A 57002-nucleotide genomic window follows, 5' to 3' on the forward strand; every position below is an offset into this window, starting at 1 on the left:
GGACGTGGACGACATTCGCGCTGCACCGCACCGGCCGTACCGCGCCTGGCGTCGCCGCAGTCCTGCTGTCAGACCGTCGCTGCGGCGTCCATCCCCCAGCCACACACGCGACGCTGCAACGCAGCAAGAAGCGTTCCAAAATCGGAAGATTGCTTACAAATCGTCAATGCTGAAATTATTCGTTTCCGAAAGAGGGTCGGACGGCGAGGGATTGCGAAAACGGGGACAAGCGCGAAGGTGCGCGGCGGGCGGGGATGTTCCGGTTACGTGACGTTCGGCGCGGGCGTTACGGGTGGGCGGGTGACATCGTGCGCGAGCGGCCGGTTGGCGCGCCGGAGCGGCGATGGGCGTGCGGCATAATGCTTGCCCACTTATCAGACGGAAGGCCGGGCCATGTCGACGCAAGCGATGCTGTATACGGAAATCGAAGGCAGCATCCGCGACAGCGGGAAGGTGGGCTTCGAGATCGGCGGCATCCCGATCACGTTCGATCTGGCGAACCGGCACGAGCGCTACTACGCCGCGTCGTTGCTGTTGAAGATTCGCTACCCGCAGGGCGACGTCGATCGCGCACTGTTCCAGCGCTTCGTGCAGGCCGGCGACCAGGTGCTCGACGCCGGCGCGAACATCGGCGTGACCGCGCTCGAACTGCTCGACACCGGCGCGCGCCGCGTGATCGCCGCCGAGCCAATCCCCGAGTTGTTTACCCGGCTCGCCACCCTGCCGGCCGATCGCGTGGTGGCCGTGCCGCAGGCCGTGTCGTCGGCGCCCGGTTCGGCCACCATGACCGTGTCGCTCGCGCACAACCAGGGCTCGAGCCTGAAGGACGAAGTGCTGGCGCTGTTCCCGTACATCTTCGGCGACACCCATCGCAAGATCGACGTGCCGACCACCACCATCGACGCGCTGCGCGCCGAACACGGCGCCTTCGACATCTGGAAGCTCGACATCGAGGGGGCGGAGGTCGATGCGCTGACCGGCGCGGCCGACACGCTTGCGCAGTGTCCGCCGCGGGTCGTCATCGCCGAGTTGTATGGTGAGTTGCGGCACGAATTCGCGGAGCGGTTGAAGGCGACGCATCCGTATGGATATCGGGCGTATCTGCGCAAGTCGGACTACGGGCTGGAACTCGTGGATGTGAGCGTGGAGCCGGGGGAGGATCACCATCACACCAGCCCGATGTTTGCGTTTTGCCGGGACGCGGCGGGTTGAGCCGCAGGGTTGGCGGGCGGCGTGTGAAGCGTGGTGCCGGCGCGCTTCGCCGGCCAGGATCGACGCCGGTTACTGATATGCCGCAAGCCCCGCCGCCCGGGCCGCGCCCGGTGGCCGTTTTACCCTCTGCCAAACGGCCTGCCCCGCGAACCGTCACCGCCCCCTGCTGGTAAACTCCACGACCAAAGCCACTTCAGCCTGTCAAATGAGCACGCAACCCACCGACGTAACCGCGAACCATACGCCCATGATGCAGCAGTATCTTCGGGCGACTTTCTGAGCCATGCTGGGCAATGGGAAAAGCGTCGCGGCCGCGCCACAGTCCCCCTCTTGTCCCCCTTGGATGTGAGCTAGCTGCGCCGAACGAGAAACCGCGCCAGATGTCGAACGAGCACCTGCCCCTTTTGAAGAGCCTACTCGATGGCGTCAAGTACACGTCTTTGCTCGCACCGCAATGCGTTGAGACGAATCGAGTCGCATGGCGAGCGCTATTCCGACACCTGGCAGAGAGCGCCCCGGAAAGCAAAGAAATGGCGACGCAATTCCACACCCAATGGCACACCTCGCACCACTATATTCGAGAGCTTCTCGCGGATGACGACTTGATTGCCGACGTTCTCTGGACCTGGCTGCCACGCTACAACGGTCCACCAAAAACGCTCTATCGCGGAGAGAATCTGAATCGATTCGAAAGCGGGAATATCGGCACCGCATGGACCGATGCTTATGCAACGGCCAAAATGTTTGCGAGCGGACTAAACAACGTGGGACATGGCGGCGTGGTTTTAAAAATCGAAGCGCCAGTCGACGCAATAATTTCCGGGCCGTCCAAGCACAGCATTTGGTTGGGCGAGCGGGAATTTTCGATCGACCGACGAAAGCTGGACAAAACCATCATTGTTCAAGTGGAGCGGTTCTCCCCCTCTTGACCTCAGATTGCAACGCAAGCGCTGGTCAGCGTTGATCATGTGGCTCAGCCGACAATTCAGCGCGGGCGCTGATCCATGACCGCGATCAAATCGCTGGATCTCCCGGACGACAATTCGTAAAAAAGCCACCCGAAGGTGGCTGTGAGCGGACGGGAAACGCATGATCCGCATTCTGATCACCCATTTGGTCACTTCTTCTTGGGGTCGTGAATCGGCAGCGTGGGATGTTTCGGCTTGGTCGGAGGATTCACGTGGTGTCTCCGGTCGTCTTTGCCATCCTCTCGTTTGGGCTTCGGGCCAGGATTGATAGTCGTCATGTTTCATTTTCCTTTCGATTGGCGTGCGATTTCAGATCAGTGAGCCGCCATGCAAATCGTGGCGGCCGGTCGATCTAAATTGATGCAGCGCGTCGGCGGTATTGCCGAGTTGCCGAGATTAGTTTGCATCAGATTCGGCGAGAGAGAAATAGCAGATTCATTGACATTCGGCTGTGCTACCTCGCGCTTCCGCCGTAGCTCGACAACGGTACGTACCCCACTGCCGGCCAAACGTCTCTGACGCGCAAACGTCGCGGCTTTCCATCCACTGCGCCTATTCAGCAGACTCATCCATCTAAACCCAAGCGCGATCTCAACCTATAACAAAATCAAACCCTCTCCACGGCCCATTTCTAATCATACAAATGCGTTAGCATGACGGTTTTCTAATTCGAAAAGCCCGATGAGCGCGTTCATTCGAGAAGGCGACACAACCGACCACGGCGGCAAAGTGCTCAGTTGCTCGTCAGACCATCAAATTGACGGCAAGAACATCGCTCGGCTTGGCGACATGGTTGACCTGCCTGATTTCTTCGGACCGATTCAATCTTGGGGAGCGGCCTCGATTGCTTCAGTTGAACAGTATCGCTGCTTAAACTCGTTGGGCGTCAGATAGGCCAGACTCGAATGCGGCCGAATGCCATTGTAGTGACGCCGCCATTGCTCAATGACGACCTTGGCCTCGAGCCGTGTCCGAAACCGCTCCAGGCTCAGACATTCGTCTCTGAACTTGCCGTTGAAGCTTTCATCCGTACCGTTTTGCCATGGCTTGCCGGGATCGCTCAACGCCATCTCCATGCCGTTCCGGGCAGCCCATTTCAGAATGGCGCGTGACACGAACTCCGGGCCATTGTCCGAACGCAGGTAACGTGGCGCACCGTGCAAGCTGACCAGCCGTGACAACACTTCGATCACCCGCCCCGAGCGAATCGACCCTGCCACATCGATGGCCAGGCATTCGCGCGTGTATTCGTCGATCAAGGTCAGACACTTCAACTGCTGGCCGTTGGCGCAGGCATCGAACACAAAGTCATAGGCCCAGACGTGCCGGGCCGTCGTGGCAGGCTGAGGCCGCGGGCGATGCACTGATACTCGCCGGCGTGGGCGTCTGCGAGGCACTTGCAAGCCCGCGAGCCGCCACAGTCGCCAAGCCCGGTCGGCGCTCATCGGATGGCCTTGCCGATCCAGAAAAATCTGGATGCGGCGGTAACCGTAGCGCGGATATTGTGCCGATAAAACACACATCGCCGCCAGCACCGGCGCATCACGCCCAGCCAGCCTCGATTCGTAATTCAGGGTCGACCTCCCGACCGACATCAGCGCGCACGCTCGCCGCTCCGACAGACCACGCGCTTTCGCGTAGGCAACCTGCTGACGGCGAGCGGGCGCGCTCACCATTTTTTTGCGTTGATCTCCTTCATCACATCAAGTTCGAGATCGCGCTCGGCCAGCATCTTCTTCAGTCGCGCGTTTTCCTGCTCGAGCTGCTTCAGGCGCTTCACATCAGCGGCGTCCATCCCGCCGAAATGCTGACGCCAGTTATAGATCGTCTGCTCGCTGATCCCGTGCTTCTTCGACACCTCGGCGACCGGCGCCTTGTCTGCCTCGCGCAGGATCGTGACCATTTGCTCTTCGGTGAACCGGCTCTTCTTCATGACTTCCTTTCTCCGTTGGAAGCCATTCTCTCAAGTTTCAACTGGTCCGAAAATCACCGGGCAGGTCAACAAGCTGCACGCGCTCGTCTCGTCGCTCCCGGCCAACGCTGGCCCGATCGACGCGCTCGACCGAGCGCTCGAACTGGCGACGACATCACTGTTCGTGCTCGCGAGCGAGATCGACGCGGCGCGGGCGACTCGTGAGACTGCGGCGGAGATGCTTGCCGCAATTGATCGTTTGGAGCGCCGCCTGCTTGCCGCCCTGACCGTGTCGGCCGAAGGCGCGGAGCAAAACGCCACGCAAATCCAAGCCGAACTCGCTCGCGTTTCCAGCCTGGCCGCCTCCATGCACTCAATGATGGCCGCCGCGGCCGCAGATGATTTCGACGACCTGCCGAACGATCCGGAGCGCGAGGCCTCCCCCATTCCCCTCCTCGATTGGCTGCGCGCCGTGGCGAAAGCGCCGGGAGGGCTCCTTCGTAAATCGCTGGTGGCACGCGCTGAGTGGCAGTCAAAGAGCCGCGCATCAGCGTCGTTTGTCTCGATGGCTTTTCGCTGCCAGCTCGTCGCGGCTGACGGAGCGCGAGCGCAGAACGCGCCGCCGCCGGCCCTCGTTCGCGTTGATCTTGTCGACGCGAGCGGGCCGCTCGCACGGCTCGATTCGTTCAACGCCGTTTGCTTTTTGTGCAGCCTTTCGCCGAACGGATCGTGGCAAATCGCGGCGCATCCGCTCGGCGAGCGGGGCAAGCCCGGAGCAATTGTCGGCTCGTTCGTCGCATGAGGCGAGCGCGCTTGCTCCACTGTTTTTCGGGCGCTTGCGCCCGATGGTTTTTCACCTGGCAAAGGTGCGTCAGGTGTATAACAAACAAAAGACATCGAAAACGAGATTGAGTCAAACAATCCACGGCACAGCCTCGACGCCCCACGCCCCTTTCGAAACCGTTGGGAGCGGGCGACATATACTGCACTCGGCGCGACGAAAAGTTTTTCGTCGTGCTCATGCAAGGCGAAAGCCGCCCGCTAATTTCGCGTTATCCATCCAAGTCTTTGTCTCGACATGATCGCACCATACATCACAGCCCTCGCTGCCCTCCTTGGATCAATCCCAGCGCTTCTCGGCGTCTTGATCACCGCTCGCACTCAAACTGCAAATCAGAAGCTCAACAATCAGACCCAAGCCAAACTTGCGCAAGACAAAGCAAGGAACGACGCACTAACAGCCCAGCGAGAGGCAACATTAAGCAATCTGGCCGTTGCGCACAAGATCCTCAGCCAAATCGCCAGAGAGTTTTCGGTGACGGGGCTTAATATCATGTGGACGGCATCGATGCCCGTCGACGAGTTCAACAAAAAATATCTTTTGCTTTGCGAAAAAACCGACGAGCTGTTGATGATTGTCGACTTTCACGCTCCGGCCGCATCAGAAGCTGCCCACGAGCTCTACGGCCAGATGAACATGTTTTGGGGCAATTTCAAAAACCTTCTTTACCAAACGGAAAAAGGGAAAACTCCAAGCGAGCTTCAGCATGTGCTAGACCAAACGCACGAAGCCGCCAGGCAAATTGGTGATAGGGCGCGCTTCGCAAAATATCGATTGAGCGAAGTTTTCAAAAGCCAGATTCCTGAATGAGGGCGCATGCAAAGCTGTAGGCTTGTGTTGCCAATACCTAAATGGAGGTAAATCCAGATGCAGCCAAATCGCTTCTCGCTATGTTTCTTCGACGTCCTCGGATTCGAATCCCGCTTTTCGACTCTTGGCCTGGACGGCATGCTCGAAAAATATTGCGAGCTGACTAAGATCGTGGACGACAGAAACGAGCGCGTGCATCAAGTTTTCGGCAAGATGGGATTTTCTGAGAGCGCCTACTGGACCGCCGATCGAGACGCCTTCGTTTTTTTCCGCCTCCACGGGGCTTACGCCAGCGACTCGCTGCTCGTCTGGACTCACACGGACTTCCCTGAAGCACGGCTCCCATTCGCGGCAAACTTGACGCCGGCCGAGCGAGAAAAACGAGCATCTGGGCCAAGCGACGGATGGAAATATCACCCGATGCCATGCGACGGACTGCTCGACGCCTGCAACGAGCTGATGTGCCGAAGCCTGGAAATCGGGCTCCCGCTGCGGGGCGCGCTTGCGCTGGGCGACGCCGTTCTGGATCAGGAGCGAGGAATCTATCTAGGCCAGCCTCTAATCGACGCAGCTCGCATGGAACATTCTCAACGGCTCATCGGGGTCTCGTTCACTCGGTCGTTCATGAGCCAGGTTGTTCCGCCGCGCTATCTCGTGCCGTTCGACATTCACCTGAAGGACGCCAATAGCCCATTGTTCCAAGGCAACGTTCTTGACTGGCCACGGCACTGGCGAGCAACCCGGAAAACCGACGCGCGCGAAATCGTCAACGAGCTGAACTCGGCCCCCTCAGCGGCAATCTACTACGACAACACCCTCCGGTTGATTGACGCGTCCGACGATCGAGCTGGGAAGTTCGAAAGCGCCGAGGAAATACGTGTCTGCGACACCTACCCTCAGTTTTCTCAGCCAGAACTTGCCCTTCGGGCCAGAGCCGTGAGGCGAGTGCAGACCGTCGGCGATCAACGAGAATAGCGGTCAATCGCCGCCCGCCCATTTCAAAATGACTCTGCCGCGCATCCCGCAAACAATTTTCCACCGCGCTCCCTCGGACGTGCGGCGCAACTTTCGGCGATTATCTTCCCGGGCGAATAAAGCGCTCTTATACTATGGTCAAAATGCGTTTTGGCCTGGATAAATCGGGGAGATTAGATTTGGACGAGTTCGAACAACAACCGTTTGTTGACGCGGAATTGCTGGAAAATCCTGAGCCTCGTTGTCCCTGCGTGCTCCTGCTGGACACCTCGGCGTCAATGCGCGGCGCGCCGATCCAGCAACTGAACGACGCATTGATCCAGTTCAAAGACGAGCTGTACGCGGATTCGATGGCCGCCAAGCGCGTCGAGGTGGCGATTGTGACGTTCGGCCCCGTCGCAGTTCGCCATGATTTCGCCACCATGGACGGCTTCTTCCCGGAAGCCTACGAGGCCAACGGATCGACCCCGATGGGCGAAGCCATTGTCCAAGCCCTTCAGCTGCTGCGGGAGCGCAAAGACCGCTATCGGGCCAATGGGGTGAAATACTACCGCCCGTGGGTCTTTCTTTTCACCGACGGCGCGCCAACGGATCGCTGGGAAGAGGCCGCGCAGCTTGTCCACAAGGGCGAAGAGAACAAGGAGTTCATGTTCTACGCTGTGGGCGTGGAGCAAGCGGACATGTCGCTGCTCGGCCAAATCGCGGTGCGGCAGCCCTTGAAGCTTAAGGGGCTGGCGTTCCCCGAGTTCTTCTCCTGGCTCTCGGCGTCCCTCGGCTCCGTTTCCCGCTCGAGCCCCGGCGACGTGGTGCCGCTGGCCAACCCGACCGCGCCGGACGGGTGGGCAGTTGCGGGCTGACGGGCAATGGCGATGGGCCTCGGCTTCGCGAATCGGCACATCCCACCTGCGGCAGGGGACGCGCAAACAAGACGCGCTTAGCGTCGCGCAGATCGCCGAGCAGTCTCTTTGCGCGGTGGTTTCCGATGGAGCCGGCAGCGCCAGCCATGGCGGGCAAGGCGCGTCGCTCGTTTGCCGAGGCATGGTCAAACGGTTCCGGGCCTGGCTGGCAAGCCGATCCGACTTGCCCGATGAAAATCAGGCGATGGCTTGGCTCGACGAGCTGCGCGACCAGCTCGGCCGGGCGTCTTCCGGGCGAGGCATCGAGCGTCGGCAGTTCGCCGCCACCCTCGTCCTTCTTGCCGTTCATCGAAGCCGCGCGCTCGTGCTCCATATTGGAGACGGCGCCGTTGTCGCCCGGCGCGACGGCCAGTGGGAAACGCTGTCAGGCCCGGAAAACGGCGAGTTCGCCTCGACCACCTATTTCGTGACGGACGATCCCGTGGTCCGACTCCGAGCGCTCAAAATCGACTCTGCGCACGACGCTTTCGCGCTGTTTTCTGATGGCATCGAGTCGTTGGCTCTCGACCAGGCGACGAACTCGCCCTCCCCTCGCTTTTTTGAGCCGATGCTCCGCCCGATCGACCAAGCGAAGGAGCCTGGCCGCTTGGCTTCGCTGTCCGCGGCGCTGGCAAAATATTTGGACGGCGAGCGGATCTGCGAACGCACCGACGACGACAAATCCCTCATTCTCCTTTCTCGCCGATGACTTCGCCGGTTGTTCTGATTTCGGGCCAAAAGACCCGCCTGGGAAAACTGTTGGGGCGCGGGGGCGAGGGAGACGTTTATTTCGTCGACGGACGTCCCGGCGACGCGGTAAAGCTCTACAAGCCCGACCTGCGCGGACCTCGGGAAGCGAAGGTGCTTGCCATGGTCGGGGGCGGCCTGCACAAGCGCACCGGCCTCGTGGCGTTTCCTCTCGAAGTCGCCACGGACGAGTCTGGTAGGTTTGCTGGGTTCGTCATGCGGCTGGTCTCCAAATGCAAGCCGATACATGAGCTGTACGGGCCGAAGTCCAGAAAGATCCAGTTTCCCAACGTCGATTACCGCTTTTTGGTCCGCGCCGCCGGGAACGTGGCTCGCGCGGTGGCGGCGGTTCACGAAATGGACTGCGTCATCGGGGACTTCAACCACTCCGGCGTCTTGGTCAGCGGCACCGCGACCGTCGCGCTGATCGACGCGGACAGCTTCCAGTTTCGATCCCAAGGCCGCCTTCACCGGTGCATTGTCGGCACTGAGGATTTCACCCCTCCTGAGCTGCACGGCGTTCGCCTCAGCGAGGTCGAGCGAACCAAGGCCCATGACCATTTCGGATTGGCCGTCGCCATCTTCCAATTGCTTGCGATGGGGCGGCATCCATATGCCGGACGATGCTCCGACGGGGATTTCAGCTTGGGCGAGTCGATCGCGCAAAACCGTTTCGCATTTTCCGTCGCTCGCAAGGCGGCGACGCGCACGGTCCCGCCGCCCGGCTCGATTCGCCTCCAAGACTTCCCTCCGTCTATCGGAGCAGCTTTCGAGGCGGCATTTGGGACCGATCCCGCAAAACGGCCGACGGCAGCTCAATGGGTCAGCCTGCTGACCGGGCTTGAAGCTGACATTCGGCAATGCTCGACCGTCCCTGCCCATTACTTTCCTCGATCTGCCGGCGATTGCCCTTGGTGCCGACTGCTCGCTCAATCGGGCATCGACATGTTCCCGGCAGCGGCGCATCCGGCGTCGGCCCAGCCCGCAGCCGACAATTTCGACATTGACGCGATATGGGCGGAAATCAGCGCGATTATTTTGCTGAGCCCGAACGACCTGATCCCCTCCTCGCTCGGTTCGGCCAGCTCGGCCAATTCGTCGGGCACGACCAGGGCAGCGGGTGGCCCTAGCGCCGGGGCCAGTGGCGGTGCGGGCGCGGGTGTGGGTGCGACGTCGAGCTCAAACGCAACTTCAACGCCGAACTCGACTTCATCATCGACGCAGTCGAGCCAATCGGGGCGCTCCGGATCTCCGACGAGCAAATCCTTGGAGGCGACCGCGAAGTTGCGCAAGCAGCGGATGATGCGCGCGATGTGGGCCATCCCTGTCGTTTTGGGTCTGCTTGCGTTCCCCAAGCTCTTTTTGTTCTGGCTGGGCTTAGGTGCAATGGTCTGGTTCTACGCCAAAGGCGTGGAAATCGACCAAGAGCCCCTGAAACAGGCATTTCGGGCCGCTGACGCCCACGTCGGCGAAGCCGCGCAAGAGTATTTGAAGCGGATCGGGTACGTCGACGCGTTGAACCTTCGCGCCGACCTGGAAATGTGGGTCGACCAGCACAAAGCGCTGGATCGCGAGTTGCCGCGAGCGCTTGCGGAGATGGCCAACTCTCGAGAAGCTCGCCAAAAGGCTGCGTACTTGGATGGATTCTTGATCCGTCGCGCCAAGATACCCGGCATAGGCCCCGCGAAAACCGCGACTTTGGCCTCTTTCAACATCGAAACCGCGAATGACATCACGCGCCGCGCAGTCATGGCGGTGCCCGGTTTCGGAGAGGCCTACACGGCCAAACTTCTTGCGTGGCGCCAAGGGCACGAAGCAAAGTTCCGGTACAACGCGCAACGAGACGCCTCCGACGCCCAAGCTGAGAGCGCGACCAGGGCAACGTGGGCAACGCAACGCGTTTCGCTTCAAAACAAGCTGCGCGCGGGGTTGGCCAATCTCAAACTGGCTCACTCCAAGCTCAAGACGTCCAATCCACTGTCATTCCCTCCGCTTCGGGAGGCTATCGAAGCGCGCGAAGCGGCAAAGCGTGATTGCCAAGAGTTGGGCATCTCTGTGCCGTCGCCGGCACCGGTGGAAGTCTCCATTCCGAAGCGGCCGGCGGCACAGTCGAATCCGTTCATCCAGATCGCTAACCCAAGGGGCGGCCCGGCAACTACATCAACGCAGCGGAGCCCGTCGTCTCCGCTCTGTCCGCTTTGCCATGCGTCGATGGTGGTGAAGCCAGCTCGGAGAGGGCGCAACGCAGGGAAAAACTTTTGGAGCTGCCGTCGTTTTCCAGACTGCTATGGGAGTCGAGATTTGTAATGGCGTCAACTACCACCCAGCCGCCCCGTGCAAAAATCCAGAACTCCGCGAAGCTGGATCTTCGGCTCGGCGTTACGGATGACGCGCATGACAAGACGAAACGCTCGACAGCATCGCCCCACTGCTCGACACGACTGTCGCCACGGAGACCTGGCTCAAGCGGTTTGACCTTCCAGAAGGGTCGGCGTCAGGGGCCAACGGGTTTGGATAAGATGCCGCCCCGCGCAACTGATCTACCGTTGAAAAACTTTTTCGCGATGATATTTCAAATAACCCGCGAGCCCTTCAGGCATAAAGCGAAGTGGCGACGGCACGTCCAGCATTGCTCTATGGCTCGCACCAAGACGCGGCGAAAGCTGCATCTTCCCATTGTCGTCAAAGGTGATCAGCCCCTTGTCAAACAATGCGTCGAGATTTGCTGAAAGCAAAAGGCCATTCCGACTATCCAAACGCTGCTTGTCCGTCGAAACCGCCCAGGGCTTCACATGAGAGGCTCGGAGCACTTCGCGGCACCCGATCCCCGAGACGGCGCAAGCCTCCCCCCAAATGCGCATGAGGCTCTCGCGAAATCGCCCCTGCCCACGACGGGCATTGATTTTTGCGATGGCGGAAGTAACCGACTCAGCTCCGTCGACCATTTCGGACACAGCCAGCGACTCGTCCGGGGCGGACATCATGGCGTCTGCCAATAGAGTCCATTTTTCATGCCGCTGCGCTTTGGGCACTGCGTCCAAAAGTCGGCCAACGACGGGCAAATCTAGGTTGGTGTAGCTGCCAAACATGCCCAGAAATTTTCCATTTCCAGTAATTGCGCGTGCGTCGAGTGTCACGGGTTTTTCAAGCCACCAAAAAAACTCGTCGGGACATACCCAATTGGGAATCCAATGAACGTCGCTTTCCCACCCTTCCAAGAAGGATTTTTTATCGCCATCAAACTGCTTTCGAACATTCGGGACAGCCCATGCGTCCTTCCAAAGATCATGCAAACGCAGCTTTTCGGCAAGTCGCTCGCGCTGCGCCCTATACTTGTCGTCGCTAAGCCCGATAGCGTTGCCAGCGATGCCAACGAGTTGTTGGATGCCGTCATGCGACACAGTCATAAAGACAAATGTTTGACCCGCATTTTCATCTAGCGGTGCGGCACCTAATCCCTCAGTGTGGAACACGCGATAGCGATCCTTGCCCTCCGTGAGCAGCATCCGAGGGGAATTATTCCACTCTTCGTGGCCGTACCCCATCTCCTTTGGGTAGCCGCTGGTTGCGTGAGCCCCGGATGGCACAACGTAGTTTTGCGTATTCCAAAATATTGGTTTCTGAATAAATAGCGCCATCGTTTTCCCTAAATCACGTCACTTGTCGCACCACACAAAAACCAGATCTCCAATTTCTTTTTCCAGAGACCAACGCGAGCCCCGAACAGCGTGTCTTGCCCAATATTTTGAAAGTGCATAACAGGCTCTAATCTGGGCGCGCGAAGGTCCAGACGAAAGCGAAAAGCATCGCCTACTTTGGCCTCACACTTTAGATGACTAATTTACCAGTTGACGAATTAAAATAATTACCTATTTTCTCAGGGAAGGCACAAAGAAAATACAAATAAGATATTTTCTTCTCGATTATTTTGCAATTTTCTATGTGCCTCAAAAAATCCTTCTCGGTATATTTTAGGTATTCGGAATCTTCTCCATTTTTGCTAGTCTTTAACTTCCTACTGAAAACATAGGCAGGCCGAGAGCGCCAATTTTCATCATCGATAGGGGTAGTCCATTTTCCGTGAATCAGGCTATTTCTTATCTTTGTGAGATCTTCAAAGCCGCGGAAGGTGACATGCAAGACCTGGTCGTACCCCTTGTCTCTGAGGTGTTCAGTAAGCAATGCGCGAAGCATTCGCTGCAACGGGTCAGCCGTAAGGTTTGAAAGAACTATTTTTCCAAACTTATCATTGGCCAAACCGTTAATCTTTAGAATGTGTGCGGCACACTCTTCCATTTCGTAACAAATTTGTTCAAAATGAACGCAGAACATTCCAATCAATTGAAAGAATCGTTCCGACCTGAATAAGGCGTTCTTTTTATTTGATTCCTCAAAATCACTCATATAATTTTAATTAAAACTGCGATCAACCGAAAGAGGGCCGCCACCCTTAATTCAGAGGTGGCGGTCGCGCGCTTATATTTGCGGGGGGAGTGCTATGCCGCTCCCCTTTCGGAGGTAATCAAATGCTTTGTCCATATCTACGAATGTTGCCGCAGTCCGCATATCCTGGGCAGCGTTCCCCCAAAACCAGACTTCCACGTTCCATCCACGCTTTCGCGCTCTCTCGACTAGCCCCTTAAAATCGGCATCACCAGCAACAATTACAAGAGTTTCAGGTGGAGCAACCTCGTAAAGCCGCTCCATGACGTCCATCCCCATTTCCATGTCCACGCCTTTTTCTTTATCGCGGATATTGCGGTCAAACAACCTGACATCGAAACCTTCTTGGCGAATTGCTTCCCAGACACTGTCGTCTGGCGGTGGTCGCGAGCCATACAGTGTCGGCATCTTTGCAAGATGTCGATTCCCGCGACTTTTCACGAGATTTATGAATTTTCCCCAGTCGACTTCATAGCCACCATCAACTTGAACACTTCGCTCCCCGTTATTGAATCGTTTGGCGTGTGACAAACGACCGCCTTCGATTTTAACGTTGGAATTGTCGACAAATAGGTGAATCCTTGGTGAGGTCATCACATCCCCGGTGTCATGTCAGTTCGCTCCAAATTGAGCTCAGCTATTTTTCCACAAAAATGAGGCAAAGTGTATCGCGCGAAGGCTTTGTACTTTTGCCGTGACGCTGGATCGCCGAACGCAGCTTCGGCTGGCTCAATCGCTTTCGCAGGCTGGCGCGTGATTACGAGCGTCTGCCTGAAACACTGGCTGGCCTGCACTTCGTCGTCTTCGTCTCGTTGATGCTTGCTCGTGCCGTTCAGTATTTCTGAAAGTGCATAACATGCTCTAAGAACAACCGCTCGACGAAGTGGGTGCGCCGACGGGCATCCAAATCATGAATGTCCACAAGGCCAAGCGGAAGTGGCTTGATAGAGTGATTGTCATTCGCGAAAATCGCCGAGGCCAAAACGGCCTCGAATTATCATTTATTGGCGAGACGACACTGCGCCATACGCAAAGAGCCGGTGCATCGTCCGTGTCGCGATCACAAGAGTGCGGCACCACGCCCTGCCCCTTGATACCCAGCGGCCTCACCGTCTAGTTATCGGGGATCACCGCCTTTGGGGCTTGTAGGTGCACGATTTAATTACGATAAGGAACGGAAACACTCCACGCCAGCTTTCAAAGCATCAATTTGGAATGAGGATCAAAATCGCTCTTTGTGCAACTTGACTCGAATCCGATTTTTGGTATGCTCCACTCGCCACGTTGCACGCTCCACTCCCCAAGACTTATCCCACAACCCAAACGAGATAGCCAATTAAATGAAAAAACAAACAAACTACAAACTCACCGTCATCGACAAAATAGGGCTAATTTTGGCTTTCAGCCTCTTTATTACGACGCAATTCATATTGATCAATGTACTCCACGACGCCTACGAGATCAAACACCCGCAAATCACAACACCAACAAAACAATCAAAGAAAAATTAAATACTCAACTCCAAAAAAAGTATCCCCAAAAAAATCGCAACAATTGAAATCATAAAAAATATCATTGCAGATATAGAAGAGTCCCTTCTATCAATCGCATTATTCCTTGCGATACCAACCAAATCCCTCACGGCCTCAAAATATTTCGGAGCATAGTTATCAAGGCGCTTCAATTCATCAAGCAATTCGGCAAGTCTTGCCGCCTCGTCCGCACTACCTTTAATGACTGGATTTAGCATTAAGCCAGTAGCGACGGCCCCCATGAATATCATTATGGCAGACAATATTGCAAGCCATCCAGGGAAGTTTTTTTACTAACATCATGAAATCTGTGCATCAAGTAAAGAGCCGATACAACCATAAGTAAATTAATAAAAATAGCCCACCAATTCTTTGCTAACGCCGACCTCAGGCGACCTCCCAAAATCTTCAACTTCCCAGGCATCACTCCCCCTTTCTTTTAAAAATTGCCGCCTTTTATACCACGACGCGCCCTACTAAGGACGTTCAAAAACTTCCGCACCGCCCTCCAATGCCTCCCCAACTCATTGCAAAGGCAAGCATCTTACAATCCACGCATGATTATTTACGGCCAACAAGCGCGGCTCCGATGTTGCTCGCATCTACGGCCACTGTTATGCGCTGACTCGCGATGGCCAGAGCGCTCTGAACTTGTAGTGCAAAATCTTGATGGACTGCTGGATCAGACCACTCGCGGCTTGCCGCGTCGACAACTGGCAACCAAATCAGGGGCCACTCCCCCGCACCGAATCGACCGATAACCACGTCGAGCCTGGTGTCCTCGGCTGCACCGACGATTGCCCCATCAGATCTCAGATAAAAGGGCGCTTCTATAACAAGGTCAAAAATCGTTCTGAACGCTTGGCCTCTTCTGACCGCCGCCTCCATCGCATAGGAGACTTGATTGGCGCGCTGCCATTGCAACAGCGCGGACTTAAGATAAAGACACTTCTGGTTTGCGCCCCTAGCTCCTTTGGCACCAGCCTGGACGTATGCTGGCCCGCTCCCGTCCAACCTCATGCGCTCCATCGTCTTTGGCGACAGCCGCAAGAAAAGCGCGGCCTCTGCCGTCGTCAACGCAGCTTGGTCTGGCAGCGCATGGAGCGCGGCCAGCACTTCATACGTTTTCAATGCCGCATCAAGAGATGCCATTCGTGCCCCTCTTTTTTGCTCGTGCCGGCGCCTAGACCTCGATTTTGACCGGCGTTCCCGCGGAGCTGGCGTCATGCTTTTCGTCAGAAGCGCCACCGCTCTTGCTCGATTTCGACGGGCGCCCCGAGCGCGGTTTTGGCGGCGCGCAAACGTGCGGTGTAGGCGCGGCCAGCGGCGGCCAATCGACTGGCTTCAGGGCATTGTAGACGTTCGGAGCGCGGCTTAGAATCGACTGCTCGATTCGCTCCATCCACTCCTTCAAAAGAGCCCACTCGGGCCGTGTGTATGTGTCTGTCACGCTAGCGTCGGCGTGGTTCAGAAAACGCTTTTTCACTGATTCCGGCACGTCGAGCGCGGTCATGACCGCCCCGAACGAGCGGCGAAAATCGTGTGGGGCGAGCCTTGCGATTCCGGTCTCCTCGCGCAGCGAGGCAAGCAACGCGGTCGCGTCAGAATAGTGCCCGCTTTTTGAAAACTTGCTCCGCGCAGGGAAAACGAACGCGCGGGACTTTGCTCCGAAGCCACGTCGCATCGTTTCCTCCGCTGCTGCCTCCTGACGGCGGCGAAGCAACTCCGTCGCCATGCGCCCCAATGGAAGCCGGTGGTTGCGTCCGTTTTTCGTCTGGTGGAGAAAGATGTGCGGTCCATACTCGCCACCATCATCGAGCCAAACATGGCTCATCGCTCTCCGCTCAGCAATGGGCAACAGTTCTCCCCACTGGCACTTCGAGTGTTCCGACTTCCGACAGCCGAGCAAGAGCATGGTTATGAGGAAGTCGACGCCAGTGCGGTTGTCGTTCTCCAAGCGCTTGCTCCATGCGGCTTCGAGAAATGGCCCGAGCGTTTCGCTGGGCGACAGGGGGTTGCGCGCGCCACGCTCTTCGCGTTCGCGCGCGACTTGTGCCCTCGAACGGTACAGGCCATTCAGCGTCAGGATCGTGAATGGGTTGACCATAAAGGACGGAGTGCGCCCTTCGTGCGCCGCATTGAGCATCTCTTGGCCAATGGCCCACTTTGTTGCCGTCGAGGCCAGGCGAAATGTTTGCTCGGTCGCCGTCGGCGTTTTGGAGCCTAGATGAAACCGGTCGACGATCTCGTCAGTCCGAAGCTCTTTGAGCTTTCGGGCTTCCCATTTCCAGTCCTTGAACTTGTTCGCTGCGCGGTCGACAGCGCGCAGCGTCTCGGCAGTGGCGCGGCGCTTAACGCGGGTCGCGAGATGGTTGCGATAGGCAGCGACGATGTCGCCAAGAGTTGGCTCCAACGAGCCTGCCTCCCGCCTCACCCGATTCGGATTCTTGCCTGTGTCGATCATCGACCTGGCAAGCTCTGCCGCTTTCTTGCGCGCGGGCCCGAGATCCAGAAAATCGGCGACGTTGCCGACCGTCGGCATGATCGACACGCCACCGACCTTGCGCCGAATGATGTACGTTTTCTTGCCCGCGACTCGAACGCCGAAACCCGGCGGCGCGTCTCTGTTCGAATCCCATAGAATGTACGCCTTGCCATCAGGATTCGTCTCGAAGACCATCGCGCCCTTCGCGTCGAGCCCCACCGGTTTCTCCGCGAGTTTCAGACGCTTGATCAGCGCCAAATTAAGGTCCGCTTTCACTAAGTTTACCCGCTTTCGTGCTTAACGTGCCCCGACAAAGGGGACTGCGGAATCCCCGCCAAATCCTTTCTGGAAGAGGCTCTGGCCGTTTGGCCGATGCCCGGGGGACTGTGAGCGAAGTATAGTGGACCACCGGACGCTGCAGGTCCCCAAGAAGTCCCCCTTGACGTCGGGACACTTGGACAAAAACGGCGGCGAATGTCCGCAAATGTCCGAACACGATTTTTCGCAAGTAATTGAATGAGCAAAGAATTGCAGCCTAACGCACCAGCCGAAGCGACCTTCGCGGGCCATACTCCAATGATGCAACAGTATCTCCGCATCAAAAGCGAACACCCGGATACGCTCGTCTTCTACCGGATGGGCGATTTCTACGAGCTGTTCTACGACGACGCCGAGAAAGCCGCGCGCCTGCTCGACCTGACGCTGACGCAACGCGGCGCGTCGGCCGGCACGCCGATCCGGATGGCCGGCGTGCCGCATCACGCGCTCGAACAATATCTCGCGAAGCTGGTGAAATTCGGCGAATCGGTGGCGATCTGCGAACAGATCGGCGACCCGGCCACGTCGAAGGGGCCGGTCGAGCGCAAGGTGGTGCGCGTGGTCACGCCCGGCACGCTGACCGACGCGGCACTGCTGTCCGACAAGGCCGACGTGTTCCTGCTCGCGCTGAGCCTCGGCCACAACAAGCGCGGCGTGGTCACCAACGTCGGCCTCGCGTGGCTCAACCTGGCCAGCGGCGCGCTGCGCCTCGCGGAAATCGCGCCCGACGAACTCGGCACCGCGCTCGAACGCATCCGTCCGGCCGAAATTCTCGCCGCCGATGCCGCCATGGAAGCCGTGCCGCCCGGCGCCGGCGCGGTCACGCGCGTGCCGGCCTGGCACTTCGACATCGCCTCGGGCACGCAGCGCCTGTGCAGCCAGCTCGACGTGGCGAGCCTCGAAGGCTTCGGCGCGCATTCGATGACGAGCGCCTGCGGCTCGGCCGGCGCGCTGCTGCTCTACGCGGCGTCCACGCAGGGCCAGCAATTGCGCCACGTGCGCAGCCTCAAGGTCGAGACGGAATCCGAATACATCGGGCTCGACCCGGCCACGCGCCGCAATCTCGAACTGACCGAAACGCTGCGCGGCACCGAATCGCCCACGCTCTACTCGCTGCTCGACACCTGCTGCACGACGATGGGCAGCCGCCTGCTGCGCCACTGGCTGCATCACCCGCCGCGCGCCTCGGTGGCGGCGCAGGGCCGCCAGCAGGCGATCGGCGTGCTGCTCGAAGCCGTGGGCGACGCGAACCTCGAAACGCTGCGCGGCGCGCTGCGCCGGATCGCCGACGTCGAGCGCATCACCGGCCGCCTCGCGCTGCTGTCGGCGCGCCCGCGCGATCTGTCGAGCCTGCGCGACACGTTCGCCTCGCTGCCCGAGCTGCGCGCGCGCCTCACGCCGATCGCGCAACAGGCGGAGGCGCTGGCGCGCCTCGAAGCCGCGCTCGAACCGCCGGCCGGCTGCGCCGACCTGCTGACGCGCGCGATCGCGCCGGAGCCATCGGCGATGGTGCGCGACGGCGGCGTGATCGCGCGCGGCTACGACGCCGATCTCGACGAGCTGCGCGACATCTCCGAAAACTGCGGCCAGTTCCTGATCGATCTCGAAGCGCGCGAGCGCACCCGCACCGGCATCGCGAACCTGCGCGTCGAGTTCAACAAGGTGCACGGCTTCTATATCGAAGTCACGCGCGGCCAGACCGACAAGGTGCCCGACGACTACCGCCGCCGCCAGACACTGAAGAATGCCGAGCGCTACATCACGCCGGAACTGAAAACCTTCGAAGACAAGGCGCTGTCGGCGCAGGAACGCGCGCTGGCTCGCGAGCGCTCCCTCTACGACGCGCTGCTGCAGGCGCTGCTGCCGCATATCGAGGCGTGCCAGCGGGTGGCCGCCGCGCTCGCCGAGCTGGATCTGCTCGGCGCCTTCGCCGAACGCGCCCGCGCGCTCGACTGGGTCGCGCCGCGCTTTTCCGATGAAATCGGCATCGATATCGAACAGGGCCGCCACCCGGTGGTGGAAGCGCAGGTCGAGCAGTTCATCGCGAACGACTGCCGGCTCGCCAACGAGCGCAAGCTGCTGCTGATCACCGGCCCGAACATGGGCGGTAAATCGACCTTCATGCGTCAGACCGCGCTGATCGCGCTGATGGCCTATGTCGGCAGCTACGTGCCGGCGAAGTCGGCCTGCTTCGGCCCGATCGACCGGATCTTCACGCGCATCGGCGCGGCCGACGATCTGGCCGGCGGCCGCTCGACGTTCATGGTCGAGATGACCGAAGCGGCGGCGATCCTCAACGACGCCACGCCGCAAAGCCTGGTGCTGATGGACGAGATCGGCCGCGGCACCTCGACGTTCGACGGCCTCGCACTGGCCTGGGCGATCGCGCGCCACCTGCTCTCGCACAACGGCTGCTACACGCTGTTCGCCACCCACTACTTCGAGCTGACGCAACTGCCGGCCGAATTCCCGCATGCGGCGAACGTCCACCTGTCGGCCGTCGAGCACGGCCACGGCATCGTGTTCCTGCATGCGGTCAACGAAGGCCCGGCGAACCAGAGCTACGGCCTGCAGGTCGCGCAACTGGCCGGCGTGCCGCCCGCCGTGATCCGCGCCGCGCGCAAGCACCTCGCGCACCTCGAACAGCAGTCGGCCGGCCGGCCCACGCCGCAACTCGACCTGTTCGCCGCACCGGCACCGCTGTACGACGACGAGTCCGATTACGACACGCCCGCCGTGCACGAAGTGCCGCCGGCTGCGCCGCATCCGGCGCTCACGCGCCTGCGCGAGATCGAACCGGACAACCTCAAGCCGCGCGAGGCGCTCGATCTGCTCTACGAACTGCAAACCCTCGCCGCCCGGCAAGCGGACGATGACCTCGCGCACTGAAGCCCGGCCTGCTCACGGCCCTCGCCGCGCCCCTTGCCGGCACACGGCGGCGTGGCTGCTGCTGGCCGCCGCCGCGGCGTTCGCCAACCCGGTTGATGCCGCGACCGCGGCCGGCGCCGCGCATGTTGCCGAGCGCGGCTTCGCGTTCGCGGTGCTGTCCGGCATGATCAACAGCCCGGCCGACGACCCCGGCATGGCGCGCATGTTCGACGCGATTTCGCGCGATCGCGCGGTGGCGTTCGCGATCTACGACGGCAACCTCAAGGGTGCGCGCGAAGCGTGCCGCGACGGCGTGTACGACAACCGCTTCGCCATCCTCAAGGCCTCGCGCGTGCCGGTGTTCTACGTGCCGGGGCAATTCGACTGGGCGGTGTGCGCGCAAAAGGACAACGGCGGCTACGACGCAGTCGAACGGCTCGACTATCTGCGCCAGACCTTCCTGTCGGATTCCGAATCGCTTGGCGCGACGCCGCAGCCCGTCACGCGCGAGAGCGAAGTCGCGCGCTTCCGCCCGTTCCGCGAGAACATCCGCTGGACCCAGGGCGATGCCGTCTTCGTCGCGCTGAACGCGCCGTCGCCGAACAACCGCTATCTGACAGCCGGCGGGCGCAACGGCGAGTTCGAAGATCGCGCCATCGCCAACGCATTCTGGATCGACCATGCGGCCGAATTCGCGAAGCGGCGCAATGCCCGCGCGCTGGTGATCGTGATCGAAGGCGATCCGCAGTTCGAGCGCTACGAACACGAGCGCTTTGCCTGGCTGCAACTGAGGACGCGCGCGCGCGACGGCTTTCTGGAATTCAAGCGCTCGCTCGTGAAGGCGGCCGCCACGTTTCGCGGCACGATCCTCGTGATCCATGCAGGCAGCGAGGCGCTGCGCGGCGGCTTCCGGATCGATCAGCCGTTGCACGACGAGAAAGGCGAGCGCATGGAGAACCTGACGCGCATCGCGATCGCGCCGCGCGAACGGCTCGTGCAATGGATCAAGATCACGATGAATCCGGTCGGGCGGCCGATGTTCGGGGTGAGCCTGCAGGAAGTGCCGGCCAACCTGCCGGTGCCGCCCGCGCTGCCTGCCACGCCGCACGAGGACATCCCGTTGCCCGACATGCCGGAAATCCCGGCGCTGCCGGAATTGCCCGATCCGGCCTCCACCGTGGGCGGCGTACCGCCGCAACCGGCTTCGATCGGCGCGTCGCCCGGCACCGCGGCGAGCGGCGCGGGTCAGGCCATGCCGCCGCTCTACCCATCGGCGCCACCAGCCAACGTGCCGGCATCGGCGCCGGGCAGCTACCGCTGAACGCGGCCCGGGAAGCCTGAGCCACGATGCCCCGAAGGCCGGGGCCAAGCGGATGCAAAAACGCGGGCCTCGGCCCGCGTTCGATCAGTGCAGCGTGTGGCCTTTCGGCGCCTCGCCTTCTTCGTCGTCATCGTCCTCGTCGACGATTTCCAGCCCTTCCGCGCCATGCGCGTGTTCGTGCTCGATTTCGTCTTCGGTGGCCGCACGCACATCCTTCACGCTCAGCGAAAAACGCAGCGCCATGCCGGCGAGCGGGTGATTGCCGTCGAGCACCACCTTGTCTTCGGCGACATCGGTGACGGTGTAGATCAGCGAATCGACTTCCTCGTCGCCATCTTCCGGCGTGCCTTCGAATTGCATGCCGACTTCGAGCGGCTCGGGGAAGCGGTCGCGCGCCTCGATCTTCACGAGCTCGGGATCGTATTCGCCGAACGCGTCTTGCGGTTCGAGCTGGACCTCCGCCTCGTAGCCGGCTTCCTGACCGTCGAGCTGTTCCTCGATCTTGGGGAACGTGCCATCATAGCCGCCGTGCAGATAGACCATCGGCTCGTCGCTTTCTTCAATCAGGTTGTCTTGCGCATCCGACAGCTTGTAAGCGACCGATACGACGGTGTTTTTTGCGATTTTCATCCAGATCTCCCAATTTCAAGCCGCATTATACCGATGTCTCAACGGTCCGAAACCGAAGCGCACAGCCCGTCCGATGCCCCCCGCCCCGACCAGCCGACGCCGCTGCTCGGCAACCTGACACCGTCGCAATTCATGCGCCGCTACTGGCAGAAAAAGCCGTTGCTGATCCGCCAGGCGATACCCGGCATCGTGCCGCCGATCACGCGCGACGCGCTGTTCGAGCTGGCCGCCGACATGGATATCGAATCGCGGCTCATCACCCATTTTCGTAACAGATGGCAACTGGATCACGGCCCGTTCGAGGCACGTGCGCTGCCCTCGGTGAACAAGCGCGAATGGACCCTGCTGCTGCAAGGCGCGGACCTGCACGACGATGCCGCGCGCGCCCTGCTCGAACGTTTCCGTTTCGTGCCCGATGCGCGCCTCGACGACCTGATGATTTCGTATGCGACGGACGGCGGCGGCGTCGGTCCGCACTTCGATTCCTACGACGTGTTTTTGCTGCAGGTGCATGGCAAGCGACGCTGGCGCATTGGCGCGCAAACCGACCTGAGCCTGCGCGAGGATCTGCCGCTCAAAGTGCTCGAGCATTTCGAGCCGACCGAGGAGTGGGTGCTGGAGCCGGGCGACATGCTTTACCTGCCGCCGCATATTGCCCACGACGGCGTCGCCGAGGGCGAGTGCATGACCTGCTCGATCGGCTTCCGCGCCCCGTCCGCCGGGGAATTGACGAGCCAGTTCCTGTATTACCTCGCCGAGCGCGGCGCGCTGCGTCAAGGCGCGCGCGCCGCCGCGCTGTATCGCGATCCGCGGCAACCGGCCGTCGATCGTCCGGCGCAATTGCCGGCCACGATGGTGGAGAAAGTGGAAGCGGTGCTGAACGGCATTCGCTGGACACCACGCGAGATCGAATCGTTTCTCGGCAGCTACCTCAGCGAACCCAAATCGAACGTGGTGTTCGACGCCCCGGATGACCCGCTCGACGAGGACGATTTCTCGACTGAAGCAGGCCACCGGGGTATTCGCCTCGACAGAAAGGCGGCGTTGATGTATAACGCGCGCTCGTACTTCATTAATGGCGAAGAAAATCCGCTCGCCGGCACTGCAAAATGGCTGCCGGAATTGGCCGATCGACGCTGTTTGGGGGCGAAACGCTTTGTAACACACTCCCGCCACCCGCTCATGACAGCGTTGCTCCACGAGTGGTATTGTGCGGGCTGGATCAAACTGGGATAAGTGCTGTACGCTTGCCCCGGCATGACATCCCATATTGGATGAAACCTGTATGGGAAAGACAACGTATTGACCCCGCATTTGTCGACGGTCGATAGGAAAGTGCATATAATTTCCGCCCAAGCCGTAGGGAAGATTCACGCTCTGGCAGTGCGTCCAGCGCGTCTCCACCAGCGGCCCGAGTCGGTGTTGGAGCACATTACCGGTATTGTTTCGCGCTGTTGCTTACCTTTAACCATAAAAGGACGTGATCATGAAGAAATCCCTCCTCGTAGCTTCCCTGTTGGCCGCTGTTGCTCTTGCTGCTTGCAACAAGAGCTCGGACCAAGCTGCTTCGTCGGCTGCTAGCGACGCATCGGCAGCAGCTTCGGCTGCTTCGTCGGCTGCTGTTGCTGCTTCGGACGCAGCTTCGAGCACGGCTGCTGCTGCGAGCGACGCTGCATCGGCTGCTGCTGCTCCGGCTTCGGACGCAGGCGCATCGGCTGCTGCTCCGGCTTCGGGCGCAAGCAACTAAGCAAGACTCAGCTCACGCTGATACGAAAAACCGGCCCTGGTGGCCGGTTTTTTTATACCCGCTCGCGATTCCATCGCGGCAAGCGGGCCCTCCCCTGCGGCACATGTGTGCCCGCTCCCCTACCCCACGTCCAGCCAGCCGAAACCGTCGTCCTGCGACGCGACCGTCACGTCATCCCGCGCGCAATCGAGCACGGCCGAAAATGCGGCCTGCGCCAGCTCGGGAAGGTTGTTCTGCTGGCTCAGGTGCGCAGCCACCAGATGCCGCAAGCGCGAGCGATCCAGCGAGGCCAGGATCTCGGCCGCCGCGGCGTTGCTGAGGTGCCCGTGCGGGCCGCTGATGCGCGCCTTCAGCGAGGCCGGATAGCGGCCCTTGGCCAGCATCTCGACGTCGTGGTTGGCTTCGAGCACGAGCGCGTCGCAGCCGTTCAGGGCACTGCAGAGATGCGGCGTGGACATGCCCGCATCGGTCAGCACGCCGAGCCGTGCACTGCCGTTGGAAAACACGAACTGAAGCGGCTCACGCGCGTCGTGCGGAACCGTATAGGGATGGATTTCGAGATCGCCGATGGCGGCTGTGTCGTCGCCCCACATCACGTGCAGATCGACGTCGGCGCTATCGGCGCCGACCGCGCGTGCGGTGCCCCAGCTCATGTACAGCGGGATGCCGAAACGCCGCGCCATGGTCAGCGCGCCGCCGATGTGATCGCTGTGCTCGTGCGTGATCAGGATCGCGTCGAGCTCCCCCGAGGCGAGCCCGACCCGCACCAGGCGGCGATCGATTTCTTTCGCTGAAAAACCGCAGTCGAGCAGGACGCGTGTGGTGGTGGTGCCCGACGATGCCTCGACAACGAGCGCATTACCCTCGCTGCCGCTGCCGAGGCTCGTGACTCTCACGCGCTCAGTTCAGTTGCGTGTGGAGCAGCGTGATGATGCGCTGCGCGTCGGTCGAGTTGTCGGCCTGGCCGTTTGCATCGACGACGGCCACTTGCGTCTTCGCGTCGCCGGTGGCACGCACGCTGACGAAGTATTCCTTGCCCTGCTTGGCGGCCTTCGCGTGGCCGTAGAACAGCTTGCCGAGCAGGCCGTCGCCCTTCAGCTCGTCGGCCGAATTCGCGTAGCGGACCATGTACACGCCCTTGGCGCGATCGCGGTTGTCGACGGCGAAGTTGGTGCGATCGAGCGCGAGGCCCACGCGCAGCCAGGCACGATCGACGGATTCGGCGAGGTCGAGCGTGGCCGCACCGGAACTGGTGTCGACCACGGTGGCCGGCGCCGTGGCGGAGCGCGCGTCGGTCAGCAGTTGCTTGGCCTGGGCATCGGTCAAGCCGAACTTCTCCATCAGCTTGGCCAGGAACACCGCTTCGAGCACCGGGTTGCGCGGACGCTCGACCCAGCGCGACGAATCGCCGCCCTGCGGCCCCGTCAGCACTTCTTCCATCGCGCTGTGCGTGATCGAGATGTCGGTCGTGCCGTTGCCGCCACGCGTGACGAGCGTGCGGAAGCTGTCTCGCGTGCCCGACGAATAGGCGAAGTCGATCACGCGGCCGATGCTGCGGCGGAACCAGTCGTCCGGAATGTTGGCGCGATTCTCGGCCCAATCGGTACTGAGGATGCCGGTTTGCGGCGCGTCGGTTTTCAGGGCGAAGCCATTGTCGGCCCAGAATTCCTTCAGTTGCGGCCACAGCTGTTCCGGCGTGCGGCCATCGACCACGAGCCAGCGGCGATCGCCATCGCGCTCGATGTGCATGCCGTACGGGTCCTGCGCGCTCGGCTGCCCTTCCGTGGAATTGCCTGCGGCCGTCACAGCGCGCTGCGGCAGCGAACCGAGGCCCGCATTGGTCGGCGGCGCGACGTAGGACGGGCTGACCGGCACGGCCGTCAGATCCTTCGGCACGGCCAGCGGCGGCGCCGAGCCAGTCGACTTGTAGTTGACACGGTCGGGCGCGAAATAATCGTTCAGCGTGTCGCAACCGGCCAGCGCGCCAAGCGCAAGCGCCACCACGGACGCCTGGACGGCGCGAGAGGAAAAGGCGAAATGTTTCATGAAATCCTTCGTCTTGCTAAACGCGTGACACGCGCAATGCCGGCGGGCCGGGGTGAAATCGGGTGGGTCGGGAAGCACGGACGGCCGCGGGCGCGGCCATCCGGATCGGTCAAACGATGCCGGCTTCGCGCAGCGCGCCGCGCACGACATCGTGGAAGCGCTCGTCGAGCGGCGTCAGCGGCAGGCGGATGCCACCGCGAATCTTGCCCATTTCCTGCAGCGCCCATTTCGCGGGAATCGGGTTCGCCTCGGCAAACAGGTGCTTGTGCAGCGACAGCAGCTTCATATGGATTTCACGCGCGGTTTTCGCGTCGCCGGCGATCGCGGCGCGACACAGCTCGCTCATCGCGCGCGGCGCGACGTTGGCCGTGACCGAGATGTTGCCGTGGCCGCCGAGCAGCATCAGCGCGATCGCGGTGGGATCGTCGCCGCTGTAGATGCCGAAGCCCTGCGGCGCGGCCTTGATCAGGTGCGCGGCGCGCTCGAGGTTGCCGGTGGCATCCTTCACGCCGACGATGCCCGGCACCTCGGCGCAACGCAGGATGGTGTCGTTGGCCATGTCGGCCACCGTGCGGCCCGGCACGTTGTACAGGATCACCGGCAGGTCGACCGCCTCGGCGATCGCACGGAAATGGCGATAGATGCCTTCCTGCGTCGGCTTGTTGTAGTACGGCACCACCTGCAGCGTGGCGTCGGCGCCGACCGACTTGGCCTGGCGCGACAGCTCGATCGCCTCGGCCGTGGAATTGCCGCCCGCGCCCGCGATGATCGGGATGCGCTTGGCGGCGTGCTCCACCGCCGTCTTGACCGTCTGGATGTGCTCGTCGACCGACAGCGTGGCCGATTCGCCGCTCGTGCCGACCACCACCAGTGCATCGGTGCCTTCTTCGATATGCCAGTCGACCAGCTTGCGGAAGGCCGGCAGATCGAGGCTGCCGTCTTCGAGCATCGGGGTCACGATCGCGGGCATGCTGCCGCGGAATTGAATGCCGTCTTGGGTGCCGTTAGCCATGAAACGCAATGAAAGTAAACTCAATAAACGTCGATTGTAGCGGATTACCCGAGCAGTCCGTAACGCGGGAATCCCTCCCCTTGATCGCGCACCGCGCAGATCCGCTGGACGAAGGCAGGCCGCCCCTGGTCCGTGAAGCCGTCCTCGAAACCGATCACGCGCAACTCGCCGCGTACCGCGTCGAGCAATTCACCTGGCGTGAGCAGGAATGCGGGATTGGACGGCTTTCCGAGCGTTTCGTTGCCGCGCGCGAAAGTTTCGTAGAGCAGGATGCCGCCCGGTGCCACCGACGCCACCAGGCGCGGCAGCAGCGGGCGATGCAGGTAGTTCGTGACGACCACCGCGGCGAAGCGCGCATCGCCGGCCAGCGGCCACGGCGCACCTTCGAGATCGGCCGCGCGCGCCTCGACGCCGCCGATGCCGGCCAGCGCATCGAGCGCCACCGGATCGCGGTCGAGCGCGAGCACCGGATGGCCGCGCCCGGCGAACCAGCGCGCATGCCGGCCCTGCCCGGCCGCCACGTCGAGCACCGCGCCGCCGGGCGGCACCAGGTGCGACCAGGCGGCGACCCAGCGCGACGGCGCGCCGGCCGCGTGCGGCTCGGCGGCGCCTGCGTGGGCAGCCGGCGGGATCGGCGTGGTGGTGGTCATGCGGCGGCTCAGTTGTAGGACAGGCCCATTGCGTCGCGCACGTCGCGCATCGTCTCGACCGCGTGCTTGCGCGCCTTGTCGCAACCGTCCGCGACGATCGCGCGCAGCAGCGACGGATCGTCCATGTATTTCTGCGCACGCTCCAGCATCGGCTGCTGTTCGCGCAGGATGCCGTCGACCACCGGCTGCTTGCAGTCGAGACAGCCGATGCCGGCCGTCTTGCAGCCCTGCTTCACCCATTCGCGCGTCGAATCGTCCGAATAGACGAGATGGAATTGCCAGACCGGGCACTTGTCCGGATCGCCCGGATCGGTGCGGCGCACGCGCGCCGGATCGGTCGGCATGGTGCGGACCTTCTTCGTGATGGTTTCGGCATCCTCGCGCAGGCCGATCGTGTTGCCGTAGGACTTCGACATCTTGCCGCCATCGAGGCCCGGCATGCGCGAGGCCTCGGTCAGCAGCGCCTGCGGCTCGACCAGGATGATCTTGCGCGAGCCTTCGAGATAGCCGAACAGGCGTTCGCGGTCGCTCATCGACAGGCTTTGCGATTCCTGCAGCATCGCGCGCGCTTGTTCGAGCGCCTCGTCGTCGCCTTCCTGCTGGTAGGCGTTGCGCAGCTCGCGATACAGCTTGGCACGCTTGCCGCCGAGCTTCTTGGCGGCTTCCAGCGCCTTTTCCTCGAAATCCGCCTCGCGGCCGTACAGGTAGTTGAAGCGGCGTGCGATTTCGCGCGTCATCTCGACGTGCGGCACCTGGTCCTCGCCCACCGGCACCAGCGAACCGCGATACAGCAGGATGTCGGCCGCCATCAGCACCGGGTAACCGAGGAAGCCGTAGGTGGAAAGATCCTTGTCCTTGAGCTTCTCGATCTGTTCCTTGTAGGTCGGCACGCGTTCGAGCCAGCCGAGCGGCGTGCTCATGCCGAGCAGCAGCGCCAGCTCCGCGTGCTCGGGCACCTTGCTCTGGATGAACAGCGTCGCCTGGGTCGGATCGATGCCGGACGCGATCCAGTCGATCAGCACTTCCCAGACGTTCTTTTCGATGACCTCGGGCGTTTCGTAGTGCGTGGTCAGCGCGTGCCAGTCCACCACGCAGAAGAAGCACGGATACTCGGACTGCAGCTTCACCCAGTTCTTCAGCACGCCATGGTAATGGCCGAGGTGAAGCGACCCGGTGGGACGCATGCCGGAAAAGATACGATCGGGGAACATGTTTGTGTTTTAGAAAAGCGATGCAATGGGAGACAGGATGGCCCGCACGATGCTGTAGCCGATGCCGACACCGGGCTGCAGCCAGTACTTCGACAGCACGCCGGTCATGAGCAGCAGCAGCACGATGATGAAGCCGTAAGGCTCGACCCTCGAAAGCGCGATCGATTGCCTGGGCGGCAGCAGCGCCGACAACACGCGCCCGCCGTCGAGCGGCGGCAGCGGAAACAGGTTCAGCACGCACAGCACGAGGTTCACGCCCACGCCGGCGCCGGCCATGCGCGTGAAGAACGCCTCGTCGACGTCGCCGGCGGCCAGGCCGACCGCCACCAGGCCCCAGATCAGCGCCTGCACGAAATTGCAGGCCGGGCCGGCGGCCGACACCCACAGGCTGCCCCAGCGCGGGTTGCGCAGGTTGCGGAACGCGACCGGCACCGGCTTGGCATAGCCGAACAGGAAGGCCCCGCTCGTCAGGAAATACAGCGCGATCGGCATCACGATGGTGCCGATCGGATCGATGTGGCGCGCGGGATTGAACGAAACGCGGCCGAGCGCGTAGGCGGTGTTGTCGCCGAGCAGGCGGGCGGCGTAGCCGTGTGCGGCCTCGTGCAGCGTGATCGCGAAGATCACGGGCAAGGCGTAGACGACGATCGTCTGAATCAGGTTGTCCATAGCGCGATATTGTAACAAGCGGAAAATGACGGACGCGGAAAACCGGCGGCGCGCCGCTGCGTTCGGGTCGGAGTCAGGCGTTGGCGCTCAGGCCGAACGGTTCGAGCGCGCCGCGGCCGGCTCGCACCAGCACCGGCTCGTCGCCGCTCAGGTCGATCACCGTGGACGGCTCGCGCGGGCATGCGCCCCCGTCGATCACCAGATCGACCTGCTTCTCCAGGCGTTCGCGAATTTCCTCGGGATCGTTGAGCGGCTCGTCGTCGGACGGCAGGATCAGCGTGGTGCCGAGCAGCGGCTGACCGAGCGCCTCCAACAGCGCCAGGGTGATCGCGTGATCGGGCACGCGCAGGCCGATGGTCTTGCGCGACGGATGCGACAGCCGGCGCGGCACTTCCTTGGTGGCCTGCAGCACGAACACGTACGGGCCGGGCGTGACCGACTTGATCAGCCGGTACTGGTGGTTGTCGACCATCGCGAAATTGGCCAGCTCCGACAGGTCGCGCACCAGCAGCGACAGCAGTTGCTTGTCGTCGAGGCCGCGGATGCGGCGCACCCGCTCCACGGCGGTCTTGTCGTCGAGATGGCAGGCCAGCGCGTAGCTCGAATCGGTCGGCATCGCGATCACGCCGCCCTGCCTGACGATCTCGGCCGCCTGGCGTACCAGCCGCGGCTGCGGGTTTTCCGGGTGAATCCTGAAGAACTGGGACATGGACTGTGTGGGGAGTGGATCGTCGGCCCGCGCGTGCGTTGCGCGTTGGGGGCCAGGCCGCGCCGGGATGCGCGCGGCAGCGGGGGTCAAAGCCAGCGTTCCCAGACCGGTTTCAGGTCCGGCGGCAGTGGCGGCAGGCTGCCAAGCTCGATCACGCTCTCGCCCGGCGCATGGAAATCGGAACCGCGCGACGCCTCGAAGCCGTAGCGGCGCGCCACGTCGGCATATTCGCGATATTGGTCGGGCGTGTGGCTGCCCGTGACGACCTCGATCGCCCGGCCGCCCAGGTCGATGAATTCGCCGAACAGCGCGCCGAATTCCACCGGCGTGAAAGCATAGCGGCCCGGGTGAGCGATCACGGCCTCGCCACCCGCCTGCTGGATCCAGCCGACCGCGTCCGACAACTTGGCCCAGCGGTGCGGCACGCAGCCAGGCTTGCCGTCGCCGAGATAGCGTGCGAATACGTCTGACGTGGACACGGCATAGCCGGCCTCGACCAGATAACGCGCGAAGTGGGTGCGGGAAATCAGTTCGGGATTCGACACGAAGCGCAGCGCACCTTCGTAGGCACCCGGAATGCCGATCTCGGCGAGCCGCTCGCTCATTTCCTGCGCGCGCGCCGCACGGCCGTTGCGGGTGCGATACAGCCCGTCGACGAGCGCCGGATGGGCCGGATCGATATTGAGCCCGACGATATGCACCGTGCGTGACGCCCACGTGACCGAAATCTCCACGCCGCACAGGTAGCGCATGCCGAGCGCCTGCGCCGCCTCGCGCGCCGCCGCCTGGCCGCCGATCTCGTCGTGATCGGTTAGCGCCCACAGCGTCACGCCCGCCGCGTGCGCGCGCTGCGCGACCTCGGCAGGCGTCAACTGGCCGTCGGAGACGTTGGAATGGCAGTGCAGATCGGCGTTCATCGTCGGAATCGGGTACATGCAGGCATTCTACTGCAACGCCGCAATCCGGCGGTCGCGCCGATCCCCGATAGAGCCGCCATGCCCGGGCGAAACCGGGGCCGCATGCGGCCCCGGTTTCAGGCCGAAATCAGGCGCAGAACGCCTCGATCAGCGCGGCGACCTGCTCGGGCTGGTCGTGATGGACCATGTGGCCCGCGTCCTCGATGGTCTTCTCGCGCCAGTCGGGAAAGGCGGCGAAACGCGCCTTGAATTCGTCGAGCGGGATCTTGCCGGCCAGGAAGCGCAGCGTCGGCGAATCGACCGCCTCGATGTGCAGCACCTTGGCGCGCACCTTCGACCACACCGCCATCACCTCCTCGAGCCGGTACAGCAGCGGGCCGGCCTGCTTGTGGGCGGGATCGGCGAGCAGGTGAAAGCGACCGTCGGGATCGCGGCGCGACCAGTAGCCGGCCAGGAACGCCGCACGCGAGGGCGCGAGGCGCGGGTTGGTCTTGATCAGGCGCGCGGCGACCTCGTCGAGCGAAGCGTAGCTGGCCAGGTGCGGCGGCTCGCGCAGCTCGTCGAGCCAGCCGGCCAAGCGCAGCGGCGCCTGCGACGGCGGCGGCGGCGCGAGGCCGAAGCCTTCGAGATCGACCACGCGGCGCACCCGCTGCGGCCTCACGCCCGCGTACAGGCACACCACGTTCGCGCCCATGCTGTGACCGACCAGGTTGACTTCGCCGTCCGGCGTGTAGTGATCGATCAGCGCTTCCAGATCGGCGAGATAGTCCATGAACCAATACTGGCCGCCGCCCTGCGCCGCCACCGGATAGTCGGACAGTCCGAAACCACGCGCGTCCGGCGCGATCACCTGCCAATCGCCCGCCAGCGCGTCGACCACGAACTGGAACGATGCGGCGACGTCCATCCAGCCGTGCAGCATGTAGAGCGTCGGCGCGCCGGGCCGGCCCCAGCGGCGTACGTGCAGGCGCGTGCCGCGCACGGTCACGAATTCGGAGAGGGAATCGGTGCTGATCTGGGTCATTGCGGCCACCAAAAAAGAATGATCGTTCGATTATATCGATGCCGATGGCAGCCGGTGCTGCGCAACGTCGCGCCGCGGACGCGTGTCGAGCCACCTCTCTAGGTCAAGCCGATGGTCAGGCCCCGGCCACGGGCGGCGGATCGCGATCCTGCGCGACCAGCGCGTCGAGTTCGGTCTCGTCGAAACCGGCGTCGCGACGCGCCTCGAAATTGAACGGCCCGCGCAAGCGCGGCGCATGATACTGCGCGGCCAGTTGCAGGTAGGCCGGATGCGGTTCGCGCCCCATTTGTGCACACAGATGACGAAACCACCGGTTGCCGATCAATACGTGGCCGATCTCGTCGCGCAGGATCACGTCGAGGATCGCCGCCGACGCCGCGTCCCCCGACTGCGCGAGCCGCGCGCGGATCGGCGGCGAGGCATCGAGGCCGCGCGCCTCCAGCGTGCGCGGCACCAGCGCCATGCGCGCCAGCACGTCGCCGGCCGTGCGCTCGCACATTTCCCACAGCCCGTCGTGCGCGGGGAAATCGCCGTAGACATGGCCGAACTCGCCCAGCCGCTGCGCCAGCAGCGAATAGTGATACGCCTCCTCGGCGGCCACCTTGAGCCAGTCGGCGTAGAACGCTTCGGGCATGCCGGGAAAACGCCACACCGCGTCGAGCGCGAGATTGATCGCGTTGAATTCGATATGGGCCAGCGCGTGCAGCAGCGTGGCGCGCCCTTCGGGCGAGCGCATCGAACGGCGCTTCAGCAGGCGCGGCTCGACCAGTTCGGGGCGCTCGGGCCGGCCGGGCAAGGCTGGCGGCACCTCGAAGCGGCGCGCCGGATCGATCCGTGCGCGGCCCGCCAGGCCATCGGCGTGCAGCGCGCGCACCTGTGCGGCCTTCGCGACGGGATCGGTTTCGAGCAGCGCGGCGAGTGCGGCGGTGCGCAGACAGGGCAAGGTTTCGGACGGGAAATTCGGGTCGGACATGAATACGACGCTGGCGACAGCGAAGCAGTGTGCGCGATCAATTCACGCAAGCATTTACAATAGCGGATTACGGTGCGTTCGGCCGCTGCCCGCTTCGCGCGCGGCGGCCACGGCAACCCGGCCCGCACGGCCGCGCACATTGTACCGGCGCCACACGGCGCCCCACCCTGCAGGTGCCCCCCAGGAGACAACGTGACCATCTACAAGCTCGGCGAAGACGCCCCGACCATTCATGAAAGCGTGTTCGTCGCGGATAGCGCGGCGATCATCGGCAAAGTGGTGCTCGAGGAGAACGCCAGTGTCTGGTTTGGCGCGACGATCCGCGGCGACAACGAGCCGATCGTGGTCGGCGCCGGCAGCAACGTACAGGAAAGCGCGGTGCTGCACACCGATCCGGGCTGCCCGCTGACGATCGCCCCGAATGTGACGATCGGTCACCAGGCGATGCTGCATGGCTGCACGATCGGCGAGGGTTCGCTGATCGGGATTCAGGCGGTGGTCTTGAATCGTGCGGTCATCGGCCGCAACTGTCTGGTCGGCGCCGGCGCGGTGGTCACGGAAGGCAAGACCTTCCCCGACAACTCGCTGATCCTGGGCGCGCCGGCAAAGGTCGTGCGCACGCTGTCCGACGAGGACATCGCGGGCATGCACGCGAACACGCAAAACTACGCGCAGCGACGCGCGTATTTCAAGGAGCAGCTCGTGCGGATCGGCTAAAGCCGTCCGCCGCACTCCGCCAATCGAGGAACCGAAGTGAGCGACCAGCTACAGAAATTCATGTTCAACACGGCGCCGGTGCGCGGCGAGATCGTCTCGCTCGGCAGCACCTGGCGCGAAGTCCTGACGCGTCGCAGCTATCCGGCGCCCGTGCGCCACATTCTCGGCGAGATGATGGCCGCCTGCGCGCTGCTGTCCGCGAACCTGAAGTTCAACGGCACGCTCGTCATGCAGATCTACGGCGACGGGCCGGTCAAGATGCTGGTGGTGCAGTGCAGCTCGGATCTGTCGATGCGCGCCACCGCCAAGCTGGCCGATTCGACGGCGGCCACGCTCGGCGACGACATGTCGTTCGTCGAGTTGCTCAACGTCAGCGGCCATGGCCGCTGCGTGATCACGCTCGACCCGTCCGACAAGCAGCCGGGCCAGCAGCCGTACCAGGGCATCGTGCCGCTCAACGATCACGACGGCCCGCTGCAATCGGTTGCGCAGGCGCTGGAACACTACATGCATCACTCGGAGCAGCTCGACACGCGGCTCTGGCTCGCGGCCGACAGCGACCGTGCGGTCGGCATGCTGCTGCAGAAGCTGCCCGGCGACGGCGGCATCGTGCCGGCCGCCGACGAGCAGGACGCCGACACCTGGGAGCGCGTCTGCACGCTCGGCAGCACGCTGACGTCGAAGGAATTGCTCGAAACGGAACCCGAGACGGTGTTTCGGCGTCTGTTCTGGCAGGAGAACGTCCGTCACTTCGAACCGGCCGGCACGCGCTTCCAGTGCACCTGCTCGCGCGAGAAGGTGGGCGGGATGCTGCGCATGCTGGGCCGCGAGGAAATCGACGGCGTGATCGAGGAGCGCGGCCACGTCGAGATTCATTGCGAGTTCTGCAACCAGCGCTATGAATTCGATCCGGTCGATGTCGAACAACTGTTCGCGACGCCCGCGTTGGGTGCCGGCGTCACGCCGGCAGGCGATCAGCGTCACTGAGCAGCACGCGGCGGCACCGCCCGCCCGCGCCGAGGGAGAAGCATCATGAGCATCCGATCCATTCGCCAACTGCCGCTGCCGGCCTCGGCCGCCCTGGCCACCGTATTGGCGGCCACGCTCCTCGCGGGCTGTGCGGTCGCGCCGCCGTCCACGGTGTTGAGCCGGCTGCCCGATGGCCAGCCCGGTGCCGCCGCGGCCCAGGCTAGGCCGCTTACGCCCGCGGAAAAACAGCGCTACGACGCCATCGACAAGCAAGTGCTGCGCGAGCAGGACGAGGTGATGTCGGCCGAAGCCGCCGCGCGGGCCGCTTATTACGCACCGGCACCGGTCACCGTCTATGGCGGCTACTACGGCGGCTGGAACAACGGCTGGGGTTACGGATACGGCTATCCGGGCTGGGGATGGGGCTGGTAAGGCTCATCCGCCCGTGGGTTCTCGCCTTCCGCTCATGGGCGCTTGCCGAATAAAAAACGCGACCTATTGGTCGCGTTTTTCTTGGGTGCCGCCGTTCACGCCTCACTCACGATGCGCCGCGCGGCCGTGATGACGTTCGGGCTTGGCGCGCGACACCGGGTTCGGCACGACGCTGACCGGTGCACCGGTAGTCACGCCGTGATTGGTCAACGACGCCGTGGAATTCTGGTTCGGCACCATCGGCGCAGGCGAATTCGGCGAAACGAACTGCACGAACACTTCGCCGTCCTTGATCATGCCCATCTCGTAGCGCGCGCGCTCCTCGACGGCGGCCGTGCCGCTTTGCAGATCCTGCACTTCGCCGGCAATGCGTTCGTTGCGCAGCTTTTCGTCCGCGTTCTTCTGCATCTGGTCGACCAGCTCCTGACGCAATTCGTGCACGCGCAGCCAGCCGCCATGTCCCCACCAGAGTGGGTACTGAATCAACACCAGCAAGGCGATCAGAACGACAGTGACAAGCCGCATGTACGAGCCGCAGATATAAGAAGCGCCGCTTCACGAGGGTCGCGAAGCGGCGTCACGGAGGACAAGTCCGGATAGTAGCGCGTTATCAGCGCAGGTTGTAGAACGCCGACTTGCCCGGGTAGCTGGCGATATCACCGAGATCTTCCTCGATGCGCAGCAACTGGTTGTACTTCGAGATGCGGTCGCTGCGCGACAGCGAGCCCGTCTTGATCTGGCCGGCGTTCAGGCCCACGGCGATATCGGCGATCGTCGAATCTTCCGTTTCGCCCGAGCGGTGCGAGATCACGGCCGTGTAGCCGGCGCGCTTGGCCATTTCGATGGCGGCGAACGTTTCGGTCAACGTACCGATCTGGTTGATCTTGATGAGGATCGAGTTGCCGATGCCCTTCTCGATGCCTTCCTTCAGGATGCGCGTGTTGGTGACGAACAGGTCGTCGCCGACCAGTTGCACCGTCTTGCCCAGACGATCGGTCAGCAGCTTCCAGCCGTCCCAGTCGCTTTCGTGCATGCCGTCCTCGATCGAGACGATCGGGAACTTGTCGGCGAGCGTGGCCAGGTAGTCGGTGAATTCGGCCGACGACAGTTGCAGGCCTTCGCCGGCCAGTTGGTACTTGCCGTCGTGGTAGAACTCCGAGGCCGCGCAGTCGAGCGCCAGCAGGACGTCTTCACCGGCGCGGTAGCCGGCCTTCTCGATCGCCTGGATGATGGTCGACAGGCATTCGTCGTTGCTGCCGAAGTTCGGTGCGAAGCCGCCTTCGTCGCCGACGGCCGTGCTCATGCCGCGATCCGACAGGATCTTCTTCAGCGCGTGGAACACTTCGGCGCCGCAGCGCAGCGCTTCACGGAAGGTCGGCTGGCTGACCGGAACGATCATGAACTCCTGGATGTCCAGGCTGTTGTTGGCGTGCGCGCCGCCGTTCACGATGTTCATCATCGGCACCGGCAGTTGCATCGCGCCCGAGCCGCCGAAATAGCGGTACAGCGGCAGGCCGGCTTCTTCGGCGGCAGCCTTCGCGACGGCCATCGACACGGCCAGCATCGCGTTCGCGCCGAGGCGCGACTTGTTGTCGGTGCCGTCCAGCTCGAGCAGCGTCTTGTCCAGGAACGCCTGCTCCGACGCGTCGAGACCCATGATCGCTTCGGAGATTTCCGTATTGATATGCTCGACCGCCTTCAGCACGCCCTTGCCGAGATAACGGCCGGCTTCGCCGTCGCGCAGCTCGATCGCTTCGCGCGAGCCCGTCGACGCACCCGACGGCACCGCGGCGCGGCCCATCGTGCCCGATTCGAGCAGCACGTCGCACTCGACGGTAGGATTACCGCGCGAATCCAGAATCTCGCGGCCGATGATATCTACGATTGCACTCATGATTTCCTCTGAGGATGACGATGGATTCCGTCGTGATGGCTGTGACGGCGGAGCAGACCTTGCTACAGACGCCTGCCACCGCCGCCAAGTTCATGCATTAGTTGAAATCGTTTTCCAGGAACGGCGTGCGCTTGACCGCCGTGTCGAGCGTGACGAGCGTCTCGAGCAGCGCGGCCATGCGATGCAGCGGCACGGCGTTCGGGCCGTCGGACTTCGCCTCGGCCGGGTTCGGGTGCGTCTCCATGAACAGCCCGGCCACGCCGGTGGCCACGGCCGCGCGTGCGAGGACCGGCACGAACTCGCGCTGGCCGCCCGAGCTGGTGCCCTGCCCGCCCGGCAACTGCACCGAGTGGGTGGCGTCGAACACGACCGGCGCGCCCGTTTCGCGCATGATCGCGAGCGAACGCATATCGGACACGAGATTGTTGTAGCCGAACGAAACGCCGCGCTCGCAGGCGAAGAAGCGATCTTCGGACAGGCCGGCTTCGCGGGCCGCGGCGCGCGCCTTGTCGATCACGTTCTTCATGTCGTGCGGCGCGAGGAACTGACCCTTCTTGATATTGACGGGCTTGCCCGAGCGCGCGCAGGCGTGGATGAAATCGGTTTGCCGGCACAGGAAGGCCGGCGTTTGCAGCACGTCGACCACCGACGCCACCGGCTCGATTTCCTCGATGCCGTGCACGTCGGTCAGCACCGGCAGGCCGAGCTGGCGCTTGACTTCGGACAGGATGCGCAGGCCTTCGTCCATGCCCGGGCCGCGGAACGACGTGCCCGAACTGCGGTTGGCCTTGTCGAACGACGACTTGTAGATGAACGGGATGTTCAGCTTCGCGCAGATTTCCTTGAGCCGGCCCGCGGTGTCGATCGTCATCTGCTCCGATTCGACGACGCAAGTGCCGGCGATCAGGAAGAACGGCCGATCGAGGCCGACTTCGAAATCGCCCAGTTTCATGCTTTCACTCCGGCACGCGCCTGCTGATTGGCCAGCGCGGCTTCGACGAACGACTTGAACAGGGGGTGACCGTCACGCGGCGTGGACGTGAATTCCGGGTGGAACTGGACACCGACGAACCACGGGTGCATCGAGCGCGGCAGCTCCATCATTTCCGGCAGATCCTCGCTCGGCGTGCGGGCGCTGATCACGAGGCCGCCGGCTTCGAGCTGGGGCACGAAACCGTTGTTGACCTCGTAACGATGGCGGTGACGTTCGTTGACGTCGGCGCCATAGATTTCCTCGGCCAGCGTGCCGGCCTTGATCGGGCAGCGCTGCGAGCCCAGGCGCATCGTACCGCCCAGATCCGATCCTTCCGTGCGCTTTTCCACTTTGCCTTCGCGATCGTGCCACTCGGTGATGAGGGCGACCACGCGGCTCGGCGTTTCCGGATCGAATTCGGTGCTGTTGGCGCCCTTCAGGCCGACCACGTCGCGTGCGAATTCGATGACCGCGAGCTGCATGCCGAGACAGATACCGAGATACGGCACGTTCGCTTCGCGCGCATAGCGGATCGCCGCGATCTTGCCTTCGGTGCCGCGACGGCCGAAACCGCCCGGCACCAGCACGGCGTCGAGGTGCTTGAGGCTGTCGACGCCGTTGGTTTCGATTTCCTCGGAGTCGAGGTATTCGATGTTGACCTTGGTCGACGTGTGGATCGACGCGTGACGCAGCGCCTCGATCAGCGACTTGTACGATTCCGTCAGCTCGACATACTTGCCGACCATGCCGATCGTGACTTCGTGCTTCGGGTGCTGCAGGCGATCGACCAGCGAGGCCCACATCGAGAGGTCGGCATCGTTCGGCGAGAGCTTGAGCTCTTCGCAGATGATCTTGTCGAGGCCCTGATCGTGCAGCATCTGCGGGATCTTGTAGATGCTGTCGACGTCCCACACGGAAATGACCGCGTCTTCCGGCACGTTCGAGAACAGCGAGATCTTCTGGCACTCGTCGTCGGGGATGCGGCGATCGGCACGGCACAGCAGCACGTGCGGCAGAATGCCGATTTCGCGCAGCTTCTGCACGCTGTGCTGGGTCGGCTTGGTCTTCAGCTCGCCGGCCGTCGCGATGAACGGCACCAGCGTCAGGTGCACGAAGCACGCGCTGTTGCGGCCCATGCGCAGGCTCATCTGACGTGCGGCTTCGAGGAACGGCAGCGATTCGATGTCGCCCACCGTGCCGCCGATTTCGACGATCGCCACGTCCGGCTCGCCGCAGGTGGCCGACGCCGCGCCGCGCTCGACGAACGCCTGGATTTCATTGGTGATGTGCGGAATGACCTGGACCGTCTTGCCCAGGTAATCGCCACGGCGTTCCTTGCGGATCACCGACTCGTAGATCTGACCGGTCGTGAAGTTGTTGGCCTTGCGCATCTTCGTGCTGATGAAGCGCTCGTAGTGGCCGAGGTCGAGATCGGTTTCCGCGCCGTCTTCCGTCACGAACACTTCGCCGTGCTGGAACGGGCTCATCGTGCCGGGGTCGACGTTGATGTACGGATCGAGCTTGAGGAGGGTGACTTTTAGACCGCGCGACTCGAGGATCGCGGCGAGAGAAGCGGCAGCAATTCCCTTGCCGAGGGAAGAAACTACGCCGCCGGTGACGAATACATATTTGGTCATCGCTGAATGCTCGCGGGAAAAACGGATTATACCGTAAAGACCGTGCATCTCTGAGCAATTGTGGACCGATCGCGCCCTATCCTTGCCCTGTGCGGCGAGGCGGCCGATGGCCCGTTTCGGCACCTGCGCGGCGGCTGTCCCGACGCCGCGCGAGCGGCCGGGAAGGCGTGCTGCGGCAGGCTGTCCCGCGCCTTTGCACGCCGCATCGCGCCACGCCGGCTGCTATGCGGCGGCGCCGGCCGAACGCAAGGTATTCAGCATGCGCTGCAAGGCGCGTGCGGTTTCCAGCGGGTGCTCCATCGGGAACAGATGCGAGCCTTCGAGCCACTCGATCCGGCCGTGCGCGATACGCCGCGTGGCGTCGAGCCCGACCTGCCGAACCTCGCGCGAACGCGTGCCGGCCAGGAAGCCCACCGGCACCGGCGCGCCGTGCGCAAGCCGCGGCCCGAGCGTGTGCGGCAACGTCCGATAAATCATGTACTCGATCTCGCGGTCGAACGCGAGCCGCCGCTCGCCGGACGAATCCGTCTGCGGAATGCCGTGATCGACGTAGTCGGCCAGCATCCGCTCGTCCCAGCGCGCGAACGCCGGCTTCTCGCGGAAATGCCGCCAGACCTCGTCGCGGCTGGCCCAGCGCGTGCGCCGCTTGCGGGTGGCCGCAGCCGGCGAGAGCCGCTCGTCGAGGCCGGTCCACTGGCTCACGCGCAGCGCGCTGCTGCGCCAGCCCGCGATCACCGGCGAATCGAGCATGACGACGCCGCGCACCCATTGCGGCTTCTTGAGCGCCGCCATCAGCGACAGATACCCGCCGAGCGAATGGCCGACCAGCCAGACCGGCCGCTCGTAGCGCTGGCCGATCGTCTCGACCAGCTCGTCGACGAGATGCGGCCAGTCGCGCGTGACGGGATAGCGCCGGTCGTGACCGATCCGCTCCAGCGTGCGGATCTCGTACTCGTCGGCCAGCTCGGCGAACAACGTCCGGTAGGTCGAGGCGGGAAAGCCGTTCGCATGCGAGAAATGGAGGATGTCCTTCAAGTGTGCGGTGTCTCCTGTTTTCGGTTCGGGGCGCGGCAGACAAGGCTGCACGACGATGCCGGACGAGCATAGCGCGTCCGTGCGGCCATATCGCACAATGCGCCGGGGCGCACCGGGCCGCGTGCCGGGTCATTTTCGAAATGAGGCGATAAGCATTTGATTTTTATCGAATCCTTTCGATCGACCGCGCTTCGATGGTTCCCTCTACTCGCCCCCTCATCGATCCATCCAGTAGCGCCGGTGCCGGTCGCGGTAGCGCAGGATCGGCAATGCGTCGGGAGCATCGGGATCGTTCAGCATGACATCCACCTGACCGTCGCGATCGCTGCGCGCCAGCGGAATGCCGCGTTCGGCAAAACGCGCCCAGACAGTCGGATGCGGATGCCGGAAACGGTTCGCATAACCGAGCGGAAACCACGCGGTGCGCGGCCCGACCGCATCGACGAACGGTTCCGACGACGACGTGCGGCTGCCATGATGCGGCACCACCAGCACATCGGCCGCCAGCGCCGCGCGGTCGCCGGCCAGCAGCACGCGTTCGACGCGCGTGTCGATGTCGCCCGTCAGCAAGACCGCGTGGCGGCCCGCCGAAACGTGCAGCACGCAAGATTGCGCATTCGCGCTGCCGGCCCGCACCCCGCCCTGCGGCCACAGCACGGCAAAACGCACGCCATCCCACTGCCAGTGCTGCCCGGCCGCGCAAACGAGCCGGTCGGCCACGCCGGCATCCTTCGCCTGACGCCACAGCCGGTTGCCGGGCGGCAAGCCGCCCGCGAGCTGCGCGACCGGCAACGCGGCGAGTACGGCCGGCGCGCCGCCCGCGTGATCGGCATCGGCATGGCTGATCATCAGCACGTCGAGCTTGTCGATACCGCGCGCACGCAGGAACGGCACCACCACGCGCTCGCCCGCACGCGTGGACTCCTCACCCGGCCCGGCATCGAACAGCAGCCGGTGACGCGCGGTTTCGACGAGCACCGACGTGCCCTGCCCGACATCGAGCATCGTCAGCCTAGCCGCGCCCGCTGGCGGCCCCTGCGGCGCGGGCAGCGCGAACGGCAGCCACGCGAGCGGGGCCGCGAAACGCAACGGCCAGCCGCGCGGCATCAGCATCCATCCGCCGCCGATCAGCGCGGCGGCCAGTGCGAAGCCCGACGGCGGCGCCATCGTCAACACCGAGCGCTCGGCCGGCCCGAGCGCGTCGAACACGCCGAACAACGCCGCGAGCATCGCGTGCGCCGCATGAAACGCCGGCGCGCCGAGCGGCGCCGGCAGTACCACGCCCGCCAGCACGACCGGCGTGACGAGTGAGCCGACCCACGGAATCGCCAGCGCATTGGCCGCCATGCTGCCCAGCGGAATCTGCCCGAACCAGACGACGCCGAGCGGCACCATCCAGAGCGTCACCGCGTATTGCACGCGAGCGCCGCTGGCGATCCCGTGAGCGAGGCGCGCAACCCAACGCCGCGAATCGATGGCGCGACGCGGCTGCGCAACCCCCATATCGGCATCGGCGGCCAGCGGTTCGCCATCCCGCCGATGCCGCCGCCGATTCGTGCGCCCCGACACCGCGAACAGGATCACCGCAACCGCGCCGAACGACAGCCAGAACCCCGGCAGCAGCACCGCCCACGGATCGGCGATCAGCACGCAGGCAAGCGCCATCGCCAGCGTGGCCGAGGGCGGCACCGCACGCCCGGCCAGATAGGCGAGGCAGGCCGTGCTCAACATCCACCAGGCGCGCTGCGCCGGCACGTTGAAACCGGCCAGCGCGGCATAGCAACCGGCCCCGGCGATCGCCGCGCACGCGCCGGCGTACTGGGCCGGCACGATCAGCGGCAGCGGCATGCCGCGTACCGCCGCGCGCCGCCACCACGCGGCCACACCCCAACCGGCCAACGCCCCGACCATGCCGATATGCAGCCCCGAAATCGCCACCAGATGGCTCGTACCGGTGGCGCGCAGCGAGCGGCGGTCGGCTTCGGCGATGTCGTCCTGCGCACCGATCGCCAACGCGATCACGATGCCCGCATGCGGCGCCCCGGCCAGCACCGCGCGGATCCGCTCGCGCAGCGCGAACCGCAGCCGGTCGACGGCGTCGCGCGACGTGCGAGGCCCCGCATCGAGCCGTATCGCGTCGCGCGGCGCGGATACGTAGCCGAGCGCGCGCACGCCTTGCGCCAGCCACCCGGCCTCGGCGTCGCGCACGCCCTCGTTGGCCGCGCCGTGAGGTCGCTTCAGGCGCACGCGCAGCCGCCAGCGCTCGCCAGGGCGCATCGGCGGCGGTGGCGCGATGTCCTCGCCACGCACGATCCACGACAAGCGCAAGCGCGCCGGAAAGCGCGCGAGGCCCGTGTCGTGACCGTCGACGTCGAACACGAAACGCACGCCGTCGGCGTCGCGCGTGGGCAGCCCGCGCACCGTGCCCGTCACGATCGCGTCGCGCCGCATCCATTCGGCCGGCAAGGTATCGGCGAGCCGCCAATGCGCGCGCACGGCAGCGTAGGAAAAGCCGGCGAGCAAGGCCAACGCAAGCGCCGCAGGCACACACGCCCGCCCCGCCCAACGGGTAGGCCTGACAAACAGCACGAGCACGAGCGCAATCAGCAGCCCCACCGCCAGCCCCAAGGCCGCCAGCAAGCGCCATCCCGGCAAGCTCGCCTGCCGCTGCAACAGCACGACGCCGAGCGCAAACGCGATCCAGATTTCCCGCATCGCCACCTCGTGATGACGCGCCGCGAACACGACGCCAAGCACGGACGATTATGGGGAAGAAAGGCAGCCGCGAACCGTCGAAACGATCACGCTGGCCGAAGGGAATAGAGCGATGGGAAAAAACCGAAACGCGTGCAACCGAGCAGGCAACTCAGGCGCCATCAAGCCAGCGCGGCGCGCAAACGCGGCATCGCCGCATGGGCATTCTCGGTGGTCGCGCGCGCCATGCCGGCAACGTCGCTGCCGCGCAGGGCAGCGATGATCTCGCCGATACGCGGCACCTGATCGGGCGTGTTGCGCTGCTTGTAGCGCCATTCGGGGGCGATGTCGGGCGCATCGGTTTCGACCACCAGCGCCTCCAGCGGCAGTTGCTCGGCGAGCCGCCGGATCTGCCGCGCCCGCTCGAACGTCACGTTGCCGCCGAAGCCCAGATGCAGGCCCTGCGTCACGAACGCCTCGGCCTGCTGGAAGCTGCCGTTGAACGCATGCGCGATGCCGCGCCGCACGCCGAAGCGCCGCAGCCCCGCCAGCACACGATCCTGCGACTTGCGCACATGGCACAGCACCGGCAGATCGAATTCGCGCGCCAGCTTCAGTTGCTCGGCGTAGAAGTGTTCCTGGCGCGGGTTGTCGAGCCCGTCGACGAAGTAATCGAGGCCGATCTCGCCGATCGCGACGAAGCGCGGATCGTCGAGGCTGGCCTCGATCTCCATGCGCAGGCGGTCGAGGTCGTCGTCGCCCGCGGCCGGCGTGAACAGCGGATGGATGCCGAGCGCGTAACTGCCGCCGGCGGTGCGATGCGCCAGCTCGCGCACCGTATCGAAATTGCCCGCGCCGACGCTTGGAATCACGATGCCCGACACGCCCGCCTCGGCCGCCGCCAACGCCACCGCAGCACGGTCCGCGTCGAATTCGCCGGCGTCGAGATGGCAGTGCGTGTCGATCCACATCGCGTCAGGCCGGCACCGCCGGCTCCTCGTGCAGCACGCCGTCGCGCAGCCGCAGGATGCGGTCGCAGCGGCCGGCCAGTTCCAGATCGTGCGTGACGATCACGAAGCTGGTGTCGAGCGTTTGCGACAATTCGAGCATCAGGTTGAACACGTTGTCGGCGGTCGAGCCGTCGAGGTTGCCGGTCGGCTCGTCGGCCAGCACGCAGGCCGGCTTGGTGACGAGCGCGCGCGCCACCGCCACGCGCTGGCGCTCGCCGCCCGACAGCTCGCCCGGACGGTGCTTCGCGCGATGGCCGAGGCCGACGCGTTCGAGCATCTCGCGCGCCGCGTGATGCGCTTCGGCGGCCGCCAGCCGGCGGATTCGCAGCGGCATCGCCACGTTGTCGAGCGCCGAGAATTCCGGCAGCAGATGGTGGAACTGATAAATGAAGCCCAGCGCGCGATTGCGCAGGTCGTTGCGTTCACGCTCGGCGAGCCGCGTGAACGGCTTGCCGAGCAGCGACACCTCGCCCGTGCCCGGCTCGTCGAGCCCGCCCAGCACGTGCAGCAGCGTGCTCTTGCCCGAGCCCGACGCGCCGACGATCGCGAGCTTCTCGCCGCGATGCACGGCGACGGACGCCTCGGCCAGCACGCGCACGTCGAGCCCGCCCTGCTGGAACGATTTGGTGATGCCGCTCGCTTCGAGCACGGTTTCGCGCATGCGCGGGTTTCCTTGATGGTTCGAGTTCATGGCCTGTTGCGCGCCCCGCTCATTCGTAGCGCAGCGCTTCGGCCGGGCGGACCTTGGCCGCGCGCCAGCTCGGATACAGCGTCGCCACCGACGACAGCACGAATGCGATCAGGCCGATCTTGATCACGTCGCCGGCCACCAGCTCCGACGGCAGTTCGCTGATGAAATACACCGACGGCGGCAGGAACTGCACGCCGAACAGATGCTCGATCATCGGGATCAGCCACGGAATGCTCCAGGCGATCAGGCTGCCGAGGCCGACGCCCGCGAGCGTGCCGACGAAGCCCACCGTCACGCCCTGCACCACGAAGATCTTCATGATCGAGCCGGGCTGCGCGCCGAGCGTGCGCAGGATCGCGATATCGGCCTGCTTGTTGGTCACCGTCATCACGAGCGACGACACCAGATTGAACGCTGCGACCGCGATGATCAGCGTCAGGATGATGAACATCATGCGCTTCTCGATCTTGACGGCCGAGAACCACGTCTTGTTCTGCTGCGTCCAATCGCGGATATACAGATCGCCCGACAGCGAATGCGACAACTGCACGGCCACCTCGGGCGCACGCTGCATGTCCTTGAGCCGCAGCCGCACGCCGGTGGGCGCGGGCAGGCGGAACAGCGTTTGCGCGTCGCCGATGTCGATCATCGCGAGCGTGCTGTCGTATTCGTAGTGTCCCGATTCGAACACGCCGACTACCGTGAACTGCTTCAGGCGCGGCAGCATGCCGGCCGGCGTGATGGTGCCTTCCGGCGCGACCAGCGTGACTTTATCGCCCACGCCCACGCCGAGATTGCTGGCCAGCGCAGTGCCGAGCACGATGCCGAACTGGCCTTGCTGCAGGGCCGCGAGCGAGCCGGCCTTCATGTCCTTGCTCACGTCTGACACCTGCGGCTCCCGCACCGGATCGACACCGCGCAGCAATACGCCGCTCACCGCATCCTGGCGGGTCAGCAAGGCCTGCGCCTCGACGTAGGGCGCCGAGCCGATCACTTCGGGATTGCGGCGCGCTTCGTCGGAGGTCAGTTGCCAGTTCGGCATCGAGCCGGTGGGCGAGAAGATCTCGACGTGCGCGAGCACCGACAGCATGCGGTCGCGCACCTGCGTCTGGAAGCCGTTCATCACCGACAGCACCACGATCAGGGCAGCCACGCCGAGCGCGATGCCGAGCATCGAGACGGCGGCGATGAAGGAGATGAAACCGTTGCCGGTCGTGCGTTTGCCGGCGCGCGTGTAGCGCCAGCCGATCTGCCATTCGTACGGGAGTTTCAAGCGGGTCCTTTTTACGTGTTGCGGCGGGCGTCGCCGGCCGGGTGAGGCATCCGGGCCGGCAGCCCGGAAGGCGGCGCACCAGGCCGGGCGCCGCCGATCACGCGCGAAGTTTGCCACACATTACTTAACCGGCTCTGAAAACGAGACAGGACGAGGCGGGCCGCAGCGGGCCTGTGCAAAAGCCGCCGATGCCCCGCCGGGCGGTCTTCCCGGCACGGCCGTCCGCCGTCGTCGGCACGGCCCCGGATACGGCCGCGCGTGCTGCCACCGCCACTCGCCCGGCCGCTGCCGCGCTCGCGCGGCCCGGGTCACCCCGGGCCACAAACCGCGCCGCCGGCCCAGGCCGTTTGGCCTACAATGCGCACCATCATGCGCGACCACCCTGCCCCCCGCCGCCTCCATTTCCTGCTGCCGTTCGCGCTCCCGTCCGCCGCCGATGCCGCCTTGTCACTGCGCGATCTCGCCAGCCCGGCACTGAGCGCGCTGCTGGCCCGCGCGCGTCTGGTCGAACGCGTTGCCGGCGAAGATTTCCAGCGCACGCTGCCGCACGAACGCTGGCTGGCCCAGCGCTTCGGCGCGATCGACGGCCAGACCGACGACGCCCCGCTCGCCCCCTACATGCTGCTCGCCGACGGCGGCACGCCCGGCGACGCGCCGTGGGCCTGCATCGAGCCGGTGCACGTGCAGATCGCGACCGACCACCTGGTGCTGATCGATCCGTCCTCGCTCGAACTGGCCGACGCCGAAGCCGCCGCGCTGCTCGACGTGGCGCGCCCGCTGATCGAGGAGCTGGGCGTGCGCATGCAGGCGCCCCATCCGAAACGCTGGTATGTCTCCAGCGCCTCGCTGGCCGAACTGGCCGGCGCCGCACCGCTGCGCGCCAGCGGCCGCAACATCGAGATCTGGCTGCCGCACGAGGCCCGCACGGGCGAACGCTCGCGCCTCTGGATGAAGCTGCAGAACGAAGTGCAGATGGCCTGGTTCGGCCACGCGGTGAACGACGCGCGCGAGGCGCGCCGCCAGTTCAGCGCGAATTCGATCTGGTTTCACGGCCAGGGCACGCTGCGGCCGGTGCGCAGCCCGTTCGCGCGCGTGCTGTCCACGGCCTGCGCCACGCGCGGGCTGGCGCTCGCCGCGCAAGCGCCCGCCGACGCCCCGCCGGCCACGTTCGATGCCCTGGCCGCCAACCATGCCGATCACGACGACGCACGCGCCACGCTGATCGAGCTGGACACGCTGACCGTCCCGTTCATCCAGCAGGACTGGTACCGCTGGCGCGACGCGCTCGACGCGCTCGAACGCGACTGGTTCGCCCCGGCGCTCGACGCGTTGCGCGCGGGCCGGGTGCGCGAACTGAGCTTCACGCTGTGCGGCGACACCAGCGCCACCACGCTCGCCGCCACGCGCGGCGATCTCCGCAAATTCTGGCGACGCCGCACGCTCGCCTCCCTGTTCGAAAACGCAAGCGCATGACCCGACTCGTCACCCGCTCGGCCTCGCCCGCCGACACCGAAGCCCTGGCCCGCCACGGCCTGCATCCCGTTCTCGCGCGCCTGTACGCGGCGCGCGGCGTCACCTGCCCCGAGGACATCGAAACGGCGCTGGCCCGCCTCGTGCCGCCCGCCAGCCTGAAGGGCTGCGAGGAGGCCGCCGTGCTGCTGGCCGACGCGCTCGACGCGCGCAAGCGGATGCTGGTGGTGGCCGACTACGACTGCGACGGCGCCACCGCCTGCGCGGTGGCCGTGCGCGGCTTGCGCATGCTCGGCGCGAGCATCGATTACCTGGTGCCGAACCGTTTCGAATACGGCTACGGCCTGACGCCCGAAATCGTCAAGCTCGCCGCCGCGCGCAAGCCGGACCTGCTGATCACGGTGGACAACGGCATCGCCAGCGTCGACGGCGTGGCCGCCGCCAACGCGCTCGGCATCGACGTGCTGGTGACCGATCATCACCTGCCCGGCGCGACGCTGCCGGATGCGCGCGCCATCGTCAATCCGAACCAGCCGGGCTGCACGTTCCCGAGCAAGCACATTGCCGGCGTGGGCGTGATGTTCTACGTGCTGCTCGCGCTGCGCGCCGAACTGCGCCGCCGCGGCGCGTTCACCGAGGCGCGCCCGGAGCCGCGCCTCGACGGCCTGCTCGACCTGGTCGCGCTCGGCACCGTGGCCGACGTGGTGCGCCTCGACGGCAACAACCGCGTGCTGGTCGCGCAGGGCCTGCAGCGAATCCGCAACGGCCGCATGCAGCCCGGCATCGCCGCGCTGTTTCGCGCCGCCGCGCGCGAGGCGCGCAGCGCCTCGGGCTTCGACCTGGGCTTCGGCCTCGGGCCGCGCCTGAACGCGGCCGGCCGCCTGTCGGACATGTCGCTCGGCATCGAATGCCTGACCACCGACGACGTCGGCCGCGCCTGGGACCTGGCGCAGCAGCTCGACACCATGAACCGCGAGCGCCGCGAGATCGAGGCCGGCATGCAGCAGCAGGCGCTGGCCGACCTGGCGAGCGTCGATCCGGCCGAGGCGGCCACCATCGTGCTGTTCAATCCCGAGTGGCACCAGGGCGTGATCGGCATCGTCGCCGGCCGGCTCAAGGAGAAGTTCCACCGCCCGTCGTTCACGTTCGCGCATGCCGACGAGAGCGGCGCGCGCGTCAAGGGCTCCGGCCGCTCGATCCCGGGCTTCCATCTGCGCGACGCGCTCGATCTGGTCTCGAAGCGCGAGCCGGATCTGCTCGTCACGTTCGGCGGCCACGCGATGGCGGCCGGCGTCACGCTCGAAACCGACAAGGTGCCGCGCTTCGCCGCCGCGTTCGAGGCGGTGGCGCGCGAATGGCTGTCGGCCGACACGCTCGCGCGCGTGATCGAAACCGACGGCGACCTGGAGGATGCGTACTTCACGCCGCAGTTCGTCGAGCTGATCGATGCGGCCGTCTGGGGCCAGGGCTTTCCGGCCCCGCTGTTCTCGGGCGAATTCGAGGTGGCCTCGCAGGCGCTGGTCAAGGACAAGCACCTGAAGCTGCAACTGCTGCGCGGCCGCCAGCGCTTCGGCGCGATCTGGTTCAACCACACCGAGCCGCTGCCGGCGCGCGCGACCGTCGCCTACCGGCTGGCGAGCGATACCTGGAACGGCGTCACGCGCGTGCAATTGATCGTCGAGCACGCCGCCTGAAGCGGGCGCGGCGGGCCGTCCTGCCCGCCGCGGCGCCCGCCGGCCGCCGGCTCGCTACCGATCCGTCACTCATTCCAGCACCGCCCGCACCCTGCCTGCCATGCCGCCGCCGATCGGGCAACCCCGCCCGGCCAACCGGAGGGGCCGCCCGATCGGCTATAATTTCGCCTTTTCACGAAGCCGAAAAAGCGATCATCACATGGAAGCGGAACGCCTCAACGCGATCGAAAGCTCTCTAGCAGACCTGCGCCGGCGCGCAGGCGAGCTACGGGGGTATCTTTGACTACGACGTCAAGTCTGCACGTCTAGCCGAAGTCAACAAGGAACTCGAAGATCCGAACGTCTGGAACGATTCGAAGAACGCCCAGGCACTCGGCCGCGAGAAGAAATCGCTGGAAGGCGTCGTGATGACGCTGACCGCGCTCGATAACGATCTCGGCGACGCCAGCGATCTATTCGATCTCGCCCGCGAGGAAGACGACGAAGATACCCTCGTCGGCAGCGAAAGCGACGCCGCCGCACTCGAGAAGCGCGTCTCGGAAATCGAATTCCGCCGGATGTTCTCGAACCCGGCCGATCCGAACAACTGCTTCATCGACATCCAGGCCGGCGCCGGCGGTACCGAGGCTTGCGACTGGGCGTCGATGCTGTTGCGCCAGTACCTGCGCTACTGCGAGCGCAAGGGCTTCAAGACCGAAGTGCTGGAAGAATCCGACGGCGACGTGGCCGGCATCAAGAACGCCACGATCAAGGTCACGGGCGACTACGCCTACGGCTTCCTGCGCACCGAAACGGGCATTCACCGCCTCGTGCGCAAGTCGCCGTTCGATTCGTCGGGCGGCCGCCACACGTCGTTCTCGTCGGTGTTCGTCTATCCGGAAATCGACGATTCGGTCGAGATCGACGTGAACCCGGCCGATCTCCGCATCGACACCTATCGCGCGTCGGGCGCGGGCGGTCAGCACATCAACAAGACCGATTCCGCGGTACGTATCACGCACATGCCGTCCGGCATCGTGGTGCAGTGCCAGAACGACCGCTCGCAGCACCGCAACCGCGCCGAAGCGATGGCGATGCTGAAGTCGCGCCTGTACGAAGCCGAAATGCGCAAGCGCCAGGCCGAGCAGGACAAGCTCGAATCGAGCAAGACGGACGTGGGCTGGGGCCACCAGATCCGCTCCTACGTGCTCGACCAGAGCCGCGTGAAGGATCTGCGCACCAACGTCGAAATGAGCAACACCCGCGCCGTGCTCGACGGCGATCTCGACGATTTCATCGGCGCCAGCCTGAAACAGGGCGTCTGATCGTCAGGGCGGCCTCGCGCCGCCCGCCCCACGCGGCGACACCGCGCCTCGCGCGATCGCCGCGGCCCCCGCGCCCGGCCAGCCGGACGCACCCGCAGCACCGGCCCGACCGAGTTGCCGCACTCGCCGCACCTGTCACGCGCCGCACCCGTGTTACCCACCGAATTCCGACCATCATGACCGAACCGACCCAACCGCAGCAGGCCGCGCCCGCGACCGACGAAAACCAGATCATGGCCGAGCGCCGCGAGAAGCTGCGCGCGCTGCGCGAGCAGGGCGTCGCCTATCCGAACGATTTCCAGCCGACGCACCACGCCGCCGATCTGCAATCGGGCTACGCGGGCGACGACAAGGAGGCACTCGAGGCCAAGGCGCTCGAAGTCAAGCTGGCCGGCCGGATGATGCTCAAGCGCGTGATGGGCAAGGCCGCGTTCGCCACCGTGCAGGACGGCTCGGGCCAGATCCAGTTCTTCGTCACGCCGGCCGACGTCGGCGCCGAAACCTACGACGCGTTCAAGAAGTGGGACCTCGGCGACATCGTGGCCGCGCGCGGCGTGCTGTTCCGCACCAACAAGGGCGAGCTGTCGGTCAAGTGCGTGGAGCTGCGCCTGCTGTCGAAGGCGCTGCGCCCGCTGCCCGACAAGTTCCACGGCCTGGCCGATCAGGAAACGCGCTACCGCCAGCGCTATGTCGACCTGATCGTGTCGCCCGAAACACGCAACACGTTCCGTGCGCGCACCAAGGCGATCGCGTCGATCCGCAAGTTCATGGCCGATGCCGACTTCATGGAAGTCGAAACGCCGATGCTGCACCCGATCCCGGGCGGCGCGACGGCCAAGCCGTTCGTCACGCACCACAACGCGCTCGACATGCAGATGTTCCTGCGGATCGCGCCGGAGCTTTACCTGAAGCGGCTGGTCGTGGGCGGCTTCGAGCGCGTGTTCGAGATCAATCGGAATTTCCGCAATGAAGGCGTGTCGCCGCGCCACAATCCGGAATTCACGATGATGGAGTTCTACGCGGCCTACACCGACTACCGCTGGCTGATGGATTTCACCGAGCAGGTGATCCGCCAGGCCGCGATCGACTCGCTCGGCACCGCCACCATCCAGTACCAGGGCCGCGAGCTCGACCTCGCCAAGCCGTTCCATCGCCTGACCATCACGCAGGCGATCCAGAAGTACGCGCCCGACTACACCGATGCCCAACTGGCCGACGTGGCGTTCCTGCGCACCGAGCTGAAGCGCTTCGGCGTGGATGTCGGCCAGCCGGCCTTCCTGAACGCCGGCATCGGCTCGCTGCATCTGGCGCTGTTCGAGGAAACCGCCGAATCGCAATTGTGGGAACCGACCTACATCATCGACTACCCGGTCGAGGTGTCGCCGCTCGCACGCGAATCGGACACGGTGCCGGGCATCACCGAGCGCTTCGAGCTGTTCATGACAGGCCGCGAAATCGCCAACGGCTTCTCGGAGCTGAACGATCCGGAAGATCAGGCCGCGCGCTTCAAGAAGCAGGTCGACCAGAAGGATGCGGGCGACGAGGAAGCGATGTACTTCGACGCCGACTACATCCGCGCGCTCGAATACGGCATGCCCCCGACGGGCGGCTGCGGCATCGGCATCGACCGCCTCGTGATGCTGCTGACCGACAGCCCGACGATCCGCGACGTGCTGCTGTTCCCGCACCTGCGCCGCGAAGACTGAGCGAGCTGACGATGCCGGCCGGTGGGTGCGCCCACGGCCGGCATGTACCGTACATTCCGCCTTGCCTCGGGCCGCGCGTTCGCCGTGGCCCTCCCCCGCCTCCCCGCCGTCTCGTTTCGTCCTCCTTGCGATCGACAGTTTTGTAACGGCACGTAAAATTTCCCCGCTGCCGTGCCCGCACCTCGCCGCGGAACGACGACCGATCCGCCTCGCCGTCGCGCCCACACGAGCCGGCCAGCGGTAATCGTTACATCTTGATACGCCGGCACCGGTCGGAATGATCGACACTCATCGACAGAAAATAACGCACACGAAGTGCGCTGGAGAGTCGACATGGACAACCTCAACCCGAACCGCACACCCGCTACCGAACCACCACGCAAGCGCCTGCATCCGCTCGTCGCCACGGCCGCCGGTGCAGTGATCGTCGCCAGCCTGGCCGCCACCGCCGCCATTACCGGCGTACTGCCGAAAGCGGGCGGCTCGCCATCGGCATCCACGCCGCCGGCAGCAGTCGACACGGCCGCGCCCGCCAGCGGTGCAGCCAACAGTACGGCAAACGGCCCCGCCACGCTGCAGGCGCAGCAAGCCGGCCAGCCTACGCAAGCGGTGGCGCCCGTCGCGACAGCCCGCGCGCCCGCGCAAGCCGAACCGTCGGTCGCGCCGCAGCCGCCGCAATACGCGCAACAGCCCGCCCAACCGCAAGCCGCGATCTGCCACACGTGCGGCACCGTGGTCGCGATCACCGAAACGCGAACGGAAGGACACGGCACCGGGCTCGGTGCGGTGGGCGGCGCCGCCGCGGGCGGCCTGCTCGGCAACCAGTTCGGCAGCGGAGGCGGCCGCACCGCGATGACCATCGTCGGTGCGCTCGGCGGCGGCCTGGCCGGCAACTCGGTCGAAAAGCACCTGCGCAGCGAAACCGCGTACCACGTCCGCGTGCGCATGCAGAGCGGCGCGGAACGCACCTTCACGTACCGCAATCCGCCGCCGTTCGGCCAGGGCGAGCGCGTCCATATCGAACGGGGCACGCTGGCGGCCGGCTGAGCTCGCAGGCGCCACCTTCCACGGCGCCACGACGCCCGAATGCAAAAACGGCCGGTTGACGTCATGTCAACCGGCCGTTTTTCTATCACTCGCTGCGCCGCCTATGCGGCTCGCGCTCACGCGTCGTCGAAATCCGACTCGTCGATCCACAGCAACTGGATCGCTTCGAGGATCTTCTCGCCCGAGCGATCGGGCGCATCGTCGAAACCGTCGAGATCGAGCACCCACTGGTGCAGATCGGTGAAGCGGATCGTCTTCGGATCCACATCGGGAAACTTGTCGGCCAGCGCGATGGCAATCGCGCGCGAATCGGTCCATTTCATCGTCGCACCTCCTGATTCCGTAACGGGTCAGTGATTTTCTTTGGCGTGATTGATCGTGTACTTCGGAATCTCGACGACGAGATCAGAATTCTCCTCGACGATCGCCTGGCACGACAGGCGCGACTGCGGCTCCAGGCCCCAGGCGCGGTCGAGCAGGTCGTCCTCGTCCTCTTCGGACGGCGTCAGATCGTTGAAGCCTTCGCGCACGATCACGTGGCAGGTCGTGCAGGCGCACGATTTCTCGCAGGCGTGCTCGATCTCGATGCCGTTATCGAGCAGGTTGTCGCAGATGCTCTTGCCGGGCGTCGCATCGATCACCGCGCCATCCGGGCACAGTTCGACGTGGGGCAAAACTACGAGTTGGGGCATGTTGGTTCCGTGATTCATCAATGGCGCGCGGGGCGCGCCGTCACGCATCGCGCCCGGGGGGCACGATGCCGTTCGTTCTCAGATCTCGTCGAGCTTGCGGCCCTTGAGCGCGCGGCGGATGTTCTTGTCCATGCGCCGTGCCGCGAATTCGTCGGTGCCCTCGGCCAGCGCCTTGGTCGCCGCGTCGATCGCGTCGGTGTCGTCGCCGCCCGTGAGCGCGCGCAGCGCGGCGATCAGCGTATCGATCGCGGCGCGCTCGTCGTCGTCCAGCAGGTCGGGATCAACCACCAGCGCCGCCTCGGTCGCCTCGACCACGCGTTGCGCTTCGACCTGCGCTTCGCGCAGCGCGCGGGCGCGCATGTCGATGTCGGCCGTCTTGAAGCTGTCTTCGAGCATCTTGGCGACGTCGTCGTCGGCCAGGCCGTAAGACGGCTTGACCACCACCGACGCCTCGACGCCCGAATGCTGCTCGCGGGCGAACACCGACAGCAGCCCGTCCGCATCGACCTGATAGGTCACGCGAATCCGCGCCGCGCCGGCCGTCATCGGCGGAATGCCGCGCAGCTCGAAACGCGCGAGCGAGCGGCAATCGGCCACCAGTTCGCGTTCACCCTGCACGACGTGGATCGCCATTGCAGTCTGGCCGTCCTTGAAGGTCGTGAATTCCTGCGCGCGTGCGACGGGAATGGTCGAATTGCGTGGGATGATCTTCTCGACCAAGCCGCCCATCGTTTCGACGCCGAGCGACAGCGGGATCACGTCGAGCAGCAGCCAGTCGTCGCCGTTCGCGCGATTGCCGGCCAACAAATCGGCCTGCACGGCCGCGCCGAGCGCGACCACCTGGTCGGGATCGAGATTGACGAGCGGCGGCTGGCCGAAGAAGCGTTCGACCGCCGCTCGGATCACCGGCATGCGCGTCGCGCCGCCCACCAGCACCACACCCTTGATGTCGGCCGGCGTGACCTGCGCATCGCGCAGCGCCTTGCGCGTGGGCGACAGCGTGCGCGCGACGAGCGGTTCGACCAGCGCGGCGAACGTATCGGCCGTGATGGTTTGCGCGATCACGGCGCCGGTCGACAGCGTCAGTTCGAACGCGGCCTGCGGCGCATCGGTCAGCGCTTCCTTGACGACACGCGAGCGGTCGAGCAGCGCACGCACGTCTTCGGCCGACAGGGCCGCGCGCTCGATGCCGGCGTTCGCCAGCACGTGCGCGAACAGCGCGTGGTCGAAATCGTCGCCGCCGAGCGCCGAATCGCCACCGGCCGCCAGCACCTCGAACACGCCCTTGGTCAGCTTCAGGATCGACAGGTCGAACGTGCCGCCGCCCAGGTCGTAGACGGCAAACAGGCCTTCCGAGCCGTTGTCGAGCCCGTAGGCGATCGCGGCCGCGGTCGGTTCGTTCAGCAGGCGCAGCACGTTCAGGCCGGCCAGACGCGCGGCGTCCTTGGTGGCTTGGCGCTGCGCGTCGTCGAAGTAGGCGGGCACCGTGATGACCGCGCCGACCAGGTCGTCGCCGAGCGTATCTTCGGCGCGTTGGCGCAGCGTCGCGAGAATCTCGGCCGATACCTCGACCGGGCTCTTGACGCCATCGATCGTGCGGATCTGCACCATGCCCGGCGCATCGACGAAATCGTACGGTGCGTTGGCCGCGTGCTCGACCTCGGCCTTGCCACGGCCCATGAAGCGCTTGACCGACACGATCGTGTTGCGCGGATCGCTGGCCGCCGCGTCCTTCGCGGCGTAGCCGATGCGGCGGCCGCCCTTCTCGAGATAGCGGACCACGGACGGCAACAGCATGCGACCTTCGTCGTCGGGCAGCACTTCGGGCACGCTGTTGCGCACCGAGGCAACCAGCGAATTGGTCGTGCCGAGATCGATGCCGACTGCGAGGCGCCGCTGATGCGGCGCGGGCGCCATGCCGGGTTCGGAGATTTGCAGTAAAGCCATCGGTTTTATCGGTGAGGGGCGCATCGCCCCGCTTGCAACGCGCGCACCGCGACGGATCGCGGCGCGTGCGCGGTTAGTCTTCGAGACGCTCGATCTGCGTGGCCACTTCGGCGGCGACACGCTCGATGAACATCAGTTGCCGCACGGCCTCGGCCGCGCCCTGGTTCGAACCGCTGTCGAGCAGCGCCGCGAGCTTGTCGAGCCGCGCGCGCTTTTCGTCGCGCAACTCGCCGAGCAGCGCGTCGAGCGCATCGACGTTCTTCGCGCCGGCCGCATCCTCGATCGCCTCGCGCCATTCCATCTGCTGCATCAGGAACGCCGGCTCCATCGCCGTGTTGTTCTCCGCGCCGACATCGACATCGCGCAGCGACAACAGGTAGATCGCACGCTTCAACGGGTCGCGCAGCGTTTGATAGGCCTCGTTCGCGCGCGTGGCCCATTGCATCGCGATGCGCTTTTGCGCGTCGCCGGCCGCGGCGAAGCGATCCGGGTGCACCTGCGACTGCACGGTGCGATAGGCGGTATCGAGCGCGTCGGCGTCGAGCGCGAACTGCGTCGGCAGATGAAAGAGTTCGAAGAAGCTGTCTTTCAGCGAAATCATCGCGGTGCGTTCCAACCTGATCGTGAGAGCGGCGCGAGCCGCACAAGAAAAAGGCGGCCAGTGCCGCCTGTCGCCCGCATCGAGCGGAACCGGGTCAGATGCGGAACGACTCGCCGCAGCCGCACTCGTCCTTCACGTTCGGGTTGTTGAACTTGAAGCCTTCGTTCAAGCCCTCGCGCGCGAAATCGAGCTCGGTGCCGTCGATGTAGGCGAGGCTCTTCGGATCGACCACGACCTTCACGCCGTGGCTCTCGAACACCTGATCTTCACCCGCCACGTCGTCGACGTATTCGAGCTTGT

53 protein-coding genes and 2 pseudogenes (1 of these 55 cut by a window edge) are annotated in these 57002 nt (G+C 64.4%); 21 read left to right on the plus strand and 34 right to left on the minus strand.

All coding sequences use genetic code 11. The features are described from left to right. The first annotated feature begins 393 nt into the window (after positions 1-393). Both AB4850_RS26770 and AB4850_RS26775 read left to right on the plus strand, forming a co-directional pair. Positions 394-1212, plus strand: coding sequence for an FkbM family methyltransferase (locus tag AB4850_RS26770; RefSeq protein WP_414442470.1), 819 nt, complete (start codon positions 394-396; stop codon positions 1210-1212). Between the two features lie 530 nt (positions 1213-1742). Beyond that, positions 1743-2141 (plus strand): hypothetical protein, encoded by a 399-nt coding sequence (locus tag AB4850_RS26775; protein WP_414442471.1) that lies wholly within the window; start codon positions 1743-1745, stop codon positions 2139-2141. A 188-nt stretch (positions 2142-2329) separates the two neighbouring features. On the opposite strand, the gene AB4850_RS26780 is transcribed toward AB4850_RS26775, so the two are convergent. Then, the gene (locus tag AB4850_RS26780) at positions 2330-2458 is read right to left on the minus strand and encodes a hypothetical protein (RefSeq protein ID WP_257819202.1); all 129 of its coding nucleotides are present in this window, start codon (positions 2456-2458) and stop codon (positions 2330-2332) included. A gap of 403 nt (positions 2459-2861) precedes the next feature. Between AB4850_RS26780 and AB4850_RS26785 the strand changes: the two are divergent. Beyond that, positions 2862-2984: pseudogene (locus AB4850_RS26785) on the plus strand (PAAR domain-containing protein); the annotation flags it as partial. Positions 2985-3001: 17 nt separating this feature from the next. Here AB4850_RS26785 and AB4850_RS26790 read toward each other — a convergent pair. Further along, a protein-coding gene (locus tag AB4850_RS26790; RefSeq protein ID WP_414442472.1) for an IS3 family transposase occupies positions 3002-4113 on the minus strand; the annotation gives its coding sequence in 2 pieces (ribosomal slippage) (positions 3002-3855 and positions 3855-4113; 1113 coding nt in all). Here AB4850_RS26790 and AB4850_RS26795 point away from each other — a divergent pair. The 6 genes from AB4850_RS26795 (at position 4112) to AB4850_RS26820 (ending at position 10668) form a co-directional block, all read left to right on the plus strand. Then, on the plus strand, positions 4112-4894 hold the full coding sequence (locus tag AB4850_RS26795; RefSeq protein ID WP_414442473.1) for a hypothetical protein: 783 nt from the start codon (positions 4112-4114) through the stop codon (positions 4892-4894). The two genes, AB4850_RS26790 and AB4850_RS26795, sit on opposite strands and share 2 nt — an antisense overlap. Positions 4895-5170: 276 nt before the next feature. Continuing rightward, on the plus strand, positions 5171-5743 hold the full coding sequence (locus tag AB4850_RS26800; protein ID WP_414442474.1) for a hypothetical protein: 573 nt from the start codon (positions 5171-5173) through the stop codon (positions 5741-5743). Between the two features lie 57 nt (positions 5744-5800). After that, positions 5801-6718, plus strand: a complete 918-nt coding sequence (locus AB4850_RS26805; RefSeq protein WP_414442475.1) for a hypothetical protein — start codon at positions 5801-5803, stop codon at positions 6716-6718. 179 nt (positions 6719-6897) lie between these two features. Next, positions 6898-7575 (plus strand): vWA domain-containing protein, encoded by a 678-nt coding sequence (locus AB4850_RS26810; RefSeq protein ID WP_171466764.1) that lies wholly within the window; start codon positions 6898-6900, stop codon positions 7573-7575. Beyond that, positions 7565-8323, plus strand: coding sequence for a PP2C family serine/threonine-protein phosphatase (locus tag AB4850_RS26815; RefSeq protein WP_414442476.1), 759 nt, complete (start codon positions 7565-7567; stop codon positions 8321-8323). The genes AB4850_RS26810 and AB4850_RS26815 overlap by 11 nt, the downstream gene beginning before the upstream one ends. Next, positions 8320-10668: a hypothetical protein gene (locus AB4850_RS26820; protein WP_414442477.1), complete on the plus strand. Its 2349-nt coding sequence runs from the start codon at positions 8320-8322 to the stop codon at positions 10666-10668. Before AB4850_RS26815 ends, AB4850_RS26820 begins: the two co-directional genes overlap by 4 nt. A 233-nt stretch (positions 10669-10901) precedes the next feature. Here the strand turns inward: AB4850_RS26820 and AB4850_RS26825 are convergent, their stop codons facing one another. The 3 genes from AB4850_RS26825 to AB4850_RS26835 form a co-directional block, all read right to left on the minus strand. After that, positions 10902-11999 carry an HNH endonuclease gene (locus AB4850_RS26825; protein ID WP_414442478.1) on the minus strand — a complete coding sequence of 366 codons (1098 nt, stop codon included), beginning with the start codon at positions 11997-11999 and terminating at the stop codon, positions 10902-10904. 190 nt (positions 12000-12189) lie between these two features. Next, a complete protein-coding gene (locus AB4850_RS26830) occupies positions 12190-12765 on the minus strand; it encodes a hypothetical protein (RefSeq protein ID WP_414442479.1) in 576 nt (191 codons plus the stop codon). Between the two features lie 72 nt (positions 12766-12837). Next, positions 12838-13398, minus strand: coding sequence for an NYN domain-containing protein (locus AB4850_RS26835; RefSeq protein WP_414442480.1), 561 nt, complete (start codon positions 13396-13398; stop codon positions 12838-12840). Positions 13399-13472: 74 nt separating this feature from the next. On the opposite strand from AB4850_RS26835, the pseudogene AB4850_RS26840 reads away from it, so the two are divergent. After that, positions 13473-13649, plus strand: a pseudogene (locus AB4850_RS26840) (transposase); the annotation flags it as partial. Between the two features lie 662 nt (positions 13650-14311). Here the strand turns inward: AB4850_RS26840 and AB4850_RS26845 are convergent. The 3 genes from AB4850_RS26845 to AB4850_RS26855 all read right to left on the minus strand — a co-directional run bounded on the left by AB4850_RS26845 (position 14312) and on the right by AB4850_RS26855 (position 17079). Next, complete coding sequence (locus AB4850_RS26845) at positions 14312-14578, minus strand: hypothetical protein (RefSeq protein WP_414442481.1); 267 nt, start codon at positions 14576-14578, stop codon at positions 14312-14314. A 319-nt stretch (positions 14579-14897) separates the two neighbouring features. Beyond that, positions 14898-15488 (minus strand): helix-turn-helix domain-containing protein, encoded by a 591-nt coding sequence (locus AB4850_RS26850; protein WP_414442482.1) that lies wholly within the window; start codon positions 15486-15488, stop codon positions 14898-14900. 31 nt (positions 15489-15519) lie between these two features. Continuing rightward, on the minus strand, positions 15520-17079 hold the full coding sequence (locus AB4850_RS26855) for a tyrosine-type recombinase/integrase (protein ID WP_414442483.1): 1560 nt from the start codon (positions 17077-17079) through the stop codon (positions 15520-15522). 258 nt (positions 17080-17337) lie between these two features. Between AB4850_RS26855 and mutS the strand changes: the two genes are divergently transcribed. After that, positions 17338-20028 (plus strand): DNA mismatch repair protein MutS, encoded by a 2691-nt coding sequence (gene mutS, locus AB4850_RS26860; protein ID WP_414442484.1) that lies wholly within the window; start codon positions 17338-17340, stop codon positions 20026-20028. Beyond that, positions 20012-21328: a hypothetical protein gene (locus tag AB4850_RS26865; RefSeq protein ID WP_414442485.1), complete on the plus strand. Its 1317-nt coding sequence runs from the start codon at positions 20012-20014 to the stop codon at positions 21326-21328. The genes mutS and AB4850_RS26865 overlap by 17 nt, the downstream gene beginning before the upstream one ends. 84 nt (positions 21329-21412) lie before the next feature. Here the strand turns inward: AB4850_RS26865 and AB4850_RS26870 are convergent, their stop codons facing one another. Further along, positions 21413-21958, minus strand: coding sequence for an FKBP-type peptidyl-prolyl cis-trans isomerase (locus AB4850_RS26870; protein WP_414442486.1), 546 nt, complete (start codon positions 21956-21958; stop codon positions 21413-21415). A 33-nt stretch (positions 21959-21991) separates the two neighbouring features. Between AB4850_RS26870 and AB4850_RS26875 the strand changes: the two genes are divergently transcribed. Next, a complete protein-coding gene (locus AB4850_RS26875; RefSeq protein WP_414445621.1) occupies positions 21992-23194 on the plus strand; it encodes a JmjC domain-containing protein in 1203 nt (400 codons plus the stop codon). Positions 23195-23535: 341 nt separating this feature from the next. Here the strand turns inward: AB4850_RS26875 and AB4850_RS26880 are convergent, their stop codons facing one another. From AB4850_RS26880 to AB4850_RS26930, 11 genes are all read right to left on the minus strand, one after another. After that, complete coding sequence (locus tag AB4850_RS26880) at positions 23536-23670, minus strand: hypothetical protein (RefSeq protein ID WP_414442487.1); 135 nt, start codon at positions 23668-23670, stop codon at positions 23536-23538. A 154-nt stretch (positions 23671-23824) separates the two neighbouring features. After that, positions 23825-24601: an MBL fold metallo-hydrolase gene (locus AB4850_RS26885; protein WP_414442488.1), complete on the minus strand. Its 777-nt coding sequence runs from the start codon at positions 24599-24601 to the stop codon at positions 23825-23827. A 4-nt stretch (positions 24602-24605) separates the two neighbouring features. Continuing rightward, complete coding sequence (bamC, locus tag AB4850_RS26890; protein WP_414442489.1) at positions 24606-25751, minus strand: outer membrane protein assembly factor BamC; 1146 nt, start codon at positions 25749-25751, stop codon at positions 24606-24608. A gap of 109 nt (positions 25752-25860) precedes the next feature. Further along, complete coding sequence (gene dapA / locus AB4850_RS26895; protein WP_414442490.1) at positions 25861-26763, minus strand: 4-hydroxy-tetrahydrodipicolinate synthase; 903 nt, start codon at positions 26761-26763, stop codon at positions 25861-25863. A 44-nt stretch (positions 26764-26807) separates the two neighbouring features. Continuing rightward, positions 26808-27413 carry a class I SAM-dependent methyltransferase gene (locus tag AB4850_RS26900; protein WP_414442491.1) on the minus strand — a complete coding sequence of 202 codons (606 nt, stop codon included), beginning with the start codon at positions 27411-27413 and terminating at the stop codon, positions 26808-26810. Positions 27414-27421: 8 nt separating this feature from the next. After that, entirely contained in the window at positions 27422-28624 is a 1203-nt protein-coding gene (locus AB4850_RS26905; RefSeq protein ID WP_414442492.1) for a tryptophan--tRNA ligase, read from the minus strand. Positions 28625-28633: 9 nt separating this feature from the next. Beyond that, the gene (locus AB4850_RS26910; RefSeq protein WP_414442493.1) at positions 28634-29293 is read right to left on the minus strand and encodes a site-2 protease family protein; all 660 of its coding nucleotides are present in this window, start codon (positions 29291-29293) and stop codon (positions 28634-28636) included. 73 nt (positions 29294-29366) lie between these two features. Continuing rightward, positions 29367-30002: an L-threonylcarbamoyladenylate synthase gene (locus tag AB4850_RS26915; RefSeq protein ID WP_414442494.1), complete on the minus strand. Its 636-nt coding sequence runs from the start codon at positions 30000-30002 to the stop codon at positions 29367-29369. An 86-nt stretch (positions 30003-30088) separates the two neighbouring features. Further along, positions 30089-30919, minus strand: a complete 831-nt coding sequence (locus AB4850_RS26920; RefSeq protein ID WP_414442495.1) for a 3',5'-nucleoside bisphosphate phosphatase — start codon at positions 30917-30919, stop codon at positions 30089-30091. 127 nt (positions 30920-31046) lie between these two features. Then, a complete protein-coding gene (locus AB4850_RS26925) occupies positions 31047-31943 on the minus strand; it encodes an alpha/beta fold hydrolase (protein WP_414442496.1) in 897 nt (298 codons plus the stop codon). A gap of 115 nt (positions 31944-32058) precedes the next feature. Beyond that, entirely contained in the window at positions 32059-32916 is an 858-nt protein-coding gene (locus tag AB4850_RS26930; protein ID WP_414442497.1) for a ferritin-like domain-containing protein, read from the minus strand. A 192-nt stretch (positions 32917-33108) separates the two neighbouring features. Between AB4850_RS26930 and AB4850_RS26935 the strand changes: the two genes are divergently transcribed. From AB4850_RS26935 to AB4850_RS26945, 3 genes are read left to right on the plus strand one after another with little or no spacing between them, the layout of a single operon-like run. Beyond that, entirely contained in the window at positions 33109-33633 is a 525-nt protein-coding gene (locus AB4850_RS26935; protein WP_414445622.1) for a gamma carbonic anhydrase family protein, read from the plus strand. 36 nt (positions 33634-33669) lie between these two features. Next, a complete protein-coding gene (hslO, locus tag AB4850_RS26940; RefSeq protein WP_414442498.1) occupies positions 33670-34620 on the plus strand; it encodes an Hsp33 family molecular chaperone HslO in 951 nt (316 codons plus the stop codon). A gap of 45 nt (positions 34621-34665) precedes the next feature. Beyond that, positions 34666-35034, plus strand: a complete 369-nt coding sequence (locus tag AB4850_RS26945; protein WP_414442499.1) for a hypothetical protein — start codon at positions 34666-34668, stop codon at positions 35032-35034. A 102-nt stretch (positions 35035-35136) separates the two neighbouring features. Here AB4850_RS26945 and ftsB read toward each other — a convergent pair whose 3' ends face one another. The 9 genes from ftsB to AB4850_RS26990 form a co-directional block, all read right to left on the minus strand. Further along, positions 35137-35559, minus strand: a complete 423-nt coding sequence (gene ftsB / locus AB4850_RS26950; protein WP_414442500.1) for a cell division protein FtsB — start codon at positions 35557-35559, stop codon at positions 35137-35139. Between the two features lie 85 nt (positions 35560-35644). After that, positions 35645-36928, minus strand: a complete 1284-nt coding sequence (gene eno, locus AB4850_RS26955; RefSeq protein WP_414442501.1) for a phosphopyruvate hydratase — start codon at positions 36926-36928, stop codon at positions 35645-35647. A 97-nt stretch (positions 36929-37025) separates the two neighbouring features. Continuing rightward, the gene (kdsA, locus tag AB4850_RS26960; protein WP_414442502.1) at positions 37026-37880 is read right to left on the minus strand and encodes a 3-deoxy-8-phosphooctulonate synthase; all 855 of its coding nucleotides are present in this window, start codon (positions 37878-37880) and stop codon (positions 37026-37028) included. Continuing rightward, positions 37877-39538 carry a CTP synthase gene (locus AB4850_RS26965; protein ID WP_414442503.1) on the minus strand — a complete coding sequence of 554 codons (1662 nt, stop codon included), beginning with the start codon at positions 39536-39538 and terminating at the stop codon, positions 37877-37879. The genes kdsA and AB4850_RS26965 overlap by 4 nt, the downstream gene beginning before the upstream one ends. A 222-nt stretch (positions 39539-39760) precedes the next feature. After that, entirely contained in the window at positions 39761-40573 is an 813-nt protein-coding gene (locus tag AB4850_RS26970) for an alpha/beta fold hydrolase (protein ID WP_414442504.1), read from the minus strand. A gap of 216 nt (positions 40574-40789) precedes the next feature. Further along, complete coding sequence (locus AB4850_RS26975; RefSeq protein WP_414442505.1) at positions 40790-43288, minus strand: DNA internalization-related competence protein ComEC/Rec2; 2499 nt, start codon at positions 43286-43288, stop codon at positions 40790-40792. A gap of 161 nt (positions 43289-43449) precedes the next feature. Next, the gene (locus tag AB4850_RS26980; protein WP_414442506.1) at positions 43450-44238 is read right to left on the minus strand and encodes a TatD family hydrolase; all 789 of its coding nucleotides are present in this window, start codon (positions 44236-44238) and stop codon (positions 43450-43452) included. A 4-nt stretch (positions 44239-44242) separates the two neighbouring features. Further along, a complete protein-coding gene (gene lolD / locus AB4850_RS26985; RefSeq protein ID WP_414442507.1) occupies positions 44243-44968 on the minus strand; it encodes a lipoprotein-releasing ABC transporter ATP-binding protein LolD in 726 nt (241 codons plus the stop codon). 19 nt (positions 44969-44987) lie between these two features. Next, entirely contained in the window at positions 44988-46241 is a 1254-nt protein-coding gene (locus AB4850_RS26990; protein WP_414442508.1) for a lipoprotein-releasing ABC transporter permease subunit, read from the minus strand. A gap of 357 nt (positions 46242-46598) precedes the next feature. Here AB4850_RS26990 and AB4850_RS26995 point away from each other — a divergent pair, with 357 nt between their 5' ends. From AB4850_RS26995 to AB4850_RS27015, 5 genes are all read left to right on the plus strand, one after another. Beyond that, entirely contained in the window at positions 46599-47714 is a 1116-nt protein-coding gene (locus tag AB4850_RS26995; protein WP_414442509.1) for a regulator, read from the plus strand. Continuing rightward, a complete protein-coding gene (gene recJ, locus AB4850_RS27000; protein WP_414442510.1) occupies positions 47711-49405 on the plus strand; it encodes a single-stranded-DNA-specific exonuclease RecJ in 1695 nt (564 codons plus the stop codon). The genes AB4850_RS26995 and recJ overlap by 4 nt, the downstream gene beginning before the upstream one ends. A gap of 199 nt (positions 49406-49604) precedes the next feature. Beyond that, a protein-coding gene (gene prfB / locus AB4850_RS27005) for a peptide chain release factor 2 (protein ID WP_414442511.1) occupies positions 49605-50709 on the plus strand; the annotation gives its coding sequence in 2 pieces (ribosomal slippage) (positions 49605-49685 and positions 49687-50709; 1104 coding nt in all). Positions 50710-50885: 176 nt separating this feature from the next. Then, positions 50886-52415: a lysine--tRNA ligase gene (lysS, locus tag AB4850_RS27010; RefSeq protein ID WP_414442512.1), complete on the plus strand. Its 1530-nt coding sequence runs from the start codon at positions 50886-50888 to the stop codon at positions 52413-52415. A 333-nt stretch (positions 52416-52748) separates the two neighbouring features. Continuing rightward, positions 52749-53462: a glycine zipper 2TM domain-containing protein gene (locus AB4850_RS27015; protein WP_414442513.1), complete on the plus strand. Its 714-nt coding sequence runs from the start codon at positions 52749-52751 to the stop codon at positions 53460-53462. 116 nt (positions 53463-53578) lie between these two features. Here the strand turns inward: AB4850_RS27015 and iscX are convergent, their stop codons facing one another. The 5 genes from iscX to iscA all read right to left on the minus strand — a co-directional run. Continuing rightward, positions 53579-53785 carry a Fe-S cluster assembly protein IscX gene (gene iscX, locus AB4850_RS27020; RefSeq protein ID WP_414442514.1) on the minus strand — a complete coding sequence of 69 codons (207 nt, stop codon included), beginning with the start codon at positions 53783-53785 and terminating at the stop codon, positions 53579-53581. Positions 53786-53812: 27 nt separating this feature from the next. Continuing rightward, positions 53813-54154 carry an ISC system 2Fe-2S type ferredoxin gene (fdx, locus tag AB4850_RS27025; protein WP_414442515.1) on the minus strand — a complete coding sequence of 114 codons (342 nt, stop codon included), beginning with the start codon at positions 54152-54154 and terminating at the stop codon, positions 53813-53815. 78 nt (positions 54155-54232) lie between these two features. Continuing rightward, a complete protein-coding gene (gene hscA, locus AB4850_RS27030) occupies positions 54233-56101 on the minus strand; it encodes a Fe-S protein assembly chaperone HscA (RefSeq protein WP_414442516.1) in 1869 nt (622 codons plus the stop codon). A 73-nt stretch (positions 56102-56174) separates the two neighbouring features. Then, positions 56175-56702, minus strand: coding sequence for a Fe-S protein assembly co-chaperone HscB (gene hscB / locus AB4850_RS27035; protein ID WP_414442517.1), 528 nt, complete (start codon positions 56700-56702; stop codon positions 56175-56177). Positions 56703-56796: 94 nt separating this feature from the next. Then, on the minus strand, positions 56797-57002 hold the 3' portion of the coding sequence (gene iscA / locus AB4850_RS27040) for an iron-sulfur cluster assembly protein IscA (protein WP_206125547.1). Its footprint extends 118 nt past the window's final position; the window shows 206 of its 324 coding nt (coding positions 119-324); its start codon lies beyond the right edge, outside the window; its stop codon occupies positions 56797-56799.

Source organism: Burkholderia sp. 22PA0106 (genome assembly GCF_047497155.1).
Taxonomy (GTDB): domain Bacteria; phylum Pseudomonadota; class Gammaproteobacteria; order Burkholderiales; family Burkholderiaceae; genus Burkholderia.

Excerpts from the sequence above, each read along its gene's own strand:
- iscX (WP_414442514.1), bottom strand. The coding sequence starts at position 53,785 with ATGAAATGGACCGATTCGCGCGCGATTGCCATCGCGCTGGCCGACAAG.
- AB4850_RS26915 (WP_414442494.1), bottom strand. The coding sequence starts at position 30,002 with ATGTCCCAGTTCTTCAGGATTCACCCGGAAAACCCGCAGCCGCGGCTG.
- AB4850_RS26870 (WP_414442486.1), bottom strand. The coding sequence starts at position 21,958 with ATGAAAATCGCAAAAAACACCGTCGTATCGGTCGCTTACAAGCTGTCG.
- hscA (WP_414442516.1), bottom strand. The coding sequence starts at position 56,101 with ATGGCTTTACTGCAAATCTCCGAACCCGGCATGGCGCCCGCGCCGCAT.
- AB4850_RS26965 (WP_414442503.1), bottom strand. The coding sequence starts at position 39,538 with ATGACCAAATATGTATTCGTCACCGGCGGCGTAGTTTCTTCCCTCGGC.
- fdx (WP_414442515.1), bottom strand. The coding sequence starts at position 54,154 with ATGCCCCAACTCGTAGTTTTGCCCCACGTCGAACTGTGCCCGGATGGC.
- AB4850_RS26775 (WP_414442471.1), top strand. The coding sequence starts at position 1,743 with ATGGCGACGCAATTCCACACCCAATGGCACACCTCGCACCACTATATT.
- dapA (WP_414442490.1), bottom strand. The coding sequence starts at position 26,763 with ATGGCTAACGGCACCCAAGACGGCATTCAATTCCGCGGCAGCATGCCC.
- AB4850_RS26910 (WP_414442493.1), bottom strand. The coding sequence starts at position 29,293 with ATGGACAACCTGATTCAGACGATCGTCGTCTACGCCTTGCCCGTGATC.
- AB4850_RS26795 (WP_414442473.1), top strand. The coding sequence starts at position 4,112 with ATGACTTCCTTTCTCCGTTGGAAGCCATTCTCTCAAGTTTCAACTGGT.
- AB4850_RS26770 (WP_414442470.1), top strand. The coding sequence starts at position 394 with ATGTCGACGCAAGCGATGCTGTATACGGAAATCGAAGGCAGCATCCGC.
- AB4850_RS27015 (WP_414442513.1), top strand. The coding sequence starts at position 52,749 with ATGGACAACCTCAACCCGAACCGCACACCCGCTACCGAACCACCACGC.
- AB4850_RS26880 (WP_414442487.1), bottom strand. The coding sequence starts at position 23,670 with ATGCGCCTGCGTCCGAAGCCGGAGCAGCAGCAGCCGATGCAGCGTCGC.
- AB4850_RS26995 (WP_414442509.1), top strand. The coding sequence starts at position 46,599 with ATGCGCACCATCATGCGCGACCACCCTGCCCCCCGCCGCCTCCATTTC.
- AB4850_RS26825 (WP_414442478.1), bottom strand. The coding sequence starts at position 11,999 with ATGGCGCTATTTATTCAGAAACCAATATTTTGGAATACGCAAAACTAC.
- AB4850_RS26805 (WP_414442475.1), top strand. The coding sequence starts at position 5,801 with ATGCAGCCAAATCGCTTCTCGCTATGTTTCTTCGACGTCCTCGGATTC.
- AB4850_RS26800 (WP_414442474.1), top strand. The coding sequence starts at position 5,171 with ATGATCGCACCATACATCACAGCCCTCGCTGCCCTCCTTGGATCAATC.
- AB4850_RS26830 (WP_414442479.1), bottom strand. The coding sequence starts at position 12,765 with ATGAGTGATTTTGAGGAATCAAATAAAAAGAACGCCTTATTCAGGTCG.
- AB4850_RS26945 (WP_414442499.1), top strand. The coding sequence starts at position 34,666 with ATGAGCATCCGATCCATTCGCCAACTGCCGCTGCCGGCCTCGGCCGCC.
- bamC (WP_414442489.1), bottom strand. The coding sequence starts at position 25,751 with ATGAAACATTTCGCCTTTTCCTCTCGCGCCGTCCAGGCGTCCGTGGTG.
- AB4850_RS26780 (WP_257819202.1), bottom strand. The coding sequence starts at position 2,458 with ATGACGACTATCAATCCTGGCCCGAAGCCCAAACGAGAGGATGGCAAA.
- eno (WP_414442501.1), bottom strand. The coding sequence starts at position 36,928 with ATGAGTGCAATCGTAGATATCATCGGCCGCGAGATTCTGGATTCGCGC.
- lolD (WP_414442507.1), bottom strand. The coding sequence starts at position 44,968 with ATGAACTCGAACCATCAAGGAAACCCGCGCATGCGCGAAACCGTGCTC.
- AB4850_RS26820 (WP_414442477.1), top strand. The coding sequence starts at position 8,320 with ATGACTTCGCCGGTTGTTCTGATTTCGGGCCAAAAGACCCGCCTGGGA.
- AB4850_RS26850 (WP_414442482.1), bottom strand. The coding sequence starts at position 15,488 with ATGGCATCTCTTGATGCGGCATTGAAAACGTATGAAGTGCTGGCCGCG.
- AB4850_RS26920 (WP_414442495.1), bottom strand. The coding sequence starts at position 30,919 with ATGAACGCCGATCTGCACTGCCATTCCAACGTCTCCGACGGCCAGTTG.
- AB4850_RS26980 (WP_414442506.1), bottom strand. The coding sequence starts at position 44,238 with ATGTGGATCGACACGCACTGCCATCTCGACGCCGGCGAATTCGACGCG.
- mutS (WP_414442484.1), top strand. The coding sequence starts at position 17,338 with ATGAGCAAAGAATTGCAGCCTAACGCACCAGCCGAAGCGACCTTCGCG.
- AB4850_RS26845 (WP_414442481.1), bottom strand. The coding sequence starts at position 14,578 with ATGGGGGCCGTCGCTACTGGCTTAATGCTAAATCCAGTCATTAAAGGT.
- AB4850_RS26875 (WP_414445621.1), top strand. The coding sequence starts at position 21,992 with ATGTCTCAACGGTCCGAAACCGAAGCGCACAGCCCGTCCGATGCCCCC.
- hscB (WP_414442517.1), bottom strand. The coding sequence starts at position 56,702 with ATGATTTCGCTGAAAGACAGCTTCTTCGAACTCTTTCATCTGCCGACG.
- kdsA (WP_414442502.1), bottom strand. The coding sequence starts at position 37,880 with ATGAAACTGGGCGATTTCGAAGTCGGCCTCGATCGGCCGTTCTTCCTG.
- AB4850_RS26930 (WP_414442497.1), bottom strand. The coding sequence starts at position 32,916 with ATGTCCGACCCGAATTTCCCGTCCGAAACCTTGCCCTGTCTGCGCACC.
- AB4850_RS26975 (WP_414442505.1), bottom strand. The coding sequence starts at position 43,288 with ATGCGGGAAATCTGGATCGCGTTTGCGCTCGGCGTCGTGCTGTTGCAG.
- AB4850_RS26905 (WP_414442492.1), bottom strand. The coding sequence starts at position 28,624 with ATGTTCCCCGATCGTATCTTTTCCGGCATGCGTCCCACCGGGTCGCTT.
- ftsB (WP_414442500.1), bottom strand. The coding sequence starts at position 35,559 with ATGCGGCTTGTCACTGTCGTTCTGATCGCCTTGCTGGTGTTGATTCAG.
- AB4850_RS26865 (WP_414442485.1), top strand. The coding sequence starts at position 20,012 with ATGACCTCGCGCACTGAAGCCCGGCCTGCTCACGGCCCTCGCCGCGCC.
- lysS (WP_414442512.1), top strand. The coding sequence starts at position 50,886 with ATGACCGAACCGACCCAACCGCAGCAGGCCGCGCCCGCGACCGACGAA.
- AB4850_RS26900 (WP_414442491.1), bottom strand. The coding sequence starts at position 27,413 with ATGACCACCACCACGCCGATCCCGCCGGCTGCCCACGCAGGCGCCGCC.
- AB4850_RS26835 (WP_414442480.1), bottom strand. The coding sequence starts at position 13,398 with ATGACCTCACCAAGGATTCACCTATTTGTCGACAATTCCAACGTTAAA.
- recJ (WP_414442510.1), top strand. The coding sequence starts at position 47,711 with ATGACCCGACTCGTCACCCGCTCGGCCTCGCCCGCCGACACCGAAGCC.
- AB4850_RS26925 (WP_414442496.1), bottom strand. The coding sequence starts at position 31,943 with ATGACCCAGATCAGCACCGATTCCCTCTCCGAATTCGTGACCGTGCGC.